Annotated in this window: 56 protein-coding genes (1 of these 56 running past the window's edge); 44 read left to right on the top strand and 12 right to left on the bottom strand. The window is 52.9% G+C overall.

Annotated elements, in window-relative coordinates; all coding sequences use genetic code 11:
• The 5 genes in view from AD930_RS03755 to AD930_RS03735 are tightly spaced (at most 26 nt apart) and all read left to right on the top strand, a layout consistent with a single transcriptional unit that may run on beyond the window.
• Nucleotides 1–253 carry the 3' portion of a type II toxin-antitoxin system HipA family toxin gene (locus AD930_RS03755; RefSeq protein ID WP_061505184.1) on the top strand. Its footprint begins 1,106 nt before the window's first position, so 253 of the gene's 1,359 nt are visible here — the last part of the coding sequence; its start codon lies off the left edge, out of view; it ends in the stop codon at nt 251–253.
• Nucleotides 254–279: 26 nt separating this feature from the next.
• On the top strand, nt 280–1,176 hold the full coding sequence (locus AD930_RS03750) for an ATP-dependent Clp protease proteolytic subunit (protein ID WP_061505183.1): 897 nt from the start codon (nt 280–282) through the stop codon (nt 1,174–1,176).
• A gap of 13 nt (nt 1,177–1,189) precedes the next feature.
• Entirely contained in the window at nt 1,190–1,573 is a 384-nt protein-coding gene (locus AD930_RS03745) for a hypothetical protein (protein ID WP_156476839.1), read from the top strand.
• Between the two features lie 2 nt (nt 1,574–1,575).
• Nucleotides 1,576–1,959, top strand: coding sequence for a hypothetical protein (locus AD930_RS03740; RefSeq protein WP_061505181.1), 384 nt, complete (start codon nt 1,576–1,578; stop codon nt 1,957–1,959).
• Nucleotides 1,956–2,339: a hypothetical protein gene (locus AD930_RS03735; RefSeq protein WP_061505180.1), complete on the top strand. Its 384-nt coding sequence runs from the start codon at nt 1,956–1,958 to the stop codon at nt 2,337–2,339. The genes AD930_RS03740 and AD930_RS03735 overlap by 4 nt, the downstream gene beginning before the upstream one ends.
• Here AD930_RS03735 and AD930_RS03730 read toward each other — a convergent pair.
• On the bottom strand, nt 2,330–3,361 hold the full coding sequence (locus tag AD930_RS03730; RefSeq protein ID WP_156476838.1) for a hypothetical protein: 1,032 nt from the start codon (nt 3,359–3,361) through the stop codon (nt 2,330–2,332). The genes AD930_RS03735 and AD930_RS03730 overlap by 10 nt on opposite strands.
• A gap of 90 nt (nt 3,362–3,451) precedes the next feature.
• On the opposite strand from AD930_RS03730, the gene AD930_RS17655 reads away from it, so the two are divergent.
• A complete protein-coding gene (locus tag AD930_RS17655; protein WP_156476837.1) occupies nt 3,452–3,595 on the top strand; it encodes a hypothetical protein in 144 nt (47 codons plus the stop codon).
• A 62-nt stretch (nt 3,596–3,657) separates the two neighbouring features.
• On the opposite strand, the gene AD930_RS03725 is transcribed toward AD930_RS17655, so the two are convergent.
• Nucleotides 3,658–3,912 (bottom strand): hypothetical protein, encoded by a 255-nt coding sequence (locus tag AD930_RS03725; RefSeq protein ID WP_061505178.1) that lies wholly within the window; start codon nt 3,910–3,912, stop codon nt 3,658–3,660.
• Between the two features lie 682 nt (nt 3,913–4,594).
• On the opposite strand from AD930_RS03725, the gene AD930_RS03720 reads away from it, so the two are divergent.
• The 20 genes from AD930_RS03720 to AD930_RS03620 all read left to right on the top strand — a co-directional run bounded on the left by AD930_RS03720 (nt 4,595) and on the right by AD930_RS03620 (nt 31,182).
• Nucleotides 4,595–4,873: a hypothetical protein gene (locus tag AD930_RS03720; protein WP_061505177.1), complete on the top strand. Its 279-nt coding sequence runs from the start codon at nt 4,595–4,597 to the stop codon at nt 4,871–4,873.
• Nucleotides 4,874–4,898: 25 nt separating this feature from the next.
• The gene (locus AD930_RS03715) at nt 4,899–6,062 is read left to right on the top strand and encodes a ParM/StbA family protein (protein ID WP_167375136.1); all 1,164 of its coding nucleotides are present in this window, start codon (nt 4,899–4,901) and stop codon (nt 6,060–6,062) included.
• 5 nt (nt 6,063–6,067) lie between these two features.
• Nucleotides 6,068–6,829, top strand: coding sequence for a hypothetical protein (locus AD930_RS03710; protein ID WP_061505175.1), 762 nt, complete (start codon nt 6,068–6,070; stop codon nt 6,827–6,829).
• Nucleotides 6,798–7,988 (top strand): type IV secretory system conjugative DNA transfer family protein, encoded by a 1,191-nt coding sequence (locus AD930_RS03705; protein WP_156476836.1) that lies wholly within the window; start codon nt 6,798–6,800, stop codon nt 7,986–7,988. Before AD930_RS03710 ends, AD930_RS03705 begins: the two co-directional genes overlap by 32 nt.
• Before the next feature lie 110 nt (nt 7,989–8,098).
• Nucleotides 8,099–9,232: an ATPase, T2SS/T4P/T4SS family gene (locus AD930_RS03700; RefSeq protein ID WP_061505173.1), complete on the top strand. Its 1,134-nt coding sequence runs from the start codon at nt 8,099–8,101 to the stop codon at nt 9,230–9,232.
• Nucleotides 9,222–9,512 (top strand): hypothetical protein, encoded by a 291-nt coding sequence (locus AD930_RS03695; protein ID WP_061505172.1) that lies wholly within the window; start codon nt 9,222–9,224, stop codon nt 9,510–9,512. Before AD930_RS03700 ends, AD930_RS03695 begins: the two co-directional genes overlap by 11 nt.
• Complete coding sequence (locus AD930_RS03690; protein WP_156476835.1) at nt 9,509–10,012, top strand: hypothetical protein; 504 nt, start codon at nt 9,509–9,511, stop codon at nt 10,010–10,012. The genes AD930_RS03695 and AD930_RS03690 overlap by 4 nt, the downstream gene beginning before the upstream one ends.
• A gap of 431 nt (nt 10,013–10,443) precedes the next feature.
• On the top strand, nt 10,444–11,736 hold the full coding sequence (locus tag AD930_RS03685) for a hypothetical protein (RefSeq protein WP_156476834.1): 1,293 nt from the start codon (nt 10,444–10,446) through the stop codon (nt 11,734–11,736).
• An 18-nt stretch (nt 11,737–11,754) separates the two neighbouring features.
• On the top strand, nt 11,755–17,997 hold the full coding sequence (locus tag AD930_RS03680) for a strawberry notch-like NTP hydrolase domain-containing protein (RefSeq protein WP_082781678.1): 6,243 nt from the start codon (nt 11,755–11,757) through the stop codon (nt 17,995–17,997).
• 382 nt (nt 17,998–18,379) lie between these two features.
• A complete protein-coding gene (locus tag AD930_RS03675) occupies nt 18,380–19,600 on the top strand; it encodes a hypothetical protein (protein ID WP_156476833.1) in 1,221 nt (406 codons plus the stop codon).
• 250 nt (nt 19,601–19,850) lie between these two features.
• Nucleotides 19,851–20,453, top strand: a complete 603-nt coding sequence (locus AD930_RS03665) for a hypothetical protein (protein WP_156476832.1) — start codon at nt 19,851–19,853, stop codon at nt 20,451–20,453.
• Complete coding sequence (locus AD930_RS03660) at nt 20,450–21,244, top strand: hypothetical protein (protein WP_061505165.1); 795 nt, start codon at nt 20,450–20,452, stop codon at nt 21,242–21,244. Before AD930_RS03665 ends, AD930_RS03660 begins: the two co-directional genes overlap by 4 nt.
• Nucleotides 21,241–22,260 (top strand): hypothetical protein, encoded by a 1,020-nt coding sequence (locus AD930_RS03655; protein WP_061505164.1) that lies wholly within the window; start codon nt 21,241–21,243, stop codon nt 22,258–22,260. Before AD930_RS03660 ends, AD930_RS03655 begins: the two co-directional genes overlap by 4 nt.
• A gap of 115 nt (nt 22,261–22,375) precedes the next feature.
• Complete coding sequence (locus tag AD930_RS03650) at nt 22,376–23,356, top strand: hypothetical protein (protein WP_156476831.1); 981 nt, start codon at nt 22,376–22,378, stop codon at nt 23,354–23,356.
• A 12-nt stretch (nt 23,357–23,368) separates the two neighbouring features.
• The gene (locus AD930_RS03645) at nt 23,369–23,740 is read left to right on the top strand and encodes a hypothetical protein (protein WP_061505162.1); all 372 of its coding nucleotides are present in this window, start codon (nt 23,369–23,371) and stop codon (nt 23,738–23,740) included.
• Nucleotides 23,740–24,444, top strand: a complete 705-nt coding sequence (locus tag AD930_RS03640; protein WP_061505161.1) for a hypothetical protein — start codon at nt 23,740–23,742, stop codon at nt 24,442–24,444. Before AD930_RS03645 ends, AD930_RS03640 begins: the two co-directional genes overlap by 1 nt.
• A 21-nt stretch (nt 24,445–24,465) precedes the next feature.
• Nucleotides 24,466–26,013 carry a hypothetical protein gene (locus AD930_RS03635; protein WP_061505160.1) on the top strand — a complete coding sequence of 516 codons (1,548 nt, stop codon included), beginning with the start codon at nt 24,466–24,468 and terminating at the stop codon, nt 26,011–26,013.
• The gene (locus tag AD930_RS03630) at nt 26,013–28,322 is read left to right on the top strand and encodes a DotA/TraY family protein (RefSeq protein ID WP_082781677.1); all 2,310 of its coding nucleotides are present in this window, start codon (nt 26,013–26,015) and stop codon (nt 28,320–28,322) included. The genes AD930_RS03635 and AD930_RS03630 overlap by 1 nt, the downstream gene beginning before the upstream one ends.
• Nucleotides 28,323–28,340: 18 nt before the next feature.
• On the top strand, nt 28,341–30,869 hold the full coding sequence (locus AD930_RS03625) for a TraM recognition domain-containing protein (protein ID WP_061505158.1): 2,529 nt from the start codon (nt 28,341–28,343) through the stop codon (nt 30,867–30,869).
• A 40-nt stretch (nt 30,870–30,909) separates the two neighbouring features.
• Nucleotides 30,910–31,182 carry a hypothetical protein gene (locus AD930_RS03620; protein ID WP_061505157.1) on the top strand — a complete coding sequence of 91 codons (273 nt, stop codon included), beginning with the start codon at nt 30,910–30,912 and terminating at the stop codon, nt 31,180–31,182.
• Nucleotides 31,183–31,339: 157 nt separating this feature from the next.
• Here the strand turns inward: AD930_RS03620 and AD930_RS03615 are convergent, their stop codons facing one another.
• The 3 genes from AD930_RS03615 to AD930_RS03605 are packed head-to-tail and all read right to left on the bottom strand — an operon-like array spanning nt 31,340 to nt 32,703.
• The gene (locus AD930_RS03615) at nt 31,340–31,618 is read right to left on the bottom strand and encodes a hypothetical protein (protein ID WP_061505156.1); all 279 of its coding nucleotides are present in this window, start codon (nt 31,616–31,618) and stop codon (nt 31,340–31,342) included.
• Nucleotides 31,608–32,018: a hypothetical protein gene (locus AD930_RS03610; protein WP_061505155.1), complete on the bottom strand. Its 411-nt coding sequence runs from the start codon at nt 32,016–32,018 to the stop codon at nt 31,608–31,610. The genes AD930_RS03615 and AD930_RS03610 overlap by 11 nt, the downstream gene beginning before the upstream one ends.
• Nucleotides 32,011–32,703 carry a ParA family protein gene (locus tag AD930_RS03605; RefSeq protein ID WP_061505154.1) on the bottom strand — a complete coding sequence of 231 codons (693 nt, stop codon included), beginning with the start codon at nt 32,701–32,703 and terminating at the stop codon, nt 32,011–32,013. Before AD930_RS03605 ends, AD930_RS03610 begins: the two co-directional genes overlap by 8 nt.
• Nucleotides 32,704–33,195: 492 nt before the next feature.
• Between AD930_RS03605 and AD930_RS03600 the strand changes: the two genes are divergently transcribed.
• Nucleotides 33,196–33,555, top strand: a complete 360-nt coding sequence (locus tag AD930_RS03600) for a hypothetical protein (protein ID WP_061505153.1) — start codon at nt 33,196–33,198, stop codon at nt 33,553–33,555.
• Between the two features lie 42 nt (nt 33,556–33,597).
• Here AD930_RS03600 and AD930_RS17650 read toward each other — a convergent pair whose 3' ends face one another.
• Complete coding sequence (locus tag AD930_RS17650; protein ID WP_156476830.1) at nt 33,598–33,777, bottom strand: hypothetical protein; 180 nt, start codon at nt 33,775–33,777, stop codon at nt 33,598–33,600.
• A 130-nt stretch (nt 33,778–33,907) separates the two neighbouring features.
• Here AD930_RS17650 and AD930_RS03595 point away from each other — a divergent pair, with 130 nt between their 5' ends.
• Nucleotides 33,908–34,483, top strand: coding sequence for a hypothetical protein (locus AD930_RS03595; protein ID WP_061505152.1), 576 nt, complete (start codon nt 33,908–33,910; stop codon nt 34,481–34,483).
• A 235-nt stretch (nt 34,484–34,718) separates the two neighbouring features.
• On the opposite strand, the gene AD930_RS03590 is transcribed toward AD930_RS03595, so the two are convergent.
• Together AD930_RS03590 and AD930_RS03585 are read right to left on the bottom strand one after the other, a co-directional pair.
• Nucleotides 34,719–35,393 (bottom strand): hypothetical protein, encoded by a 675-nt coding sequence (locus AD930_RS03590; RefSeq protein ID WP_061505151.1) that lies wholly within the window; start codon nt 35,391–35,393, stop codon nt 34,719–34,721.
• Between the two features lie 10 nt (nt 35,394–35,403).
• On the bottom strand, nt 35,404–35,808 hold the full coding sequence (locus AD930_RS03585) for a hypothetical protein (protein ID WP_061505150.1): 405 nt from the start codon (nt 35,806–35,808) through the stop codon (nt 35,404–35,406).
• 167 nt (nt 35,809–35,975) lie between these two features.
• Between AD930_RS03585 and AD930_RS03580 the strand changes: the two genes are divergently transcribed.
• Entirely contained in the window at nt 35,976–38,357 is a 2,382-nt protein-coding gene (locus AD930_RS03580; RefSeq protein WP_061505149.1) for a DNA topoisomerase, read from the top strand.
• A 15-nt stretch (nt 38,358–38,372) separates the two neighbouring features.
• On the opposite strand, the gene AD930_RS03575 is transcribed toward AD930_RS03580, so the two are convergent.
• Nucleotides 38,373–38,921: a MucR family transcriptional regulator gene (locus AD930_RS03575; RefSeq protein WP_061505148.1), complete on the bottom strand. Its 549-nt coding sequence runs from the start codon at nt 38,919–38,921 to the stop codon at nt 38,373–38,375.
• A 545-nt stretch (nt 38,922–39,466) separates the two neighbouring features.
• Between AD930_RS03575 and AD930_RS03570 the strand changes: the two genes are divergently transcribed.
• The 11 genes from AD930_RS03570 to AD930_RS03520 all read left to right on the top strand — a co-directional run bounded on the left by AD930_RS03570 (nt 39,467) and on the right by AD930_RS03520 (nt 49,577).
• Nucleotides 39,467–40,252 (top strand): hypothetical protein, encoded by a 786-nt coding sequence (locus AD930_RS03570; RefSeq protein WP_061505147.1) that lies wholly within the window; start codon nt 39,467–39,469, stop codon nt 40,250–40,252.
• 75 nt (nt 40,253–40,327) lie between these two features.
• Nucleotides 40,328–41,137: a thioredoxin domain-containing protein gene (locus AD930_RS03565; RefSeq protein ID WP_156476829.1), complete on the top strand. Its 810-nt coding sequence runs from the start codon at nt 40,328–40,330 to the stop codon at nt 41,135–41,137.
• Between the two features lie 2 nt (nt 41,138–41,139).
• The gene (locus AD930_RS03560; RefSeq protein ID WP_156476828.1) at nt 41,140–41,382 is read left to right on the top strand and encodes a hypothetical protein; all 243 of its coding nucleotides are present in this window, start codon (nt 41,140–41,142) and stop codon (nt 41,380–41,382) included.
• Nucleotides 41,382–42,131 carry a DotI/IcmL family type IV secretion protein gene (locus AD930_RS03555; protein ID WP_061505144.1) on the top strand — a complete coding sequence of 250 codons (750 nt, stop codon included), beginning with the start codon at nt 41,382–41,384 and terminating at the stop codon, nt 42,129–42,131. Before AD930_RS03560 ends, AD930_RS03555 begins: the two co-directional genes overlap by 1 nt.
• A gap of 10 nt (nt 42,132–42,141) precedes the next feature.
• Nucleotides 42,142–43,176: a DotH/IcmK family type IV secretion protein gene (locus AD930_RS03550; RefSeq protein ID WP_061505143.1), complete on the top strand. Its 1,035-nt coding sequence runs from the start codon at nt 42,142–42,144 to the stop codon at nt 43,174–43,176.
• Nucleotides 43,177–43,178: 2 nt separating this feature from the next.
• Nucleotides 43,179–44,552, top strand: a complete 1,374-nt coding sequence (locus tag AD930_RS03545) for a DotG/IcmE/VirB10 family protein (protein WP_061505142.1) — start codon at nt 43,179–43,181, stop codon at nt 44,550–44,552.
• An 18-nt stretch (nt 44,553–44,570) separates the two neighbouring features.
• Nucleotides 44,571–44,831 carry a hypothetical protein gene (locus tag AD930_RS03540; protein WP_061505141.1) on the top strand — a complete coding sequence of 87 codons (261 nt, stop codon included), beginning with the start codon at nt 44,571–44,573 and terminating at the stop codon, nt 44,829–44,831.
• Between the two features lie 2 nt (nt 44,832–44,833).
• Complete coding sequence (locus AD930_RS03535) at nt 44,834–45,244, top strand: hypothetical protein (RefSeq protein ID WP_061505140.1); 411 nt, start codon at nt 44,834–44,836, stop codon at nt 45,242–45,244.
• On the top strand, nt 45,244–48,216 hold the full coding sequence (locus AD930_RS03530; RefSeq protein ID WP_061505139.1) for a hypothetical protein: 2,973 nt from the start codon (nt 45,244–45,246) through the stop codon (nt 48,214–48,216). Before AD930_RS03535 ends, AD930_RS03530 begins: the two co-directional genes overlap by 1 nt.
• Nucleotides 48,217–48,316: 100 nt before the next feature.
• A complete protein-coding gene (locus tag AD930_RS03525) occupies nt 48,317–48,823 on the top strand; it encodes a hypothetical protein (RefSeq protein ID WP_061505138.1) in 507 nt (168 codons plus the stop codon).
• A gap of 160 nt (nt 48,824–48,983) precedes the next feature.
• Nucleotides 48,984–49,577 (top strand): hypothetical protein, encoded by a 594-nt coding sequence (locus tag AD930_RS03520; protein WP_156476827.1) that lies wholly within the window; start codon nt 48,984–48,986, stop codon nt 49,575–49,577.
• A 38-nt stretch (nt 49,578–49,615) separates the two neighbouring features.
• On the opposite strand, the gene AD930_RS03515 is transcribed toward AD930_RS03520, so the two are convergent.
• Nucleotides 49,616–51,307 carry a secretion/conjugation apparatus DotM-related subunit gene (locus AD930_RS03515; protein WP_167375134.1) on the bottom strand — a complete coding sequence of 564 codons (1,692 nt, stop codon included), beginning with the start codon at nt 51,305–51,307 and terminating at the stop codon, nt 49,616–49,618.
• Between the two features lie 55 nt (nt 51,308–51,362).
• On the bottom strand, nt 51,363–51,791 hold the full coding sequence (locus tag AD930_RS03510) for a hypothetical protein (RefSeq protein WP_061505135.1): 429 nt from the start codon (nt 51,789–51,791) through the stop codon (nt 51,363–51,365).
• Nucleotides 51,792–51,875: 84 nt separating this feature from the next.
• Between AD930_RS03510 and AD930_RS03505 the strand changes: the two genes are divergently transcribed.
• The 4 genes from AD930_RS03505 to AD930_RS17645 are packed head-to-tail and all read left to right on the top strand — an operon-like array spanning nt 51,876 to nt 55,076.
• Nucleotides 51,876–52,325: a hypothetical protein gene (locus AD930_RS03505; protein WP_061505134.1), complete on the top strand. Its 450-nt coding sequence runs from the start codon at nt 51,876–51,878 to the stop codon at nt 52,323–52,325.
• Complete coding sequence (locus tag AD930_RS18165; protein ID WP_208598561.1) at nt 52,326–53,843, top strand: hypothetical protein; 1,518 nt, start codon at nt 52,326–52,328, stop codon at nt 53,841–53,843.
• On the top strand, nt 53,840–54,421 hold the full coding sequence (locus tag AD930_RS03495; protein ID WP_061505133.1) for a DUF2726 domain-containing protein: 582 nt from the start codon (nt 53,840–53,842) through the stop codon (nt 54,419–54,421). The genes AD930_RS18165 and AD930_RS03495 overlap by 4 nt, the downstream gene beginning before the upstream one ends.
• Nucleotides 54,422–54,446: 25 nt before the next feature.
• Nucleotides 54,447–55,076 carry a hypothetical protein gene (locus AD930_RS17645; protein ID WP_156476826.1) on the top strand — a complete coding sequence of 210 codons (630 nt, stop codon included), beginning with the start codon at nt 54,447–54,449 and terminating at the stop codon, nt 55,074–55,076.
• Nucleotides 55,077–55,095: 19 nt separating this feature from the next.
• On the opposite strand, the gene AD930_RS17640 is transcribed toward AD930_RS17645, so the two are convergent.
• Entirely contained in the window at nt 55,096–57,042 is a 1,947-nt protein-coding gene (locus AD930_RS17640) for a protelomerase family protein (protein WP_167375133.1), read from the bottom strand.
• Nucleotides 57,043–57,671 lie beyond the last annotated feature (629 nt).

Raw genomic sequence — 57,671 nt, 5'->3', positions numbered from 1 at the left:
GATTCCACGGGATCAGGCAACCACCCTTATTGGTCAGATGGCCCACGACATTAAGAATAGATGGCAATCATTTGCCCGCGATTCCGGTATGACACCCGATCAAATCAGATCATATCGCCCTGCTTTTGACCACAATCAAAGCGAATTAGCTCTATCATTGACCAATAAAACAGTTTCTTTGTCGAATAACTCGACCTATAAAAAGGAAGATGATGACGAACTAGACGACGAAGGGCCGTCTTTTTCGCCGTAACCATAGATTTAGGTATCAATGCGGATATGGGTAAGAAATTCGACAAAGCTCTTGGCTATACGGCTCTTGCAACCATCCCGATCGGACTGTTTGTGTTTTCCGGCTGGATGATGGGCGTATCTGCCGTGATGCACTCAGAATGCTCGGTGACTTACGGCAGCGCCCAGATAACCACCCTGCCAGACGGGACAACAATTCGCTTCAATGGTGACATTAGCCAGCAAAGCATGATGGAGCTTGTTGGGCAGGCTCAGGCGGCACGCGCCAAACAACCTGCCGACAAAGAAATCAAGATCGTCCTCCAAAGTGGCGGGGGAGACGTAGAAGCCATGTTTTTTGCGGCGGCTTCGCTTCAAAACCTTCATGTCACCACAGTTGTTGGTGCTAAGGGCTACTGCGGATCGGCCTGCGTCCCCTTATTCCTAGCTGGAGAGCATCGGATAGCTGATCCAACAGCCGGATTTGGCCTACATGCCGTCTATTGCGCCAATTCCCTGCAAGACCTCTCTTGCCTCGCAGAACGCCAGTTCGACCTCAGCGCCGCACGGTACAAGTCTTTTATCAAGCAACGCGATCCTGCCTTATACGCGCTCGCTTTAAGAGATGATGCGTTCAAGCACTCTCCCTACAATCTCGTTTGCTACACCTATCCGAACGGGCCTGAAAATAAGCCTGTCAGCGAGCAGGATGACACCACAGCACGCGGTAACTGCGCAGTAGCATTCGGCATATATCGCCAGACTATCGCGCACGAACTGATTAAGCCGCACGAGGTTAAATGCCCGGTAAGCTGGTGGACGCGCATGACAACCATCTTCCGCTATCTCGTGGGAACGGCAGGAAACATTGCGCGACAGCATGTCGAACCTAAAGGGGTTCTGTCTGCGGATTTGCCTGCAAGCCGGACAGACTTCAATGAGTAAGGGAACTGACACCATGACAGACATACCCAACAATGCGCTCGATGCCCTCCGCGCCAGCGACCAATGGCTTAGAACGATTGTCGAAAAAATCGACATAGACCCTGACAAAACCGAGTTCGCCGTAGATGCCGTATCCAGCACCTCCCGTCGCCCACTGGCACGCACGACCCTGACTGAACGTCTGGCCGCGAACAAGAGCGTGCTGGATGCAGCCGAGAATGCAGCGAAACGCCTGCCTACACTGGAAGAAGCTGCCCATGCTGCCGCTATCCTCCTACGGTGCAACGGACACGATCTTGACGTTTGGACGGGCGGTATCTGGCCTGATGATGCTGATACGTCCCTTAAAGCCGTGATCCAGAAATACCGAGAGCAAGCCGAAATTGAAGGAAAATGACGATGACTGACAAACAAAACAACAAGACGGTTAAAAGCGCGGCTCGTAGCTTATTCACGCAATCCGGCTCGCTCTGCGCCCTAAAAGCAGGTGGCATTTTTTCACTAGGCTTTGGCGTAGCTATCGCGGGTTTCACAACACTTGCGGGGATTGCCGGATTTATCTTCGGAGCTTCCAATACAGACATTGAGGCGTTTGCCAGCAGCGTAGCGCAGAGTTCGTCTCACGAGATAACCGGCGCTGTATTCACCCTAAGATCGTTCCTGATCCATGAAATCATCAGCTTTGCGACGATTGTGGTAGTTTGCGGCCTCGTAGCTGGATGCCTCTGGCAGATCGCCAAGGAAGCTCGGAAACTCAATAAATTGGCGATTAGCCACGAATGATCCGGGGCACTCACAAGCACCGCCCGTCGAGCGCGGCAGCAAAGATCGTCGAGCGGTTATCATCTTGCCCAGAGATAGCCGCCATACTCCCCGTCAACGTCGCACTTGTGAGCGCCGGGGGGCGTGGTGGTGGCTGGTCTTGGGTTATCAAATGCGAGGATTTTCACATAGGCTCGGACTGCCCTCGAAGCCAGTTTATTGATGCGCCCGGCATCTTTGTCTCTTTGGTCTGCTTCGACCAGATCGAATGCTCCCCACAACCAACACCCGGCATATCCCTCAATTTTGATGCAGAGATTGCGCTGGCACGACATGCGCAGCGCATGAAATCGACGCTAACCGAACGACAGAAGCAGATATTGGCAATCAATCAGGGATGATCCGGGGCAACACCGCTACCTTCTGGCCGTTTTGATACCTCACCAGTTCGGAGAGATGGCCTGTCCTGTTTCGTAGGCTCTCTACCCTTATTCGCCAGCCGCCTACCTGCATCCTCTTTCACCGTCAGCCGTACCATATCAAGCGTCTCCTGCCGCACGGCCTGCACAGACGCCTGCGATGGACGAACCATCGTCCGGCCACTCCTGCCGTGCTGACGCTTCCCATAGTGCTCTATGGCCGTCATGGCTGATCCGTGCCCCATCGCCGCCGCGACTTCACCACCGAACAGATCAAGCGTTGCCTTCGCATCTGCCGAGAATTGGTGCCTGCAATCGTAAATGCGGAGTTTGCGCCATGCCTCACCGATCTGCCGGGCTGTAATCAGGCTTCCCAGAGCAGCCTTGAGCGTGCGGCTTGTCGATGGCTGCACAGACTTCCACTCATGTTCTTGAAGCCACAGCATCGTCCTGTTGATTGCTGCATCGACCTCTGATCCCACAATCCGTTCCGACAGCACCAGCTCGCGCACACGTCCGTTCCCCCGGCCCGGCTGCAATGGAGTATTCGGCCTAAATTTCGCGTTCTGCACCCTTATGCGTCTGGCGTCTGGCCGTGTGACAGCCTGCCATTCTGATGGTCTGATTCCTGTAGCAATCGTCGCCACCATTAAGTCAGCCACCCGCCGCCCCATTGATCCCCGCATTCCGCAGAGATGCGTGAGGAGGATCTTCAGCACTTGCGGATCAACCCGGCGCTGCAACCGCTTCCGCTTCATAGGAGGCTTCGGCCCGGCATCCGTCAGCCGCAAGAACCGCTCGGTCTCTACCGGCCCATAAGTCTCCCGCATGTGCCATGTGAGCGCGTTTCGATAGAGCCGCCACGACTTGAGCGATAGATGCCCTGCATAGTGCTGCAAGGCGTCAGCCCAAATATCAGGCGTCTCTCTTTCCTGATCGGCAACCCACTGGATGAAACGAGCCGACTGCCGCCGATACAAGGTCTCTGTCTCTTGAGAGATCACGTCTGCCTATGTCTTTGCTGAAAGCGTGGGCGGATAAATCGTATTGCCAACGATGGTTGCCCCCGTCTGGATACAGAGCTTGGCGGGGTAATGGCTGCCCGGCAGATTGTGAGTCTGGTACGGACGCTGACCCTCGCCAACCCACTCCAGCGACCAAGACCACGCTCCATTGGAACGCTGCCAGTGCCCGGCTCTGGTACGCTCGATACGATAATGGTGATCGGGGCCGGGTAGATCATAGCCCTCCGAACGCAAAAAACGGAGTATCGCGGCGCATATCCTAGAGGGATGCTTTGTCATTGCTTCGGCCTCGAATGAGACAGTTCTTCGTCGGCTGCTTCATCAGCGTCCACGACGGCCAATCCCTCCGGCGTCAGCGCATACGCATACACACCAGCCGCCACAAGCTCGGCCTCAAGCAAGCCCAAGCTCGCAAGTTTTGATGCCGCCTCAACCTTCCTTGGATCGGCATACACGGCCCGCTGCCCGGCTCCGCAATACGCCTTAATCCCCGCCAGACAACTCCGCTCGAAATCCGTCAAATCAATCATTTTCGTCTGCCCTCCTGCATCAATTCGTCTGAATCCTGACCAATACGCGCCACTTCCGGAACCATCGGGAGCCATACAGAGCCAATTAGACGCCCCCCTGATCCGAAAGAGCACCTACCCAACGACATGATGCCTTCCTTATTCGTATGAGACCAAACCGCAATACGTCGATTACACGCCAATAACGGGCAGACGCCACCCCTGAAAATAGAGACCAGCCCGACCCGAAGCCCTGCATCACGCATAATCGGCAGACGCCCAACACTATCTGCACAGATAACTTGTCACATCAAGATAGATTTCCCCCCTACTATCATACCATTTCGAAAGTCGATGCGACTTGATACGAGTTGATACAAGTAAGCTCTATCCGTATTCACTCGACTCAACCCGTGTCAGGTTATGTTTATTCGACCTAAGTAAGTTTTTTTTCGCTCACGATCATGCCTGCGAATGCAACGCATGAATGCTCGATAAAGCGCGGAAAACAGCCACTTATTGCCATTAAAGCAAACAATGCAATCATTGATTGCCATGTTTGTTTTCGTATGCAACGAAACACTTACAACCGTTGCGGCCTATTGCTTTAGTGCGAATTGGTGTAATAGGTCTTTTAGTCGTTTCAATTCGTCAGAACAGACGACAAGGGGAACGCTAAACCCGACAATGGAGAGTTCTTCACATGAAGTTAGTGAATAAATTCGCAGCGGCGTTGCCTTTTGTCGCTGCTCTTGGTCTCTCGGCGTGCGCTCATCAGCCGACACCCGACGAACAGACGCAACACTTCCTCGCCCACACGATGCAAGAGGAGCAGATTGTGGTGCCACGGAACCCTGCACAACAGCAGTCCGACCGGAACGAGATCAATCGGGCAACAGCCCTTCGCGGGCGCGTCGAGGTGGATGATCGGCAGGGCTATGTTCAGCCTCAACCGTCCGCCGTAGCGCAGCCCGGCTCATAATCAATCACTTGGGAGAATGATGGATATGGCTAATCAGAAGCCTTCTACGGCAGCGACAAACGATGTTTTGGTTGCCATCGACGACGGGCACTCCGAAACCAAAGTTGTCACGTTTGAGGGCGGGACTACCGGCGCGTTTCAAGAGTGGTCGTTCGCGTCCAGAACGACGCCCGGCTTTGAAGAAGTGCAGGCCGATGGATCAGCACCACCAAACTTCTACGCGCTGCTCAAAGGGGACGATAAGGAACCGTCGCCAACCGCGCAGGAGCAAATGACGGTAATCAACCGGGGGCGCTTAGGCTGGGGCGGCGTCGATGAAAGCCGCGATCCGAACTACCCCACATCGCCCCGGAACCGCGTGCTGGTGCATCACGCCCTGCATACAATCGCAGCCAGCAAGCCGGGCGCTCGGTTTGAGATCAGCACTACCCTCCCGTATTCAGACTATCATCTGGCGGGCAATGGGAAGGTCAATAAGGAACTGGTGGAAGCAAAGAAGTTGAATCTTTCGCTCCCCGTGCTTGCCTACGATACAGAGACACCCGAACTGGCGCTGAAGCCTTGTCCCTACACGGTGGCAGATCAGATCGTCATGTCGGAAGGCACCGCCGCGTTTTTTGATCTCGTGTGGAACTATGATGGCAAGACCATCTCGAACAACAACGACTTTCTCGAACGCTTTGCCTACGGCTCCGGTCGGTTTGTGCTGGTCGATATTGGCGGAAAAACGACAGACGTGGTTGCTGGCACTGCGTCCAAGTCCAACCCGGCCCCCATGCTGGAACTCTCAACGTCCAAGTCTCTTGATATGGGCGCTCTCGGCCTCGCGCATGAATTGCAGGATGCCCTGATTGAATCACACGGGGTTAAGCGGGTCAGCGACCCGGAGAATGTGTTGCTCACCCGCACCCTGTCCCGCTTCGGGCGACCTGTGGATGTGAGCGATCTGGTGGCAAAGGTTTCCGCCTCTTTCATCAAGCGCCTGCGCACCAAGATTTCCTATGCTGTGGGTGAGGAGTCCGAACTGTCCGCAATCATCTTTGTTGGCGGCGGCACGGAACTCATGCGTGAGCATATCAAGGGAATCTATCACGACGATCTGATGGTGATCCCGGCTGAACCTCGCTTTGCGAATGCTCGCGGCATGGCGAAGTTTCTCAAGGTTCGTCACGCCAGCAAAAAAGGATAAAGGGCATGGGCACGCCGAAAAACCGTATCAATGCGCGGGGGCGTATTGCCCGTGACGGTTTCTCGTGGCCGCAGCAGGGGTATTGGCCCCTGCTTTACGCGCACCTGTATTCTGAGGATGGCGATGTAGCTCCGGGGTCTCGTAAGAGCGAAATGCTCCGGCTGATGCTCGTCGGCTACATGCACGAGAATGGTCTGGTCGAAGATGAACCGGCCCGCCGCTCGGTTTCCCATCGCCGCGTCAAAAACGCACCAAAAGAAGTGAGACAAAACGTCTCACATGCAGATGCGTCACCGGGCGACCCTCGCAATGAGGATCGTCCGGTTAGCGTGGAGAATGATGGAAAAAGAAGGAAGGTATCTGGGAGTGCAGAACACCATCCGTCCGAGTTAGTCCGTCCAGATATACCAAACGGAGAAAGTGACCTTAGCGGTTCGTCGAGCAATGGTGAGAAAAGAACCACCAAAAGTCAGCTTTCAACCAAGACTGTATCTATCCCGTCAGAGGAAATCAACGACTTTTCTAAAGATAAAACAGAGTCGTCCCAATCTCCTACTGGTCAACGCAATGACGACACGAAAACAGAAGACCACAAGGCGGAGATTGTCGAACATCGCGGGGATATACAGACGAATAAATCTGATGAAGTAATGTCAGAACGTGATATAGTGGGCGAAGATGAAACGCCTAGTCACACTAGCCCTGACAAAGCGGAAGTTAATGGAGGAAATTTAGGTGGCTTTGATCCGAGCAACTATTGTGCGTAGGGCTGCTCTTTGCTTGTCCTGCGCCTTAACCAGTAGCGTTGTTGGCATTGGCGCGGCACACGCGCAAAACGTGATGCAGTATGGCGGTGTCCCGTCGCTAGGTGGTTATGGCGGCTACGGCGGCGGCGGTTATGGCGGCGGCTTCGGAGCCGGGATTACGCCTCAACAGCCGTGGATGCCCTATGGTGCCCCTCAACCGCCAGCAAACACGCCCGCGAACCAGTCAGCGGCAAACCCGGTGACGACATTCGGCCTCCCCAAACCGAAAGACCCCAACGAGACGCAACGGACGGTGTTTGCTCCTCCTCCGACGTATTACCGGAATGAAAGCAAGCCCACGACTGACCATGATGAATCTGGATATGAAGGTTCAGACGGTTTTGGTGAGGGTCAGGCTGGCGCTTATTCCAAGTCCTTCGCAGCCGGAAGCTACAACGAGAAGGATCTGGAAAATCCGTCTAGTCAGTTCTTTGGTGGCAATGAGAACGATATTGACGCTGGCCGCAATTCCTATCTGACCAATGCTGCCCGGTCTCTGGGCCGTCGGGGTGGCTTCGCATCAGAGGCTCAACGCCTGAATAAATACGCCCCCGAATACGCGGCTGATATGGACAGGCGCTTTAACTTTGACCGGCTGCGCAACGGCTATGTCATGCCCCCGGTTATTTCAGCCGTGGATACAACGTCAGAAAGCTGTGGCGTAAACTGCCTTTACCTGACGACTGGTGCCTTCCGGGTTGCTCAAGAGGCGTATGTCACTGACCGCTCCCCGTCGTGGCGCGACTATCTGTTTCTGGATGCTCCAAAAATCCAGCTACCGTCCGGGCTGAAAATCAAGGCACGCGACCGCGACCTGTGGAAGCGAAACGTGCAGGAAGGTTGGACGCAAGGCATTCAGAAAGCCCGTAACGACTTTCTTGAACGGATGGCCCGGCTGGATCGGGATTACGCAGGCATGGTTCGGTATTACGAGCTTGAACAGCAGGGCGCTATCAGCCTGTCTCGTGTCGCCATCGAGAACCGGCATGGCGCTATCTATGTGAACGGCAAAGCCGCATCGCAGAATGAGATGCGCGTTGGCCTGACTGTTACACCTCAATTCCAGAACCGCGCAGCCATTGCCAGTGCTCACGTTAGCTCAATGGATGCTCCCCGGTGAGGTCAAACGACCAGCATATTTATGGGACATGGAGAGGGGAGGTCGAGGATTGCGGCCTTCGCCCCGATAGCCGCGAGAACTGGCAACGCATCGTCAATAAGGCGGTGCGTATGCCTATGTCTGATCTGTTGTTTGAAACCGGAAAGCCTGTTTTCGTCAAACATCATAGCCGCCTGACGGCTATCACCCGTCCGTTGAGCAAATCTCACGTTGAGAACATTATTGGCTGGATTACCAAGACTAACAGCGTGGTTTTTGAGCTTAACGGCGGGCAGGATCATGATAGCGGATTTACTATTTCCGATATTGAGCGCCAAGACGATTATGGCGTGGCGTTGCGCCATCGTTTCCGGTTGAACCTGACGCCAGTTCTCTTTGAAGGCGGGATAGGGTTTCAGGGCATTGCCCGGTATTTCAACCCTATTGTGCCAACGTGCGAGAGTATCGGCCTCGAACCCGAAATCATCGAATACGCGACCCCTGAGCAGGGCGGTGTAGGATTTCTCGGCCCGGTTGGATCAGGCAAATCGTCCTCTGGAGCGGCTGTCATTCGTCACGTTCTTGAAGGAAAGACGAATATCAGAGGCCACATAGCGACTTATGAGGCTCCTATCGAATACGAATTTGATCTCATTGAGTCGAATTGCTGCACAATTACGCAAGTCGAAATCCCCGTGAACCTACCAACATTCGGACGTGGCGCTCGAAATAGTCTCCGGAGAGCCACGAATGGGGTGATGGTTCAGGAGATGCGTGATCGTGAAACGATTGAAGCCGCAACCGAACTGATGGCGACCGGGTGCCCGTTATGGACTACGGGCCATGCCAATAAAGTAGCTGTAGCCTTCGCTCGTTTCATGCAGAAATTTCCAGAGAATTTGCAAGCACAAGCCTTCTACGGCCTCATTGCAAACATGCGCCTGTTCGTGTCGCAACGTCTCGTCAGACACAAGCTATGGACGCCTGAAAACCCGAAAATGACCTGTCTGCGCGAATGGCAGGCGATTGACGACGATCTTCGGGTGAAGCTGGAAGAAGCCGGGCCAGAAAAGCATGTCCGTGTGCTTCAGCAATTCATTGACGCGGGTGATCTGAAGCAGGACGTTAGAGCATCCCGCTCAATGCGAAAGACTATCCGCATGAAGTATCAGGCCGGAGAAATCAGCGAAGAAACCGGCCATCAGATGCTTATCACCTATGGCTATCATGCCAGAGATTTGGAGGGCAAAGTGCATGAGCGATAGTCTCGAACGACCGCAGATAGATTACCGCTGGACTTCCCGAACCCCGACATTCGGCAAGTTTCACTGGTCTATCATACTGTTTTTTCCGTCGTTCTTCATTACGATGTGGATTCAGCGGTGGATGCCGTCTTTTCCGGCCTTTTATCTCGATCTGGTCGTTACGTTCTTCTATCTCATATATCTGTTCTTCTGCTCTCGCCGGAAGTTTGGCCCGATTGAGATGGCGCAATACCTCTGGGTTAGGTTTGTGTACGGCCTGACATGGATCATCCGGCCATGAGCAGCGAAGCAAAATTCAGATTCCGGACTTCCAGCGAGATCATGCTTCGCTGGTTGTTCTCTCCAAGCAAAGTGACGCGCTCCATTGCTGCACAACAGCGTGAAGTCGTCGCTCGTCTGTTCAGCTATATGTCTAGCGATGATGATGCTGAAACCATCTTTGTGCAGTCCAAAATTGCAGAGACGGCTTTTGTCGATGGCTCTGTATCTGTCGTCTGGCTGTCTGATGACTTTGTAGCCCCTCTTATTGCCTCACTGGCCGGGAATTTGGCGCGGGAACTCTCCCCGTCCGATCAAGCTCCTTTCCGTCCTATCCTTGAGCAGCGGGCAGATAGCTTCTTCGGGTATCGTTTGGCTGACATACAATTCAATGGCACCATGACAGACGATCAATGTCTGTTCTTGCATCTGTGCGCCAGCGCCGCGACAAAAATGCTGGTCACGAGACAGGACGTGATTGGGCCTGCGCTTGAAGCGTGCCACGAGTTTGGAAAAGCGTGAAGCCGTAGCTCGCGTCTCTTGTCACTGATCGCCTTCTTCCCGCTGGTCGGTGTTTTGCACATATCCATGACCATGACGCCTCCTCTCCCCGGTTAAGGGGGGAGGAGAGGGGGCGGCTTGGTTGTGGGTATGTGTGAAACAGAACACCTGCTTGCCGCGCCTTAATGATTGCAATGCAATCATTGTTTGCATGATTTCATTGCAATCATTGTTTGCAATCAATCAAATACAACATGAAAACATTCGTATTTGTGAGGAAAAGCCCGGCCTTATTGCCTGCACATAAACCTTGACGATGTTCTAGGTTTATGACCTAAGCTGACCCTCTGTATTGCGTTTTGCTCCTTGCATTACAGCCAGTCCCTAACAAGAGCGGAGTGTAAGATATGTCTATTTCGTTGAAAGATTTGGTCGGCAAGCGCAATGCGGATATGGCCGATGAAGAAGCCAAAACGCACGGGAACGTGCATGTTCTGGTCTCGGATTATGAGCGTTCGGCCAACGGCTTGCAGGTACATGGAACGGATCTTGCCACGGGTCGGGATGTAAAAATCGCGTTGGCCGGTGAAGAAAAATTTGTCCAGCTTTATACGTCCTCAAACGAGGATAAAAGCATTCGCCAAGCCTATGCGCAGCGCATGATTGCGAACCGCCCCGGATTGGACGAATTTGCAGCGAAACGTGGGAATAAAGCTGTTCCGGAAGGCGGAGTAATCTCTTTCTCGGATGTGCGCCAAGATTACGATACGAACCAGCTTTATGCTCGCTGGCCGCAGGGAATGGTTCATATTCCTGATGGCGAAAAAGCACTGACTGGCATGTTTGAAGTGAAAGCTCGCGTCACCACTGCTCAAGGCAAAGAAGTGAAGGCGAGCTACATCAATTATATCGACGTTAAAAATTCCTTCGATCCAAAAGCCGAAGGCAATGGCGACCCGAAACAGGCCAAAGCTGCACTTGATCGTGTGTTTTCTGGTGAACTCCCCGGTACGGGAGCGCCTGCACGGACAAGCGCACTGGTATCAATCAAAATGCCCGATGGTGTCGGAGCCTTTGCGCTTTATGCTCCTCGTCAGAGCCGCGATGAAGGCGGCACAAAGGTCTATTTCACACCACCCGGCGTTGATGCTGCCCTCTCGCAGCCCCTAAAGGGATACAGCGCGGTTGCTGGCGTGGCTGTAGCGGCATCGGTTGGTAAGTCTTTTGATTCCCTGAATCTCGCTGACGTGGATGATGCCAAGAAAGCTAACCTACGCCAGCTTTATACAGCAGTGCAGCAGGGGCAGATTGGGGTTGTCGTATCCCCGGCCATGCAATTCTCCCCATCGCGCTTCCAGAACAATGATTTCTTCGGCCTCAAGCAGCAGCAGGACGGCACGCTCAAGCAGGCCAGAACTGCCTCTGCAAACTTCCTTGATCGCGGCTATTTCGAGGGTGCAGTTGGCGTTCGCTTCGTCTCACAAAAGACCGGCGAAACCGTTGAGCCTGTGGTGAAGGCAATCCAATCAGACGAAAGACTGCCCGCAAAAAGCTCCGATGCCTATGTGAAGCTCGATATGAACGCGGTTGCCGAGATCGCCGTGCAGACGGTCGATGCGCGACTGGCGCAGCGCATGGAAGCCGGGCCGAAGAATGACCACGGACATGATGATTTCGGGCATAGCGGCCACGATCTCGAAGATGACGATATGGGCATTCATGACTCCCCCTCTGCGGAATTTTGACGCGGAAGGAGAACAGTTATGGCATCTGTCTTTCTTCCAGAATTGGAAACTGACGGAATAGGCGCAGCGATCCTACCTGCGGTCGTTACTGGCAAGAACAAGCCTGCTCTCCTCGTGTATGTGCGAGATGCAGCGAGTAATGCGGCGCTGATGCGCCGTATGAGCACACTCGCCAGCCGTGAAAACGGCTCTATCGCTCAATCTTTCAGCCCGTCCGGTTTTTCCGTTGCTGTCTTTGAGCCGGGATACTCTTTATCGCGCCGGGCGTGGGCTGGTCTGGGAATCAGGCAATTTCGGTTAGAAAATGCCCGCGCATATACGGACTTGGCCGACCATTCTGCCATCCGTGATCGGCTTGACACGGCCCTGTCAGAGATTGGCCTTAAAGAAGATACGTTCCGTCCGAATATCATCGGGATCAATCGGTACGGAGAGCAGGTTACAGACGGGCCTCTAGGGCGCTCACTCACTCGTAAGGGTGTCACTCACGGGGAATGGGAAATTGCCCCCTCCGGCCAGCCTAAAGGCGTGGTGATGGGTGATGCTTTCTTCCGGGGAGAGACACGCAAGGATTTCTCTGGCTGTGCCCGTGCCGTAGCCATCGCAATCGGGAAGGGCGAGAAATTTGACCAGTCCCGCATTGTGGCGATGCACGATCTTATTACCGAAGGTGCGCCAAAGCTCCGTGAAGAAAGAGGCTTTCGGTTAAGTGATCTGCAAGAGGAAATTGAGAGCCATCTAGCTTCGCTTGTTGGCCCGCTATCCCTCCGTTCAGCAGATCCTCGCTCCGTCGCTCTCAAGATCGACGATGCTATGGCTGCGCACAATCAGCGCAGTGGCACTCGGATGGTGTTGCAGCAGTATTCCACCCCATTCCCTATTGGTCGAACAGCAGCGGAAACCCTTTTGCCGCAGCCGGGTGAAAGCCTGCTTGAGCCGACTGTGGGTAATGGCGTGCTGATCTCTGGCTTCATTGCTCGTGGCGTCCAGATAACAGGCATCGAGCTTGACCCGCCGCGTGCAGCGCGTGCCCGCACGGTTTTACGCGCCCCCGGCGACGATGTGATTGAGGGCGATTTCCTCAAGGTGAGACAAAACGTCTCACAAAAATTCGATTTAATGGTGGCAAATCCGCCGTTTGGGAAATTGGACAGTCCTCTCGTCGGTCAAGACGTTCTCGGTCGGAACGTCCGTTTGAGAACTCTCCATCACCAAATCGTTTTTGAGGCGCTGCGCAACCGTACTGACGATGGGCGTGCTTTCCTCGTCCTGCCCGGCGAGATGATGCGCAACGGAGAGATTGAGGGCGCAGACAGGTTTTTCGATAACTGGTTGAGGGCGACGTACCACGTTGCCGGGTCAGCGTCCCTTGACGGTCGCCTCTACCGTAAAATGGGAACCGAATACCCGGTTATCGTCTATGCGGTCGGGCCACGCAGAGATGTTGGCCTGTCGTCAGCCGACGTAGAAGCCGTCGCACCTGAACGTCATGAACTCATTTTGTCTCATGACGAACTGTTCGCGTGGTCGGACAGGACACAAGAGCGAATGAAAGAGCTTACCGGCCTGTCGTTCGTGGACTACCCAGACATTCGGAAAGCTGCCGAGAGTCAGACGCCCAGCCAAAAACAGGAGCCAGCCCCGGCAGAGCCAGCACGTCCGGCCCCTGCGCCGCCGACTGGCGAGCAGCAGCCAACCCCGGCAGAGCCAGAACGCCCGGCTCCTGCGGCAGCAGAGCCGAAGAATGAAGATGCAGCACCCCGCGCTCCGCGTGCATCTCGCACAAGGGCACCTGCACCGGAGGGGGATGCACCTGAAAATGATGAACAGCCCGCTCGTCGCGGTCGTTCGTCGTCAGGTGGTGTCCGTGCTCCACGGGCTTCCGCGCCATCATCAGCGCCCCCGGCTCCGGCTGGTGAGCTTGAAGATGATATTCCGGAGCCAGAAGCCACCATTGAGAACCCAGAACCGGCCTCTCCGGAAGGAGAGAAAAAACCCGCGCCGTCCCTGCCACAATCAACCGTGCTTGTGGACGACATAGAGGACGATCCGTTTGTTCGCCGGTATGAGGCTTTTTCGACGGTGGGCGAGGCCCGCACGCAGGTTCAGAAGTCTCTGCAAGGGCTGACCTACCGTGCGCTTATGGACGTAGAAACAAAGCACGGCCCTGTTGACGAATATGTGGCGAGCAAGCTCGGCATGAGTGCCGATGCGCTTTTTGGTCGCCTTTCCCCTGAGCAGGTAGATGCTCTCGCCCTCAATTTTGCCCGGCACGATGAAGGTAAAGGCTTCCTCAATGCTGACCTTATGGGCGTCGGCAAGGGCCGCTTTCTGGCGGGAACAATGGTTGCCGCTTATCAGGAAGAACGTCCCGTTATCTTCATGACGGAACAGCCCAATCTCTTTTCCGATATGCTGGCCCGTGACGTTGTGGATGTAACGCAGAGAAGCATCGCTGATCTGAAAGGAACCATTCAGCCGTTTATCATGAACCAGACGAAAGAGGCGGCGGTTCGTGATCTGGCAAACGGTGATCTGATCTATGGCGTTGGTGATCTGAAACTTGCAAAAGAGAAGGGTATATCAACAGATTTCAATACAATCTTAGCTACCTACTCGCAGTTTCAGGTTGCGTCAGGCTCTTGGAAACTCGGTGCCATTGCATCGTGGATCAACCAACAGGCCGAGATGGGCCGCAAGCCGCATCTCGTGCTGGATGAAGTGCATCGCGCTGCGGGTGAAATGTCGGCAACGGGCGAGCGCATCGAGGCGCTTGTTGACCAGATCGAGCGTGTGGGGGGAACAGTCACCTATTCATCCGCTACCCCGCTGAAATCAGGACGCAATATCAAGGTTTATCGGCCCATTCTGCCGGAACTCGGCATGAGTGCTGATTCTTTGATTAACCTGATCGAACGTAATCCGCTGGCCTTGCAGGAAGTCCTTTCCTCTGAGATGGCCCGTATGGGCACGCTCATATCTCGTGAGGTTGATTCACGCGGGACTACACGGCGCTTTATCCCATTGGCCGATATTGATCCTGATCGTTATGAGCGCCTTGTAAAAGCCAGTGATGCCGCCTCCATGCTCCTGCGTGAAATCGTGGGCAAGGCCGAAGAAATTGCGGACGATGCGAAAAAGATTGCTGGCGTGCATAATGCCAGCAGTCCGGAGAACAAGGTTAGCGTTTCAGCCACCTCGCCCGTCACGCAGTTTCACTCCTATTGCCAGTATCTTCTCGTTGCCGTGAAAACAGCGTTTGCACGGGAAATGATCGCTACAGCGGTGGCGCAGGGTAAGAAGCCTATCTTGGTGGTGGAGAATACCGGGAAAGAGTTGCTATCCCGTATGGCGAACAGAGAGGGCGAGCTTGCCGCTGCCGATGGTCGTCGCGTAAACCGCCTGCCCGATATTGGCGATATTCTCTTTGAAAATGCTGACAAACTTCTGACCCTGAAAGTGACTGACAATTTCGGAGGGGAGAATGTCATTCGGCTGAAGGAGTATGAGGGCTGGCTGGACGATTTTAAGGCGCAAGTGACCGCCGCCCGTGAGATCGGCTTGAATGAGTTGTCTATCGCACCGCTGGATTACTTGCAGCAGATTGGCAACGATCTTGGTTTGCAATTTGGCGAACTGACAAAACGGCAGCTTCAGGCACAAAAGCAGGAAGATGGCTCGTATCTGGTCGAAACCAGAACGCCAGAGGACAAGCGCGTCGTGATCCGCTCGTTCAATAATGGCGATACTGATTTCATCGGCATGAACCGTTCTGCCGCTTCGGGTGTTTCCATGCACCCAAGCCCGGCGACGGGTGATGATCTGCGGCCGCGAGTGATGATTAAGCTCCAGCTACAGTCTGACGTGACGCAGGAACGCCAGATTGACGGACGCATCAACCGCTATGGTCAGGTGCATGATGCCGAATATTGGCTTCCCATGTCAGGCTTCGCGGCTGACGATAGGCTTGTTCAGCTTTTCAACCGCAAAAACCGCTCTCTTTCTGCTACTTCAACGGCCTCCCGTGAGAATGCGAGCAACATTGAGGAAGCGGTTGACCTTCTGAACCCGGTCGGGGAGGGCGTTGTCAGAGAGTATCTTTCTGAGCGTAAGGAACTGGCGATTACCCTTGGCCTGCCTATCCCCGGTGATTCCTCCAATGAGGCCAATGTAGATTCCTACGCCCGGCGTCTGATGGGCCGACTGGTCATGCTCCCGGTTGAGCACGGCAACACGATCCTGTCTGAACTGGATACGGCTTTCCGAATGAAGGTCGAAGCTCTTGACGCGCAGGGGCAGAACCCTCTGCGTCTGCGTCAGTTCGATTGGAAAGCTCGCTCGCAAGTTGTGAATGTTCTGCAATCCGGCGAGGAAAATGCAGAGGAAGTCGGGAAGCGTCCCGTCAATCTCGTTAAGCTCTCCTACAAAGAAAAGCTGGAAGCTATCAGTTCTGATCGTGTTGATCGGCTCGTCCAGAGAGGCGTTGAGCAAGCCGCCGAAAAAGGAAATGGACGCGCCCTGTCTGGTCGGGAGCTTTTCGGCCAGATTTTCGATGAACGCGGGATTCCTGATGTTTCCTCTCGCGTCTTTGACAAGGCGATGGCTCGCCGGGCGGAAGATAAATCGTTCGGGATGCAAGAGGTCGATCCGAAAGAGGCTCTGTCCCTCTGGCATATTCGCGGCTCCGTGGATTGGGAGAAGGCCGAGGTCTGGCAGAAGCGCCTGCTTCGAGCCTTCAAAGCTGCGGAGTTCTTGGACGGCCAGCTTGACGACCTTGTTCCCGGTCGGGTGGTCGGCCTGAAACGAGAGTTTTACCCGCGCCTGCTTGATGCCAGTTCTATGGCTGACATGCTGGCCGCAAAACAGGAGGAGTCTGGACAGGCCAATAATGAAGCTCTGCGCGATATGCCGGTTGTGCTGACGCGGGTTGCGTTCAAAGAAGAAGATCCTCTTAATCTCGGAAGCTGGACGATTGGCGTAGCCATGCCGGGCCAGCAGAACCTAGAGGAAATCAGTCTGTCCTCTGCGTTCGCCATGTATGACAACATGGATGAAGATGAAAAACGGCGCATTGATCCCGTGATCTGGAAAGATGCGGCTGAAACAGAAGCCTTCACAATGCTGCCTGAACTGGATGGCGTACAAGCGCCGAAGGCTTACCACATGGACACGCCTGCTCCTGACTATACCAATCCAGTCTGGAAGGCGTACATGGATAAGCTATTCGATGCTGCGCCATCGGGAGAGGTCACGCGCCATAGCTTCGCGCTAGAAGGCAATATGTTCCTCGCTATGCACCTGACACAAGTTGGCGGTGCCCGGTTGGGGCAGAAGGCAATCTACACGTCAGAGACAGGGGAAATCAGGCACGCCGTCATTCTGAAACGAGGTGAGTCGCTGGATAAACTTCAAGCGCAGATCAGCAGTCGTCTTGAAGCCATTCCTACCGTTTCACCATACCAGCACCATAAGCTCCTAGCCGCTGCGTGCGAGGTGTATGAGAACGTCTGGAATGCCATGAACCATCTTGCCTACAAGCACATGGGGAGCATCCGCGACGTAGAGCCGGTGGGCAAGACACTTGAGGACAAGCTGACGTTCCTGTTTTCCAAGGGTGTCCCGTCAGCGGATATGAGGGAGTATGTCAGCGACAACCTAGACAAAATTGTAAATAGCATCGCAAAAAGTCTGAAATCTGACTCTATTCCGGAGATATTCGTAGGGGCGGATATGTTTGGAGAAGTGAAAGACCTCTGCGAGACAAAGGTGTATGGCGGGAGGGCAAAATATAGAGAAATTGATATATTGACCGCTCGGCAAGCCTTCGACCTGAAAGGCGTTACCTCACTCGCCAGCCATATCACGGGTGAAGATGCTCACCTTGTTCTCACGCACAATTACATGAGCCTCCTGTACGATAAGAAAGCATCAGGCTTGATCGACACGGCCAAAGCCTACGGGTTTGAAAACATACTGGATGATTCAAGCAATACGTTCGCCAAAGGCGGTGGCCGTCTCACCAAGGGCACGCTCTGCTTCGTCCAGCCGATGAACTCCCCTGACGCTGTAGCCAACATGGCTAGGACGCTTCAGGAGACGGCAGAGACGCAGAAAAGCCAAATCCAGTTACGCGGGCCAGTTGCCAAGGCATTCAGCAGCATGGATTCCTTGGCCGCTAAAGCTCATGAGGCCATTGCCACCAAACACCTTGACGCAGAGTCTGCCCTAGAGAGCGAGCAGGCCATTGCGCCAGAAAACTAGGTTTTTCGGGGGTGAAACGAGCAAATGCCATAGAACAGCCCTGTATAGCTTTGACAGGCGCGTTCTGTACGCATACTTTGAGCCTGCACAAGTCGGTTGACGATGTGCAGGAGAATGATGGAGGGGAATCATGAGCGGTTAGACGAAGGGCTACAGGTGTCGATGTTTTTTTGTTCAATCGACCGGACAAACAAAAAGGCCCAACGCTTCCACACGCCGGGCCTTATTGCACAAATCTATGTTTTGGGTCTCTTGACTGGCCGGTAAAGGCTGACCAAGGAACTGCTGTCCCCAAAAGATAGGTGAATTGCCTCTGCTCGTCAAGAATTGCTTGGCGACAAACAGGCGAGGTGTGCCCGGTCTCTACGGGGGGTTACAACCCATGCACGCTACAGTTCCATCTGCGTTTTCAAACGCCGAGGCTTATCTGAACGCTCTCCATGCCAGAATGGGTGAGACCGAATTTTCGCGGGTGGTGAGCTATTTGTCGGCTCGCTTGAATGTCGATGTGACACGCGCTGGTCTGAAGCCATCTGCCCGTGTGTTTCTCTCTGGCCTACTTGATAAGCTGCGCATCTCATGCAGCCGTACCCTGCGTGTCCAGTTGACGACACGGGAATGCGAAGAACTGCTTGGTCTGGGCAGCACGTCCTGCACCGAAGCAAGGAACGCTCTTATTGAGGCCGGGCTGGTTGAGAGAGATGGAAATTCCCTCGATCTCTCCCCGTGGGCAATGCAGGTCATGCAGTTTATGCCGTCATTGCCTGACGGAAATCGTGCCCTGAGCGAGAAATCGCCGTTTTCCGTAGATTTAGTAAATAGTATAACTATAACTAATAAACTAAATACTAAAGAAGAAGGCACGGAAAACGAGACTTCAACCAAAACTCTAACGCCAGAAGAAATACTTCACGAGGCTAGAGAAGCTATATCACTTTCTCCCCGTCTGCTTTCAGCCCTGACCAAGAAAACGGGCCGGGATATGATGTATTCCAGCTTCGATGAATTGGTTGTCGCCATCGGCAGCGTCCTAGACCAGTTCCTTCCGCTGCATAAAGGCGTAGCTCGACTGTGGGATCGCGCCATTTCCCGGCATGGACACGTTGCTATCCTTGCTCTCATTGCGGCTCTTGAAGATACCAGTGTCCGCTGCACCGAACGCTGGTTTCGTGCTTTTGTCGAAGGAATGGGCGCATTCGCTGCATTTGCGGATATTAAGCCCAACCTTGCACGGGTGAGAGCAGAGCGTGACGCGAAGATCAAAGCCGCAGAAGCCCAACAGCGCCTCGACGAACGGGGCGAACTAACCCGGAAACGTGGTGAGGCAGCGGATATTATTAGGGAACAGGCGGAAAAGATATTCGTTGAATTGGAAAAGCAGGACGAATTTTCAGGGGATTACATGCTGCCAATGGCATGTGTTCGTTCTATTCGTCTCTGGTTTGATGATGAAGGCCAATCTCATATTCTTTTGGTCGATCTCTACCAAAACACTCGTGAGAAAATGATTAAGTCTGTAGCCAATATCCTCGCTGATAGGCTCAACATACCGAATAAAAATGTTGGAATTGGTAACAGGCCGGGTGCTATTCCGCTTCTTTAAGTTGTCTAATCACCCTTTTTTGGCGTATAGAACGATTAAGACAGTTTTAGTGCAGCAGGTGACATGCAGAAGTTGGTTGAAGTGACGCAATCATCGCTTCTGGAAGCCCTAACGGTTCCAGAAGGTGATGCTGACAAGAGAGCACGGCGACGTGTAACCGCGTTTTCAGCCGTTTTTTTGGATACGGACGTTCTGCGCTCGGCTGAGATGGCACGGAATTATTGCTCGACGCATAAAAAGGATGGCTGACGTGAAACGGTTTATCGGAACGATCTGTGTAGGCGTGGCGCTCATTGCTGTTGGCTCTGGTGATGCACTGGCGCAGAGTTCCGGCTGTATGGTTCAGCAGGCAGCGGGTGCGGCAATGCAGCGCCGTCTAGCTGAAATTGACGCAGCCAAGACCAACGTGGATGATTTTTTCAATGGGGCGAAATCCTGCATCGGGAGCGGCCTTTTGGATCAGTTGGACTATTCCAACCTAATCCCTGATCCGTCCGGTATTCTGAGCGGTGGCTTCCAGAAACTTGGTCAGCAGCTTCTCGATGAAGCGAAGAAACAGGCGTGCCAGATCGTCCAGTACCAAATTCAGGGGGTGGTTGATCGCATGAACAGTGAGGTCGGTTCCTATACCAGCGGGATCGGCGGCAACCTCTCCAACATTCTTGGTCAGCAACAGAGCATACAGGTTCCATCTATTGCGGGATTTGGCTCGTATAATATCACGTCACCGACTGCTAGTCAGGTGATTCAAGGCACAACGGGCGTCAATCCGTCTGTCTATCAGTCGCAAACTCCGGTTCTAAATTACCAGAGCAGCGGCAGTTCAAGTAATCTCTCGGAGATGTTTCATTGAAACTGCGGGCTAACATTGCTGTTGGCGCTGTCTGCCTGATTGGTCTGATACCATTCTCTGACGCGAAAGCGCAGTTTGTCGGGCAGGAAGTCGCGGCAGAGCGGCTACTTGCTGCCTACAAAGCAAACACCGCACAAATCTCGTCCGCATGGCAGCAGCAGGCCGCAATGGCGACCAAAGCCCGGCAAGCTGCCACGTCTGCCATCGTGCAGCAGCACGACGCGCTCGATATAGCTCGCGCCAAGGACAATACGGATTATCAGTCAGGGCAGGGATACAAAGCGTGTCTGGTGACGCAGGGCGTCAGCACTATCAATTCGGCCCAAGCTGGCCGGAATACCTACATGCAGACTATCTCGACGCGGGATAACGGATGGTTCTCGTCCGGAGGGGAACAACGGCACACATTGTCGTCGGTCGTCGGTCTGCGCCGGACTGTTTACTGCTCACAAAGCGAACAGACCGCTTTCGGTGGCTGGTGCGATGCGGGTCTGGGTAAAACACGCGGCGGTGGGTTTCCGGCTGGAAATTCCGATGCGGGTGTCTGGCTCCTTCGCAGAGGATACGGAGCCGAGGAAAGTATGACTGGCATGGATTATGTGGACACGCTTGCTCCGCTACCAAGCGTGGCGGCTCCCAATTCAGGCCGGGCCGATCTCGAACAGAAACGTCAGCAGGCAATCTATAACGGGGCGTTCGTAGGCGCGGCCCGCACTGGCCTGACGCGGACTATTCTTGATGGGATGGACGATACCGAAAACAATCAGGCGACGGAGGATATGGTGCCATGAATATTCGTAAGGCTCTCCTTACAGCGTCGGCTGTTTCCTCCTTGATTGGAATGTTCCCACACGCTGCACACGCTTCGGTCTGTCCGGGTGTAGAGCTTCGGGTGTCTCTGTACGCGAAAACCGCTTTTTCGTCCGTCTCGGCCCACATCAGCGCGGCGTTTGCTACCTTTGATGGGATGATTGAGGCAGAAGGGGAGCGCCTTCTGGCTGCGCAGACCGTTCTCAACACACAAGAGAGTCAGTCGTCGTCGCAGGAAAACGTCACAAACATACAGGCCGCAAAAGCGGCTGGATCTGCTTATGTCGCGGCGCGTGTGGCAAAGCAGGTTCGTGACGCGGCAGACGAATTTGGGACGACTGGCTACAATGCCTGTGCCGTTGAAAGCAGCATGACGCAGTTCTATTCGTCATACCAAAATACGTTTTCGTCTGATCCTAGCGCAACAATAAAGCCATTTGTTGCAGGGCGTCCCGGTGCGCTTGCACGTCCTACGGCGTGGATGCAGGCCGTTCGATCAGGCAACAACACCAGCGCCGGGGCGCTGTTCAATGGTGATCTGAACGCATCTGCGCAGTATATCAATCTCGTCATGGGGCCGCCTGATAGCTGGCAGCGAAGCAATTCCCTGTCCGAAGGTCGCCTATTTCAAGCGCACAAAATGACTACCGATGCCCGTAAAAGCGCGGCTATGCGCGTGCTGGCGTCCATCGCTAAAGAAAATGCAGGAACTGGCCCTCAACGCGCATTGGATAACGTGTTGAGCCAATATACGGGCGATGGTGGCGAGCGTTGGAGCGCAGCTATGGCCAGTGCTCACCCTCGCGGCGTCTTGCTCGACGCTGTGCGTCTTGAAGCGGCAAATGTGGCGGCAGAAGCCTATGCTGTTCAAAAGACAATGCGGACAGAATTTGCCATCGCGTCCTATCTCCTGACCCGATCCGATAATATCGCGCATCAGAAGAATCAGCCGCTTCCGCCGCTCCCGCTTCCTTCACCGTCCGGGGAGGGAAACTAACATGGGGACGTATCGCAACAAGCTCCTTGCAGCATCCTTGGCTGTCTGTGTCAGCGTTGGTTTCTCCACACCAGCCCATGCGTGGATTTGCACATATTGGGTCAATGATCCCGTTATGAGTAGCACGATCAATGGTCAGGCAACGGCTACGAGCGCAAAATTCGACGTTGAGCTTGCTACAAGCTCGACGATCATAACGAATATCTTCAATCGCCTAATCGCTGCAACCAAGGTTCAGACTGCGCAGCGTAGTGCAGACGCCTCGCGCAATTCGGTTGGCATCCAGAAGGCGATGCAAGCCTATGCGTCCGCCGTCAATCAGCAGTCTGTTGCCGAAGAAATGGTACAGGCGCAGCGGGAGTTTGGCGCTGAAAGCCGGATTGCCAGCGCCTGTAATGCAACGGTGGTTCTGGGCGATGTGACGCGGGCGATTTCCAGCGTTCCAGAGCAGGCCCGGAACTGGATTTCATCTGACCGCATTCCGTCCGCTCCGGGTGGGGCGATACTGCCACGTCAGGCAGTTGAGCGTCGTCTATCAGGGCATCTCCAGCGGTATTGCAGTCAGGATGAAGTGAGCGCCGGTCTGTGCGCCTCTGTGGGCGCGAGAGCAACGGCAGACGTGGATGCAAACACTCTGTTCGATCCTACGTCCAGTCAGGAGGACGTTGAGGCGTATATCAACAACCTTGCCGGTGATCCGCTCGATAAGCCGACTGCCAATGAGGCCAAGACACCTGCGGGCGTTCTGAGACTGGCGACCGCCATGCGTACAGAAGCAATGCGCTCTCCGGCATTGGCAAGCCTTGCAGTCCTGCGCACGCAGCAGGCTGGCGGCTCTGGTGCCGGGCTATCCTCACAAAGCAATGTGACAGTGATTCAGGCACTGGATGAAATCATGCAGCAGTATGGCGGCGGGCCGAAGTATCAGCAGTGGGACGCAGAAGTGTCCGCCGCTGACGAATACGGCGTTCTACGCGAGCTGGTGAAACTGCGGGCGCTCTCAATGAAATTGCGTAGCTACCAGACGCAGAGCATGACCCGCATCGGCGCAATGATTTCGGCCCTTTTGGCTGGTGAAGCAGCAGAACAGCAGTAAGGAGACAGGATAATGGCTACAGAGGATAAACTTTCCCTTAGTGCGCTGATGCAGTCTTTCTCTGGTCAGGACGGGGATTACGACGATAGCGGGGATCTTCTCGGCGGGGCTGAACAACAGGCCGGTGAAATGGCCGGGCAGGTAGAAGAAGTCTCTGAACAGCCCGAGTTCATGGCAGATTACTTGTCCCAAGGTCAGAAACCTGTCGGTGTGAATGCTGGCGAACTGCTCCGTAGGTTTGAGAAAACGTGTCAGGAAGCTGACGCTAAGGCTTTGGCGGATAACGCACCTGCCGGACAGATGGCATTCGTTGATCTCGGAGAGCAGGCCGGTCTTGTCGATGACACACCCGATATTGGGCCGGGCGCTCCGGAGGTCGAATAATGGCAGAGATGAACCTGAGAGATCAGCTTGAACAGGTCAATTATGCCCGTAAGCTGGTTCAGACCGGAACAAATATACTGGATGATACGGCCAAGGACATTCAGGAAAACACCATGTCAATCGGTGGCGTTCTGGAAGAAAGCCGGGCGCTGGACTCTCTCTATGATGGCAATGATTACGTTCTGCTTATGACCCTCAATATGGAAGGGAAATTGCAGTCGTGGGTCTATGTGGAGCGAGCCAACGTGCAGGCTGGCACAACCCTAGTTGGACTTGGCAGCGGTGCCGCTCCGGACTCTATGCGTTTGACTGACTGTTGCGTTGCGACGGCAAAAAACCATCAGCCTGTCACTTATCAGCGGGCCGGTGAATTTGAAGATGATGGACGTAACCTGAAGCTCAAAGAAACGTCCATAACGGAGCACGAGTTTGCATCTAAGGCGCTTCATCACATGACGCCAGAAGCAGGGCAGAGAACCAAGGTTTTTGCGTCTGTTGTCAAACGATTGGATGATTTCGACCGAAAAAATGATGGTTCTACAGTAATTGAACAGGATTCAAACATTCCGCCAGTTATCGAACAGAAACCGCCAGTTCCCGAACCAAGTCCTGTGAAAGTATCGCCTCCCCCTGAACATGATGGCGGTGATGACGATCATGGTGGAGGTGGTGACGACTACCACGAAGAAGATTCAGATTTTTGAGTGATTTGGGGAGTTTGGGTGATGGCGATCAAGTGGTTTGATCTGAAAGATGCCGGGGCAAAGCTGGAACGGCAACAAGCCGAGAGTGGCGAATTTTTCGTCCGCCTCTCGCTTCAGGATGCCGTCTCTCCTGAGAAAATGCACGAAGCCGCCAGTTTGGGCTGGATACCAGCGCAAGCTGATAAGGCCGGGAAGGAGTTTTCCAATTTTGGGAAAGTCTCTCGCCTGAGCGAGCTTGTATCTATGGTGTCCGTGTTCCTGCCGGAAGAAACGATCCTAAAAGGTAAGACGGACGTTTCAAAATTGAGGCAGGGCGAGGAGGTCAAGGGCTTCACTGATCCGGCTGCATTAGTGAGCAACCTAACGGCGTCTCGTGAGAGCGTGGCGCAGAATATTGAGCGTCTGCCGGAGCATGTCCGCGAGCGTATTATAGCTCGTGTAGATGCAGCGCAAAAACTGCTTGGTGGTGAGCCTGACGTGGCAGGTGCCCTGTTCCAGAATGACGGTATTCGTCTCTGGAAGCGCCTTTCAGATCAGTATGGTGTGCGGGAGGCAACGCAAGCGATGGCTGGTGTGCTGGCCGTTGCTCAATACAAGGGGGAAGATTTTCGTCAGGTGCATGACGCGCTGTTGCGTGCGGCTGAGACGGGAAGCGGCTTGCCGGAGATCACGGGCCGGGCACAATACCGGGCTGAAGCAGTGCTCTCACACTTGGATAGCTTGAAGGAAATCCATGAAGCTGTTGCTCCCGGCGCATGGTCTGAAAGCCGCTTCTATCAGTCATTTCCGAAGCATTTTCGTGCGAATTATCGCGTGTGGGATGGCGCTGCGATTGACCACACCAATGATACGGATAAGCCGGAAATCGTAGGAGCCAAGTTCTACGCAGATCCTGCTTTCCCGACTGGCTGGAAGAAAGATATGGCGTTCAGGGTGTCCAGCGCCATTCATAATATGGCGAACACTCTGGGCGTGCTGCCGCGTGATCTTCTGTCCCCCAAAGGAAACAGAATGATCCATTTAGGCAACATCCCGGCATCTGAGGCACGAGGTTACGCACGGTCTTCTGAATATAAGATGGGCGGCGAACGTGTGAACGTACAGGCAATCAAGATCACGCCTTTTGATATTGGCTCGTTCGTCCATGAATTAGGGCACGGTATTGATTTCAATATCCGCAACGGATGGGGGAAAGATGCCTCACCAGAAGTCTTGCGTGCGATCCTAGACGGTACGGGTGTCCGCAAAGAGATCAATGCGTTTCTCGATGTAGCCAGAAGCAAAAATCTCTTTAGCGACAAGTACCTTGCATATCTCGAAATGCCGGAAGAAATGATTGCCCGGTCGTTCGAGGCTTCAATGCAGGATCATGCGGAAATAGAGAATGATCCATTCAACCGCGCAGGCGGGGGAGTGGCCATGAATTTCCCGGCAGTAAGTCTTATGCCGACCCCGGCCACCGCCGCGAAGTTTCTTGAGACGGTTAAAACCTCTCTGCGGAACACCCTTGATAGTCGTCTGGACGAAGAACTGGCGGCTCAACACGACTCAACCGAATTGAGCATCTAATGTCTAATTCTGACAGCTATAACATCGCCCCCTTATTCGAGCCGAGTAAGAACGATTACGCTATCGGACTGTTGCACCAGATTTTTGGCAGTGCGATGGACAAACTGTCCGGCGTGAATGCTGCGAGCACTGGATATGCGCAGGGCACGACGATCTCAACGTCCGTTGCTGCATTTAATCTCGTGGTATTGTTCTGCGCAATCTGTGTCAGTTCGTACACGATCTATTCGTCTATCGCCAACACATCGACCGATGGTCAGTGGGGTGGGAAATCCATAAATTTGCAGTGGACTTCGTTAAAGTCGTTCATCGCTATGTTTGGTCTGGTGCCCCTGCCATCAGGCTTTACGGTTGTCCAGATAGTTGTTCTTCAGTGGCTGGTCTGGGGTAGTGCTGCGGCTGACTACGCGAACAACAAAGTGTCCGAAAAGCTGGTCAATAATAGTGCAAGTTATATTGCCAGTGCCCAATCAACGACAAATTGGGTTGAGACAGGAAAAATTGCGAATGTCATGAGCGGAATGGTGCGAGATCAGCTTTGCGCCCTGTACGCCAATCGCATCTCGAACGATCTACAGACAGGCGCGTCGCCGCTACAGTCAAGCATTGTGCATCGCTCTCTTGGGTTCACGGAATCTCCCAATTCGATCATTTCTGATGCTGCGATTGAATGGGGTTTCCGTAGCGGCAATGCCTATCAAAACCTGTCGTCAATGTGTGGCAGTGTGATTGCCTATTACAAGTCGCCGTCGCAGAAGCTCTTGAATGGCACCATGACAGATAGTGCTGCAACGTATGCGGAGCACTTGAATACGCTTGCAGAACAGGCTGCAAAGAGTGGTGTCGAGAATGTTTTTTCGAGTTTGTCAGCCAGTTCTGGCCGTGTGGCTCAAGAAATCTATAACGGATCACGCGACACGGACGCATTGAAGCAGGAAATCACCAACGACATTCAGACGGCGGCGACCAGTTATTTTACAGGTGCGACTATCAACACGGGGCAGGTGTCAGCCCTTGGTAAATCTCTGCTGGAAGCGTCGGCTGCTGATGGATGGGTCTATGCAGCACTCTGGCAGCGTGTGCTTTCAGAATATGCTGTTCGCGTCACCATGTTCCGTAATGACGTGGATTTTGTCACGAATGATAGCATCAACCCGAAAGCGGCGGGCAGTCTGAGGGCACGCTATCTGGGCTGGTTGGGGCTTGGATCGTCAGAGGAAAGGGCGGCATTTTCAGATATAGATGAATCCTATGACTATCTGAAAAACTTCGACTCTCTCTATAAAAAAGCCGGTGATCCTATCAAGAATATGGATGGTAACACGTCCCTTGAAAGGATGAGTGCTGCCGATCAACAGGCGAGTGGTATTGCTCCTATTCAGTGGCTCTATAATTACCTTCTGAACGATCTGGCCGCGCCAACGACGAACGGTTGGCAAGATCCGATGATTTCCATTCAGGAGGAAGGCCAGTGGTTCATGCGTTCCGGCGTAGAAGTGCAGGCCGCAGCGGTTATTGCTCCATCCGCGATGGCTGCTGCCAGCGGTGTAGTAGCCGGGCCGGAAGCCTCTGTAGGCGGGTATTTTGCCGGTAAATACGTTGGCGCTATTTTGAGCACGCTCGGTAAGGCGCTCGTGTTTCTCGGCTTTATTGCAGCCGTGTTCCTGCCATTTATGCCTTTCGTTTATTTCTTGTCTGGCGTTTTTGCGTGGATCGTCATGTCTGTAGAGGCTCTGGTAGCGGCAAGCCTCTGGCTGCTGCTGGCTCTGACGCCTTCTCGCAATGATGGTCTGGTTGGTGACAATCGGCAGGGCTTCATGCTTCTGATCGCCGTAATCATGCGCCCTATACTCATGATTGTGGGCCTCTATTTTTGCTATGTCCTGCTTTTTGTAGGCATGTCGCTCGTGAAAACACTGATGCGCGGTGCTTATATGGTCATGGCTCCGAATAGTTCGATCTTTAATGCCATGACGGCGGCTGGCCTGCTTGGCATGTATATTATTCTGGTTTTCATCATCACGCTCTTTTCGTGCTCCCTGATTACTGGCCTTGGTGATTCAGTGATGCAGTGGATCGGCGTTAATGTCAGCGCACTCGGCAAGAATGCCATTGCTGACAATATGGCATCTGTCGCCAATCCGGCGCAGTTGGCCGGGCAGCGCCTTCTGGGTGCTCCCGGTGCCGTATCCAGCGCGGTTGGAGATGCGCGGCGTGCGTCGGGCGCACGGGGCGCTCGGAAAGAGGCAGAGGGCAGTCGCGGCTCGAAGATTGGACGCTCAATGCGTTTCCGTCTGCTTGGTAAATAAGACAGGGGAGCAATCAAAATGGCGCAGAAAGTTTATGCGGGTGTCCTCGACCATCAGGAAGTCAACGTATCGCATCGTCGGGACGATCCCCGCTCTGTCTGGCGGAAGCTGAGTGATGCCCTAGAAACACCGTCAGGCACCGTGAAGTTTTTCGGTGCTCTGACCGGGATCGTGGCCGTGCCAATGGCATACATACCGGGGAGCGGTGAGGTCGGCGTAATTGTGGCTACGTCAGTGCTCCTTGGGAAATACCTCTACGGCAGTCGCAAGTGGGAGGCTCCTTTTCGGGTGCCTGCCTTTGCGGCAAAAAAATTGGGTATGCAGGATGGGTCAACAGGCCGGAAAGGTCAGGGAACGATCTATCTGGGTCGAGAGATCAATTCTAACCGGCAAGTCTGGGCCAGTGCTAACGACGTGAAAACTCACCGTCTGGTCGTCGGCACCACGGGTTCAGGTAAGACAGAGGAAATTCTGGGGAATATCTTCAACGCTCTGGTACTAGATTCCGGGGCCATGCTCGTTGACGGTAAATCCGACCCAAAGACGTTTAATTCGCTTTTGGCGGTTTGCCGGGTTCTGGGCCGTGACGAAGATTTGCTTCTTCTGAACTACATCATGGGCGGGAAAGACTTCGCTGATGGCATGGATTCCCGTAGGTCGCACACTTACAATCCGTTAGGTTCCGGATCAGCGGCGATGAAATCGGAACTGATGGTCAGCCTGCTAGATAGTGGGGGTGGCGGCAATTCTGATATGTGGCAGGGTCGTGCCATTAACTTCCTTGAGGCCATCTGCCCGCCCTTGTCGTATCTTGCGGATCGCGGCCTGCTTCTCTTTAATCCTAAACTCCTGTGCGATTACTATCTGCTTGAAAATATCGAGAATCTTCTGTGGTTCGGTATTTTCGTTGATATGAACGGCGTTGTGGTCGATCTAAAGAACGGCACGGACGACCAGAAGCGCCTGTACAACACAATGTTCACGAAATACTGCGGCAATCTTCGGCTATATGTCGAAAACCTGCCCGGTTATTCGGCGGTTAAGCCCAAAAAGCCAAACCAGCCATCAACATGCTCCCCAGAGGAATGGAACAGTCGTCTCTCTGGTCTTGAGGCTAGGCGGAAAGAGTTGGATTTGGACAATCCTGACAATTTTCGTGCCTACATGGATGGCGATGGTGATGGCGGCAAACAGGACGCGAAAAAGAAGCAGTCGCTTGAGCAAACACGCGGAAAAGTTCTTGAACAACATGGCTTCATTACGATGCAGCTAGTCCGCGCTACAGGCAATCTCACGTTTAATTATGGCCACATTTACAATGATGAAATTGGCGAAATCAATTATCGAGATGCCCTGTTAAATCGCCGCATTCTGCTTGTCATGCTCCCCGCACTGGAACGATCAAAGCAGAGCATGGAGCAGCTTGGAAAAATGGCTGTGAGCGCCATTAAGGGCGTTCTGGCTACCCTGCTGGATACTCCGCTAGAAGGTAAGCGCCGCGAGATCATAGATGGTCGGCCATCCAACGCAGAGGTTCCGTATTCAATCACCTGCGATGAATATGGTTACTACGTTGTTCCCGGCTTTGCCGTGGCTCCGGCGCAGGCTCGCTCTTATGGTGTGAGCATCACGTTCGGCGCGCAGGATTATCCTTCCTTGACCAAAGGAAACAAAGAGGAAGGTGAAGCAACGTGGGAGAATACTAACCTGCGTTTGTGTGGCCGTATGACTGGTGGTGAGGAGAGCGAGACCTATAAAAAGATCGCCGGTGCCGGTGGCAAAGCTGCGGTTTCCGTTGCGCAGGACATGGATTTTTCTGGGTCTCCGTTTGATAGCTTCCAGCTTGGCATGGGGTCACGCTTGGAGATGGTCAACAGGATCAACGCAGACGATCTTAACCAGCAGGAGAACGGTGAATTTCATCTGATCGTTGGTAAGAAAAGCGAGATGACAGGCTCTTTATCAAAAAAGGGTGGGTCAAAGGTCGTGCGGTTGCTCTCTTTCTATACCGGCAACATTCCGCAGCCTACCGAGCTGGCGCTTGTGCATTATGTGCAGGTTAAGGCGTTCTCGGATCGAGAGCGTGAAATCGTGTTGCAGAACGAGGCAGTTGCGTCCGCTCTTGCCCTTCTATCCCCGGATAAGGTTGAGCAGGATCTGATCGGTGAGACAGACCGTGCGGCACTGGATGATGTGTTCCAGCAGTTTTCCGAATGGGCCGGAACGCAGTTCTGGGAAATCAACGATGCTGAGATTGCGGCGTGGCTGGATCAAGTTGACGCTCGTAGGGAGGAAGAAAGGCGGCAGGCTGAAGCTCAAGAGCAGCGTAACGCGGCCATTCGACATATACTGGATGGTATCGGTTCAGCCGCCCGGCAGGCATTCCGTGATGAAAAGACTGTTGAAGACCATTTGCGACTTGCCGGTAGTGTCCTGTCAGGTTGGCAGCAGAAAGCCCAATCTGTCAGCGAAGATCATCAGCTTGAATTAACCGTTGCAGGGCTTGCGCAAAAAAGGCTTGCATCGGCACACGCTCTTATGTCATAAGGTATGGTGAGGACAATAGTAAACGAAAGGGGTCTAGGAAATGCTCTTTTTATCTCTTTTTGCGATGCTCACTGTAGGCGGTCTGGCTATCGGCCTTCTGGGCAAGTTCGCCCGCGTTGGTGCGCCTGCGGCGGCTGTGTCTGGCTCGCCCCTTCGTTCGACCGTCCGTAGCTCGATGTTCTCTTACCGTGATGCTACTCCTGAGCAGCAGGATCGCAAGGCATTCAACGCTAACCTCAAGGCGAATGCAGCGGAGCGCGATGCTCTGCGAAATGCAATCCATGCAGCCGGATCGTCCAGCTACAAGTTCTGACCTCGACTAAGCTCCTCACAAAGCAAAAAGAAAGCCACCTTCACGGGTGGCTTTTTTTGCGACTAGAACCACCAGACAGGTAGCTCCGATTGGAGTTTGTTGGCTGCAACAATGTCTGCAATCAGCAACGGGTGAGACGAAACGTCTCACCTCGCTATCACTGCATTCCCGCTTGCGCCAGCTTTGCCTTGTGTCTGGCCTGAACCGAAGCCGGGGGAGGGTTTGCTATATGGAAAGCCGTCAATCTCCTGAGCCATGCCGCTTCTTCACCCTCGATGGGCCGGTTGCGATAAACCTTATTCCGATCAACGCCGAGCTTCCCGGCAAGGGTCGGGTCATTCCAGCCGAGAACCATTTGGCAGCGTGAACGCTCTAAGGCGTTCATGGGACGTAGTTCTTCCGGGGTGTATTCAGGCTTCGTGATTTCATCCGCCATGACCACGACCCTCTTTTTTGGGAATGCCATTTTCATCCAGATTGGCAGCGTTCATGAGGCGTTCGAGAGCATCCCAATAGCTTTGCGAAGCACTGCTTTCAACGTAGCCAACCAGCCGGTTGTAAACGGAGACAGGGCAGCGGACGGTAAATGTGGTTTGTGGCTCGTCACTGACGATACGTCTGCGGCGACGACGAATCATTGGAGGGGCTTGGCGAGAGGCGAAGCCCGCTGCATCGCTGGCGAGATCTGCCCGCTGTGCGTTGCGGCGTTCTATCTCGCTCATTCCCATTCCATCATGTGCCGTGTGCCCAGATTCTTCCGGCAGAGCGGCCCGGCTACCGGGGCGAAGTCGTCCTTTGCCAGCGGCAAAGGGATCATGCACTTTATGGTCAGACATGATCGTTCTCCTCGTGGGCCTGCTGCTCGGCCAAGATGCTGACAAGTTCGTCTGCAAGGTCTGAAGCGTTTTTCTGAGCTTTGTTCAGATTGGCTATGTCGTAATCTACAAGTTCATCCAGATCAGCCAGTGCGGCGAACATCGCATTGTAAGCCTGTCGCTGGAACAGATGAGTCTTGAGATGCGGACGCCCCTGATTTTTCAGGCTGTCGATGATCTGACGCTCGATCTTGGTGGTGATGGCCGGGTTCGTCCGGGTGAAGATAATCCGCGCATCAATTTTTCGGTTGTAGGCTTCTTCTTCCTGCTCAATCAGGCCGAGCACTTCGCCAGCGCCAAGCGCATCGAGGGAAGCGGCCTGCATCGGGATCAGGATCAAATCAGATCGGGAAATGGCACGAGAAAGCACAAGGGATGCAGTGCCTTCCAGATCAACAAGAACGACTTCATCAATCGCGGCACGCTCTTGGATCAGGCGTATCACGTTTGATTCTGTGACATTTCCAATGACGTTCACGGGATTTTTCGACGTGCCAGATGTGCGCCAGTAGTGAAGAACTTGGCGCGGGTCAGCGTCGATGATGGTCACTTTATGACCAGCATTGGCAAGAGTGGTTCCCAACACGAGGGCTGTTGTTGACTTCCCAACGCCCCCTTTGGGGTTCGCAAAAGATACGACCGGCATAGCAGCATCCAAACATGATTCGTGTTGTTGTCGATGCCCATGATTGTGGAAGTGGGCAGGCGATATTTTTCACAATAGCAAACATTGAAAACGATTGCAACGATTGCTTGCAATGAAATCATGCAAACAATGATTGCAATGAAATCATGCAAACAATGATTGCATATAAATCATACGAAACGAAAGCGGCTTGGAAACGCTCGGCCATCATGTGTTACTGAAATGACAAATATGCGTTATGTTAAGGAAATCTGGGCCGTTATCTGCTGTGTTCGTGTGATGAATTGACTATCCGTGATTACATCGTGTGTCGTCGCGCTTCTTATTCGATTTATCGTGTCGAGCGGACGATAACGCGCTTGTTCTTTTATCGAATTAGTGGCACAAATTGCGAAGATCGCCGTTCAATCAATTATTAAGATACCTAACAAGTCGAGTTTTGGCCGGTCTTATCGTATATATGTCCAGACTATGTGTGTTTGGGAGAGATTGATGGCGGTGAATGACGACAAAAAGAATGTGAAAGCCCACGAGGTAATCCGTTTGGTTCCTTATCTGTTTCTGGTCAGTCCCACGACCGGGCGAGAAGTGAAGATCAGGATTTCCGAAGGGCTGAAGCAGCCTGACGCGCAAGACTTTGCGAGTAAGTTGAGTGAAGATTTTGCAGATACGCCTATCGAGATTCTGACGTATCTGCGTCGGACTGCTCTGCTTGAAAGCGCAAATGATTGGCGTTTCATGACAGAAGCAGAAATTGCCGCATATCTGCGTCGGGATGTGAATAACGAAAACGGTGTTGGTGAGCCTGCTCCCGACGAGGTTCCACCAGACAACAGCAACGAGGATTTCTAAGCGTGAAAGTATTCTGGCGTTCTTTTGTAGCGGCCAGTGTAGTTATGGCCGCTTCTGTCGGCCCTGTGTGGGCACAACAGGCAGCGCAGGCGACACAACCTCAACAGACACTGCCTGCGCAGCCGACCGACGGCGTGCCCAGTCCATCGGATCGAGTGCGGTATGAGCGGCCTGACTCCCAGACAGTTCATTATAGCGCCCCTGATCCAAACGTGCGGCCAACCGAGTTGCGTATGCAAGACATGGAGCGTCGTATCGGTGAGCTTGAGGCAGAGCTAATAGAAACAGAGCAGCGGTTGAGAGACACTATCCTGTCGGTCAATCAGCTTCATAGGCAGTTAGGCCGGTAGGCATGGACTTAAACCCAATCACCCTGCTGGTGAACCTATCCCGGCTGTTTCTGCCGGGCGTAAACCTCGTTTTCGTTATCGCGGGTCTGTTTGGCCTGTGGATCGGCTACAAAGCTCTCTACGACTTGTATAAGCACATGCGGGGCGATCAAGAGCCGGGCATGATGCCGAAGGGCGCTGTCATTCCTGTTCTGACGCTCGCTGGTGCCTGCGTCGTGATTCCTGTCGTGATGTGGCAGGGGGCATCTGTGATCGTTCTCGGGGGCGATCAAACGGCCAGCATGTTCTCGTATCTTGAGCAGACAGATACATCGACGACCTGCGATAATGTATCGCGTACAATGACAATGTTCTGCATGTTGATGGGGTCGATTTCAATTTTCACCGCCGCTATGCAGGCATATTCTCGCGTTTCAGAACCGGGCCGAGGGCATAGCTTTGGAACGCCAATTATATTCTTCTGTGGCGGTGTGGGCCTGTTCTTCCTTAATGACATTTTCTATCTCGCGTCTCAAACAACGCACGTCAATCTCGGATTTTCAGCTATTTGTCAGGCATTGGATACCAACGGGACATAGTGTCTTCCGTGGATATTCGCAGAGGATTGGCCAAGGTGCTTCGGTGCCTTGGCTTTTTTTTATCAAAATGAAATTGTAAAAATGGAAAATGTTTGTTGTGCCTGTGGGTATGTAGATTGAGCGTGGATGCGGGGGATAGTGATGTGGTCAGGCTGTAAGGCTGTCCATATCCTATCCACGGCAGGAGCGCGGCCCGTCAGGGCAATCTACATATCCATAGGTTGTGAATGCAGCTTTACGATGTGAGATGCTTTTTTTCCCACTCGATCCAGTCTCCCAGAGGTGGGGTATCTTCATACAGGCGCTTGTGCGCGTATTGCCATGCGCGATAGCGAAAGGACAGACTTTTCAGGAGCATAAACGAGCTTAGAAACAGAATGCTTACAAGAGTCAGGACGGAGTGTTCATACAGCGCAAAGAGGCTTCCAAGAACAGCGGCCCCAATAGAGCACCACCAAAGTTGTGCGGCCGCACGAAACATATTCGCACTGAATAGCGTGTATTTCTCGGTTGAGATCAGGTCTGTTGCCAGCGAGGTATATCCGCAGTTCTCGCACCTTATGACCGGGTGGGTATCTGAGGAATTGTAGCTTGTGACACCATCGGCCTCAATGATCCGCTCTCTGGGCGGGATGATGGAGCCGCCATTGGGGATCAGGCGAAGCGTATGCTCCCCACATGAAGGGCATGGTTCTGAGATGGAGCTTTCGTCGCCGCCCTCTACTCGCAGCCGGTTCACCAGCCCCAACACATAAGCGCCGTCGTTTACCGCTTGTTGCGTTCCAGTCAGCTTATAGCGGTTCTTGAGCGAGAAGGGATTGAGCCAGCTAAAAGTAGCGCCGGTAACGCGCCTGAATGTCCCTTTCTGCTTTGAATTGGGCGCAGAGTTGGGATCACGTTCTGAGGCCATTATCAGATCCTTAATTTATTGAGGCGAGCGCCGTTTCTACAAAAACGTCCAGTCGCTCCCGCCCATCCGGGGCGATAAGTTCTGCCGTGGAGATCGTGTGAGGTTCTGAGGGCGGCAGGCCGTTCTGCTTGTCTATGGTGCTCCACTGATTGATGGTCAGAGATTCCGTATCAAAGCGTACTGACACGAAACTAGAGCCGTCTTGAATCAGAACAGACACTTCTTCGTCCAGTTCTGGGTCGCCAACAAGATACGTTAATGGTCTGCTCTCGCCATTCCATGTGGTGACTATTTCATGGTTTCCCGGTTTTAATAGAGAACATGAAAGGGTCTGCTCGACCGCGTTCGATCTTGGAGAGAGATTATCGACTATCTCACGAAATTTATCTCTGACAGATTTCTTGTGTTCGGTCATAATGGTTCATCCTTTGGTTCTTTGTACGTTGTCATGTCCTGCTATCTCGTGTTTTCTTAGATGGTATTGGTTCATCTAACACACATATTGGTGGACAAACAACGGAAACACATTTTTGTCGTCGTAAAGTCTTTCTTATTCGTATGGTCGTGGAGGAAAATCGCTAGATGGGCACCATTGTTATCTGTGAAAAACCAGATCAAGCAAGGGACGTGAGAGCGGCCATTGGCTCAAGGTATGGGCGCGTCATGAATGCAGAAGGGCACCTTCTTCGTTTGCAGACGCCCAATGAGGTGAAGCCTTCTGAATGGGGGGTGAAGTGGTCAGTCTGGAAGCCAGAGGCGATGCTTCCAGAGCAGGGAGTATATGGCTTCGCTGTGGCAGATAATCCACGGAGAGCCAAACTATTCGGTGAGATTGCAGCCGCCCTCAAGGGCGCTGATGCGGTCGTGATTGCTACCGACCCGGATCGGGAAGGGCAGTCTATTGGCGATGAAATTCTGGATTTTGCAGGCTTCAGAGGGCGCGTTAAACGCGCGATTTACAACAACACTGATGAGATCACGCTAAACAAGGTTTTTTCCGAACTCAAAGATAATGCTCTGTTCCGGACGCAGTATTACGCGGCCCGCGCCCGGCAAAACGTCGATCAGCTTTTCGGTATGTCTCTGACGCGAACTGTGACCCGTGAGTTTGTGCGGCTTGGCTGGCGCGGGCGCGTGGTGAAGGGCAAGGCTACCCAGAAAATTGGCGTTGGTCGTGTCCGCTCCCCTATCTGGGGAATGTTGTGTCAGCGTGAGTTGGAAATTCTTGAATTTCAGCCGAAAGACTATTTCGACCTGTCCCTTGATGTTGCCTGTCAGCAAGGGAAGGTGAAGCTCTGGTATCGTCCGGCTGGTGAAGATCGTATTTTCGATAAGGGAGTGGCAGACGCTGTTCTCCGGAGCATTACGGGGTTCTCTGGCCCTCTGGCCGTTGTGCAAGAGAACAAACAGCAGCAGGCACCTCGACCGCCCGATCTGCCGACCCTACAGAAGCGTGCAAGCTCCCTGTGGCGCTGGAAGGCCAAGTACACCCTGTCAGTGATCCAGTCTCTTTATAACACGCACAAGATTGCGACCTATCCACGGGCAGAAACACGGTATCTTCCAGAGGTTATGATTAAAGACGTTCCTGATATTCTTGCAGGAATTAAGAAAATACCCGCGTTTTCCAATTACGGTTTGGAAAAGCCGAATGTCAGAACCGGGAAAAGTGGCGTTTTTTCTGATAAAGCACTCGAAAATATATCCCATCATGCCGTGATTCCGAACGTATCGAAGATGGGAGAGCTTGAAACAATCTATCCGCAGTTGTCCGCTGACGAACGAAAAATGTTCGATCTGATATGCGGCTATTATGTCGCTAGTCTCGATCAGCCGTATCGCTTCAAAAAGACTCAAATGAGCGTTGTGGTTGAAAGGCGCACGTTCAAGGCCAGCGGGAACGTGGTTATTGATGCCGGGTGGCGTCAGCCGTTTGCTCTGGGAGGTGACAACCCCGGTGAGGCTGATGACAAGGACGCTGAGAGCAATTTGCCTCCTATTCCTGACGGTACTGTAGTGCAGGAAGCAGGAACCAATATAGCGGCGAAAAAAACTACCCCGCCATCCAGATATACAGATGGGAGCATCATTGATGCGATGCAGAATGTCTGGAAACGGGTCGAGGATCGAGAGCTTCAAGCGAAGCTGAAAGAAACGAATGGTTTAGGGACACCCGCTACCCGCGATTCATTCATCTACGAGCTGGAGCAAGATAGTCTGGTGGAGACTGCTCGAAATGGGCAGGTCGTACCCACAAAGGACGGCTTGAAGCTGTTCAAGATCCTGAGTGGCGTCTGTCCGCGCCTGTTTGATCCCGCCTCCACGGCGTCGTTAGAGATCATGCTTGACGATGTTCAGCATGGACGTGCGAAGATGGAGGACGTTATTGCGCAGGCCGCACGACTAACTAACGAACTGATTTCTGATATTTTGTCAGTCACCACGCAATCCAGTGTGCTGTTCCGGTCGCCTCCAAGCGAAAAGATGCTGAGTGCTGTTGAGAGTGCAGCGCGTGCAGGCAATCTTTCTGTACCAGATGCCGTCAGAACTGATTATGCAGCCTGTCGTGCATGGTTGCAGGAACATATTGGCGATGGCCCATCGCCTGCCCAGATCGAACTGGCGAAGAAGATACAGGCCGATACGGCGATAGATTTGCCGGGCGACGTGCTGAAAGACCGGAAGGCTCTATCGGACTGGCTTGATAAAGGGATGAAGGTTGCGGCGCAGAAGCGCAAGGAGAGCATGGGACAGGAGCCAGCGTCTCCGAAGCAGATCGAGTGTATCCAGAAAATTATCGGGTCAGGCTACATTCCAGAGCCGGAAGGGTGGCCGAACATAACCAAGTTGCAAGCAAGTGAGATTATCGGCGCTCACAAGGGCACGGATAATAAAAGCGGCGGTAAGGGAGGGAAGGGTGCTCGGCAGCGGCGGGCACCGGCAGGAAAAAGGCGGTCGTCATGACCGCCCTGTGGTGAGTCAGTCTTTCTTTTTCTGGTGCATCGTGGAGAAACCAGCCCGTCGAGCGAGACTTGCTCGTTTCTCCCGGTAATTGGGGGCGACCATAGGGTAGTCGGCAGGTAATCCCCATTTGCGCCGGTATTCTTCGGGAGACATGCCATAACGGCTTTGGATATGCCGCTTGAGCACTTTGTATTTCCGGCCATCTTCAAGACAGATGATATAATCATCGAATACGGATTTGTTGGGATCAACAGCCGGAGCCTGCGTTGTCGGGCCTTCTGTGGGCTTGGCTGCCATCGCAGGGGAAGGAACGGCATCGAGATCCTTCAGGCCCACGAGGTCGAGGACTTCGTTCTGAATGATCTTGAGCACCTTGGGTAGCTCCGAAATATCAACCCGGTTGATTGGGTTTGATACATAAGCAGATGCAATATCTGTAAATGCGTTGAGGATGTCAGATCGTGAAACTGGCATATTATGCGTATGGCTATTGGTTCGCCCCAAACCGTCTTCGACCAACGCGCCACGATCTTGCGGCTTATCCTGTGACTTCGAGTCATTCATTGAACGATGTTCCTGCACGTTAAGACGTTCATATCAGCTTGTAGCATATCAGTTGCAGACAAAAAATGGTCATAAGCAACCATTAAGCGCGTACACAATTTTTGATATACCGAATAAATTCGACACATAACTGACAAAAAAGACATGACATAGACGATTTGTCACAAATTAAATTTGTAGAAAAGATTTTGGCAGAATTGCGCGTCTGCACACAATGCTTGACGCTCCATCCTAAATCGTATGATAGAGAGCTTGGAGCAATCAATGGTGAGTCAAAATGAGCAGCTACCGATCCGTGAGATTGGCGGTGCTCCGTCGTTCTGGCGGGCACCAGAATATTCATAGGCTTTATAGCGACGCCGGTATGAGGCGGACGGTTAAAGCAGCGCGTGACGGCACGCTCACCCAAGAAGAAATAGATGGCCTTTGCGCCCCGCCTCCTGAAATATCAGAAGAAGTGCGTACAGGCGGAAGCAATGCGCAGCTTCGATACAGGATCAGAGAACTAGCAGAGCGCGTTCTTGGCGTGGACAAAGGGGAAGTAAATGAAGCCTTCAACCGAAGATAGGCGCGAGCTATCGGGTCGAGTGGTTCGTGATTTTTTGGCTGATAGACCTGAGATAGCGCAAGCTCTTGGGGTCACGCCCGAACTGGACGATCAAACACTTTACAGCGAAACAATGAAATCGGTGTCTTTCTTGCCGCTTGCGCAGCGGCGCATCATTATGGATGCGCTGTACCAGAAAGATGACGATCTGGTTCTGCCTCCACGCCCATATATGCCGCCGCAGACGGTCGAGGGCGACAACGCTGAAATGCAGGCCGAGAGCAATCAGATCACGCCTGAACGCAGAGATGAAGTCAGCACCTACCATCGTGTTCAGGCGGCTCAACTATATCGGCAGTTCGATGCCGTTCTAGGGAAGATCAAACAGGCCGAAATGGCGGCGCATCAGGCGCAGCAGGTTATGCGTAACCCTAATTCGCTCCCGAACGATGTTAATGCCGCTGTTGGTCGCGTTCAGGGTTTTGTGCAGGCCGTTAATGGTGCGTGGAAGGGCTTTCAGGAAAATACCATGCCCAAGATAGTCGATCATTTGGGTATGGCGTCCAATTTTTCAAACAGTCCTGCGGAAAAAACCAGTATCAATTCATTGATGGAGCACATGCAGCGTCCCACTGTGCTACAAGATTTTGCCCATACGATTAAAGAAGTCGATTTGTCGTTTGAAGGATATAGGGAAAAGATCAATTCCGGCCTTCAAAACTTCTCTAAACCTGTCGAAAATGACGATCTTGATAACGATAATAGGCTAAGTCCGACGATTTAACCTTTCGTATTGTCGTCTAATTCGTGTATATGGTGGGAGGTGAAACGACTAACGTAAAACCTTTTGGGGATCTACATGAGCAAGAAGGTTGTCTTGGGGGTGCTTTGTGGTGGTGCCCTTTGCTTTGTGACCGGATTTTCTACCGGGTATGTTGCGGGGATAGTCCATCCTCCGCAGGCACTGGCCGTTAAAGCCTTCCAGCAGCCGTATAGTGCGCAGCTTTACGGCGCTCCGGCAGCAGCATTGCCGCCGCCGCAGCCCATGCCATCGGCTCCGCCAGTTCAGCCGTCGTATGCGCCATCTCCTGCACCGATCAAGGCAAGCGCATTATCCAATCCGGAAATTGGCCGAAAGGTTATGACCGAAGTAGCGAAGCTACACGGTGTCCTGATCGGTGCCGATGGAAAGAAAGTCGATGAGTCGCAGGTTGTGACGATCTTCTTCGATCCACGATGCCCGTTCTGTCATAGCCTGTTCCGTACAATCAGCGGAAAAATACCCGTCAAGTGGGTTCCCATTCCTGTGCTTGCAGGAACGGATGCAGGCATTAGTTCGTCAGCTTTCATCCTGTCGGCAAAAGGTGAAGCCGAAGCCAGTCGAGCTATCGAGACAGCCTTTTCTTATGTGGGGGAGGGGAGTGTCGCTCACACTCCTGACGATACCCAAAAATGGCTTGCAGGTATCAATCCTACCGAGCAGCAGAAAAAGGATTTGCAGGAGAGCGTATCTGCTTTCGTAGCAATCCATAAAGCGCCGGGGAGTGATCCGACATTCGGCGTTCCTTCCGTCTTGGTTCCGATGGCTGACGGCTCCGTAACGATGCACGACGGATATAACCCCGGCGATGAAGATAAGATCATCGCGGATTATCGGCGTGGACGGTGATTGTGCAGAAGAAATTCGCCTTTCCTGACCGGACTCCCCTTATGCGGCCAAGCGTCGTTGAGGGGAAATTGCAGCGGGCAAATCTGGCGATGGCTTTCTTATCTGCCACGCTTGTTGCCAGCATGTTGCTGAATTTCTTTTTGGTTTTTCTCGTTCTCCATAGGGCTGATGTGATTCCGTATGTGTCAGATGGCAGTTCGTTCGGCTGTCAGGTTCCTCAAATTAAACAATCGCAGGTGAAATAATGGTGTTCCCTTGGAACAAGAAAGCCGTTGTGCCGGGCGATGATATTTCCGACGATGAACTTGGGATGCCGGATACCGACACGGAAAAGCATCGCGTGCGTCAGGAAAATCATTCCGCTCTTGGTCGGCTGGCGGAAAAACGCGGCATCGTAGCAATGCTGGCGGGCACGAATATACTGTCTCTCATGGCGATGCTGACCATGCTCTATGCGATCATGTATCACTTCCCCCTGAAGCAATTTCTGTGGACTTCTGATGCTCGTAGCGTGTGCGCGGCCACGCCTCTTTCTGAGCCATCAGTTTCAGCCGCAAACGTGGTCAATTTCGCCGCGACCGCAGCAGTCGATCTTAACAGCTTCGACTACCTGAACTGGCACCGGATGCTCACCCGTGCCCAAGACTTGTATTTGACACCGGCAGAGCGAGTCCAGTTTCAGTACAACCTGCAACAGTCAGGAATTATTAAGAACATTGAAGATGGTTCTATCACTCTGACTTCTGTTGTGTCTGGCGCTCCGTTTATCGAGAAATATGGCATCAGAAGAAATGACAATCGTTATTTCTGGGTTGTGCAGGTTCCGATTACGCTCTGGTACTACAACCAGACAGAAAACAAGCCGGAAAACCGCGTCCTAACCTTTACTGTAGTGCGCGTTGATCCATCTCCCAACAATCCCAACGGTATTGCCATCGACGACATTGTGAGTGTTCAGGCGGCAGATAAAACCGGCCCCAATCAGGTGCAGTGAGCGCGTAACCATGATGATGAAAAAAGCTGTTTCAGGTCTTTTAGCCTCTGCCGCATTTGTTCCGGCATTTGCCTTTGCGCAGCAGGCTCAAGCTCCTCTCACGTCGCAACAAGCGGCGGCGATGCAGGAGGGTCAGCGTGCTGCCTACGGTGCTGCACATGACACTGTGATTGAACGGAAAAACCAGTCAATAATCAGGCCGGATGAAGTCAATAAATTCCGTCAGAAAGCTCTTGATAATCAGGCAGCGATGGCAAACCCGGCTTATGATCCCGACGCAGAGCCGCCGGAAGCGAAGCGGAAGGATGTTGATTATGTGATGGAAGCAGGCCGTGATCCGGAACTGCTCTCGCTGTCAAAATGGGCACCTACTCCCATCACGTTCTTGGACAGAAACAAGAAAGCAATTCCAGTCAGGAGCCTTGCTTGGAACAGGCAGGCATTCTCGATCAATGGTATCGGTTGCCCGGCAGCACACGCACCGGGTCAGTCGAGCCAAGGCGATGATGGTGCTGGAGGCGATCAGGATAAGCAACAGGAGGTTCAGGAGCCGACTGTGCTTTACGTTGTGCCTTGCCGTCCGTCTCAATGGGGTGGCATCGCCGTGCAGCTTAAAGGCTACCCTGTTCCGGTCGAATTTATCATTTCAGCCAGCCCGAAGGCGTCTCACATTGATACGCCTGTGGTGCTGAATGTTCATAGTCCGGCTCCGCCTCCCCGGCGCGTTGTAAAGCGGCCACCGCCGCCGCCGCCGTCTGATGATGGCTCTGGGCCATCTGAACTCTGGAGCTTTATGTCAGGAACGCCCCCACAAGGGGCTGTAGCTCTGCCCGTGCGTGGGCCGGGGCAGGCATGGCGCTACAATGGCAACGTGTATGTCAAAGCAGCCGGACGGATGGCTGGTATTGGGCAGGCAGGAGCAGAAGCAACCACGGGTCAGCAGAGCGTCTATCGCTTTGACGGTGCCGCTCCAAACGACGTGCATTTCATGTCTCCCACTGGTCAGGACGAGACTCTTTCGATTGGCGTGGTGAAAAGGAAGTAATCATGAAAAACCTTATGAAAAAGAAAGGGCTTCTTGCCAGTGTGTCAGGTATCGCTCTTGTCGGAGTGATTGCGACCTACATGATTTTTGGTTCTTCCCCGCCCACGTCTGATTCCGGAACGGGTGGACGTGCTGATATTTCCAATGTGCCAGCCCTGCACACGGATAACATGAATGCAGTCGGACGTGATGAAGCCAACCGGCGCGTGACACGCAACACGGCTGATGCAGAGCAAGCGCGTGCAGAGGGCAAAGGGTATGTTGCTCCGCCGACAATCGCTGAGGCTGTTCCCAACCGCAAAGATGACGCTGCGGGGCCAAAACGGCAGGCGAGGGTCGAGCTTCCCCCTGTCGAGGGCATTCATTCAACAGACCAGCAGGCGCAGGGCGTAAACTCTGCGCCGGTATATGCAGCCTCTCCTGACATGGCATCTGAAATGCAGATGATGGGTCAGCAGTTAGGCGATCAGGTCGATGAAGTTGTGTCGTCCACCCTTGGTGGAGCCAATTACATGACTGTCGCATCCTACGATAAGCCAAAGCCTGTAGGAGCGGCAGGAGCGTCCAGAGCGGTGAATGGTGCCGCTTCTGGCGTGGCTGGCGTTGCTGGTGGCAACGGTGCCATCGGGCCGGATGGAAAGCCATCTGTCGATTTGTCTCAATACGACATGGTGTTGGCTGCGAAACCGGGCGATGTGTTCTATGCGTCCTTCAAGATCGGTTTCAACAGCGACGATCCGCAAGGGCTTCCCATTTTCGCTACGATCCATGATGCCCGGCAGGATGGCACATACGGGCCTTTGGATGGTGCCGTTCTAATGGGGTCAGTGAACTATACCCAGAGACAGGCAGCGGTCACTTTCACGCAGTTGATCCTGCCTGATGGGCGTCAGGCCGATACAAAGGCAATGGCTGTCAAAATGGGTAGCTTGCGAGCGGGTGTTGCCTCGAAGGTGAACTACCATTCTTTCGGCAAGTACGCCTCTCTGACTTTTGCCTCTTTGCTTGAGGGTCTTGGTTATGCAGGCGAAATGTTCGTTCAGAATAGCCGCTCCTATACCGCCAATAATTCCGGCGTCTATTCGATGGGCAACAATGGGGTGATCTGGCCGGAAGCGGGCCTTATGGCCGCGATGCCGTTGGGCCAGAATTTGAACTCGGCCTTGGGTCAAAACTTTAACCGCCAGCCGACAAAGATTGCGAATGCGAACGACGAGATCGGTATTGTTTTCCTCCAATCTGTGCAGATCCCCGAAGGAATGAAGGGTGGCCGACAGGCACCGGGGCAGGAAGCTCCGTCGCGTAGTCCGTTCCCGCCCTCTGGGCCGATGGGTGGAAGTGTCCAGCAACCTGTCTTGGCTTCTGATCGTCAGTGAGGAGGCTTGACGCTCGGCATGGCTGATCTTCTGACGGATATTAATAATGGCATCTCTGTATTGCAGTCTGCGGCTGTTGTGGGGTGCATTGCAGGGGCTGTGGTGGGCGTCGCATGTGCTGGCAGTGCTGCATTCAAATTGTGGGACGAGGTGCAGAACGGAAATCATCCCACTGGCAGCACTCATATGGGCTTAATAGCAGCGGTAATAGTTGGGAGTATTATTACGATATTCTCAATTATTATTGGCTGGTTCAGTCTTTTCTTTACTGGAACATAAGCATGAGCAACCGTCCAAAAATATTTGTGCCTCTTGATGGGCAGGAGGCGCAGAAAAAAGGATCGGAAGCAGTCAGGAGGCTGATGAAGATCATCTTTGAACGAGGTGTGCAGGCAGTCCGAGAGAACCGGCCTCTGCCGCCGACGTTCATTGACCTGTTTGGACGGGATATTGATCTGCGTGCAATCAGTAAATCTGCTGATGCAGAAGATTTCATGCGCGGTGCGGTTCTTCAGAAACGTGAGCGTATCATTCTTGATTTTATCAAGGAAGCGAGCGGCGTTTCTCTGCCGAGTACCACGATAATCAACGAAAGCATGTTGGCCGACGTGCCCAATATAATCTCGTTCGATACGGACGAACTATTTCAGAGTGTCGTTGCGAGCGATGCTGCAAATAAAAGGAGGAAGTGATGCTTGCTCGATACGTTGATGCTTACTGCGAAATAGCCTCTTACGAGCCGGGGAAACCCATCTTCATTGCTAATGATTCGTCCGAATGCACACTGTTCCGGATTGATGGTCTGAAAACGATCACTTCGGAGGATGATGCTGGTACAGACGCGGCGGAATATCTTGGTGTGGCTCTATCGTCCATTCTGGAAACACCCGGATACGCCCTGACCATCTCATTTGAGGTGTCCTCAAACATTGAGGACGAAGTGAAACCCCTTTTCAAAAAGATGGAACAGGCAGCAAACCAGAAAGGGCTAGACCTGTCGTCTATCATTCGTGAGACGGAAAAACTTACGATTGAGAACGGGATCAGCATTAAGGTCTTGCTTGCGTGCTGGACGATGCCGGGGGCGAGCTATAAGGCGGAAATCAGTCAAGCTCGTAAGGATGCAACCGCAGTCTGGCAGGACAGCGTAACGGCGTCCGCACTGACAGCGCAGCGCCCCAATCTGCTCTTGGAGCCTATCAATTCGCCGCATAAAGCGTTTGTGGATCTCGTATCCAAGGGGCTGGATAATGCAAACATTCAATGGGAGATTCTTGGAGAGGACGGAGAAAAGAATGTCCGGCACGATCTGATCGAAGTCCGGAAAGCTCTGCTCTTTCACGAAACCCCGGACGATTGGTCGCCTATGTATGCCGGGCTTCGTCGGTATCCAGAGGCGAAAAAATCGTTCAATTCTGACGTATCAGAGTTTTTCGCTCCTCGCGTGTCTCGGCAGATGATGGCATCCAACGCGCAAGGGTCGAGCAAGAAGCGTTGCATCGAGTTTGGCGGACGATCTTATGCCGTGATGCAAATTGACCTCTTTCCACGCGAACCTCGGCCATTTACCGACCTTTTCAGGTTGTTGCGTGGGGATGGAAAGGAAACTACCCCATTCCGCGTAACCTTCCAGTTCGAGGGCGGGGCATTCACGCCGGGGCTGATGCAGGTAATCGCGGGTTTCGCATCGCTTACGTCTGGCACCAGCAAGAACATTTTCAATACCAACAAGCAAATTCTCGATGATATGCGTCGTGGACAGGGTGCAGAGTATGTGAAGACGCGCATACTGGCATCTACATGGCGCGAGCCAGACGAACCGGATGCAATTTTGGAACGCAGGCGGGCGTTGTTGATGCGTGCCCTGACCTCGTGGGGGAACGCCCAAGTGGCGGACGTTCCATCGAACATGATGCGGTCATTGTGTGAGACCGTACCGGGTATGACTGTGGGCGCACGATCAGGTAAGGCGACGTTCGTTCCGGTTGGTGATAGCTTTAGAATGCTTCCATTCCGCTTTGCGGCCCCGGTGTTCAATGAAGGGGAGAGCATCTTTCTCACTCCGGATGGCAGATTGTCACCATACAAGGCATTTTCTCCGAAGATGCAGTATTGGTTCACTACCATCTTCGCTACTCCCGGTTCAGGCAAATCGGTTCTTATGAACCGGCTGAATTTCGAGTTTGTCTCGTACCATATCGGGAGAAAGCTACCGTTCCTGCTGTGTATCGACCTTGGCGTTTCATCCAGTGGCTTTATCCGCATGATGCAGGAGGCACTGCCCCCAGAAGAAAAGCATCTGGCGTCCTATATTCGTCCGGTTAATTCAGCAAAATTTGCTGTGAATCCGTTTGATCTCGGCCTTGGTCGGCGCAAGCCGCTGGCGCGTGAATCCAGCTATGTGCGTGACTTCATTTTGTCGATGATTGATACCCCAGAACAGCATAAACCTGAGATGAAGATCCTTGTCTCTGAAATGTGCCGTCAGCTTTATCAGATCAAGTCTGATCTTGAAGCGAACAATCAGGCGAATGCTTGGGAAGCCGGGGTTGACGCCAATGTGGATGCAGCCTGCCAGCGGCATGGCGTGCATCTGGTCAACGGCAAGACAAGGTGGTGGACGATTGTTGATGAACTGATGGTGAAGGGGGACGAGACCAACGCTATCAGAGCGCAGCGGTACGCGGTGCCACGGTTGCAGGATAGCAGCACGATCCTTGCGCAATTCCAGCCACGCGAAGGGCAGGAAACGCAGTTTACCCCGGAGGCGGTTAGGCTGGCCCGGCAGTCGCTGCAAGCGGCTATCGAGCAATATCCAATGTTCGGGAATACGACCAAAATGGACTTGGGCGTATCGCGTATTGCTGCCATCGACTTGAACGATGTGGCGCAGCGCGGCGAGACGCCGGAAGCTCTCAAGAACAATACACTCATGTTTATGGCGTCCCGGTCAGTTCTTGTGCAGAAGATTTCCGGTCATGACGAGGAAATTCCAGAAATGGATTTTCCGCCCCAACATCGGGATATGTATCAGGAATATTGGCGTCGTCGTCATGCGGACATGGGAGAAAGCCCGAAGCGTCTGGCTATGGACGAATACCATGTGACGGGTGGCGGCGAGTACATTGAATCCATGCTCCTATCTGATGGTCGTGAAGGCCGTAAATGGGGCTTGGAAATCATTCTTGCCAGCCAGTTCCTTGCTGATTTTAAGAAGCTCAACAAGATGGCCTCGTGTTCAATGATCTTGAATCAGGAAGGCAAGGAAACTCGCAAGGAGTGCAAAACGGTCTATGGGTTCGATGATGCGGTTGAAGATGCGCTGAAAGATTATGTTCATGGCCCGCAGCCCGGATATGGAGCGAATATTCTGGCCCGGTTTATGATAAATGACTCTGAACGCTGGACGATTATGAACAACCGGATTGGCCCTACGATGCTCTGGGCGCTAAATACACGTCGGGAAGATCGTCAAGTTCGGGACGAACTTTACAAAAGGATGAGTGCTAGTGATGCTTTGTCGTTCTTGGCACGACGTTATCCTGAAGGATCGTCGCTAAATCATTATCAGAAAGTGGCATCTACGATGAACGAAGGTGACGAAGATATTTTTGTTGCTGCAAAGTTGGTCGATGGTCTCATGAAAGAATACGTTCAGGGCTGATTATTTCGTTTGAGTTGGCTTGTTTTTACGTTATGATGCCCATGCGGTAGAAGGTTACTCGTTAGTTTTTATTTTTGTTGGTTGGTATTGGAGGAATTTGGTGGAAAACGCTCTCATGAATGCGAGTGCTCCGGTCATGGCGGTACGCGCAAGTAACGCGCTGGCAGTGGTGCCGACAAAGGCGGTCGCCGTTGGCGGAAGTGTGGAAAGCTCTTTTGGGCTGATGGAACGGGCGAAGCTCGCCATGTTCGCAGTTATGACTGCGCTGCTCTATCCTGAACTGGCATTTTCCCAGACGACTGTGCAGCCGGAAGCACCGCTCACGATGCTGCAAACGGCACGGAGTAAAGCGCAGAACTCGTCTCTGAACGTGCAGAGTGCGCAGAATGGTGGCACAAACACACTCTCGACCATTCTCATTGTCTTTGGCGTTCTTGGTGTCGCCTGTGCGGGTATCTCCGGATACAAGCTCTGGGATAACATCCAGAAAGGCGAACAGGCACGAGGCAGCAACGGTGCTTGCATCGGCGGTATTATCTTCGGGTCTGTCCTGACGATTATTGCTGTTATCGTCGGCGTGGTCACGAACTACGTTACGTCGAACTGATTTCAGCAAGGCGTGTTGCCGTAGCATGTCAGGGAAAAGCCTCACGGTTCGCCGTGGGGCTTTTTTTCGTGATGCTGCATTTGTGTGCTAGTAGTATAGCCACCGCATTGATGAATTTGTAACAGTTTGAGGAAGGTGAAGGGGGGACGCTCCTGTGGCCGTGAGTGAAAAGAACGAACAGCTATTGTCTGTCATCAGCGAGATTGCCGACAAGGAATGCGACAATCTTGGGATTGCCCGCGTCCGTGCGCTGTCATTGTTTGGTGGCATGATGGGGGTCAGCAAGCAGGCCGTATCGGTCTGGCTGGTGAAAGGTGTTCCATCTGGTCGCCGCGAGACGCTGCATAAGCTGATGCTTGAGAAGGGCATCGAGCGCACCGACGACGAGTTTGAAGCCCTCTTTGCCAGCCGAGAAAAGGCAGAGGATCGCAGGCGTTCCAATAAGGCGCTGGAAGCTGTGATTAAAGAGGTCAGGAAGGGCGGCAGCAACCTTCGGGAGCTTGGGGAGGCAATGGGTATCCCTGAGTGGACACTTCAACGCTGTGCGTCGAACTATGGAGGTCTGCCCCAGAATTATCTTGTGGCGCTGAAAGGAGCACTGGCCCGCTTGGGGATCGTGATTGATGATGCGCTGGTGGGGGATTGCGGGGTATCCGATAGGCAGCATGTGGCGAGAAGCCTCACGCCGCAGAAACGCAGGAAGAAGAACCCGCATAGAAATCCGCATAGCGGTAATCTTCTTCAGCCTGCATAATCTTTTGCTCTAGGTGTCGGCGCACCTAGAGCTTTTTTTTAGTCCGATTGAGCGCCGTTCCATTTATCTTCATTTTGCCATTTGTCGAGCTTATCCACGTCGTCAAGGCCGGTAAGGTCGCGGTTTCTGATATTCTCGGCAATCGTCTTTGCCATGATGCGTGCCGCCTCAACGGTTCTCGTGGCAGCGGCCCGACTGGTCTGAATGGTGGCAAAGCTCTGACGCATATCTTCGGTGATATACTTGTTGGCTTCTAACCTGATCCCTTCAACGGATGTGGTCAGGTAAGGGCGTCTGAACGGAACGCCTGACTTCTGTTCAACCTGTGCGTGATCGAACATTCCGGCAATCTCTACGGTTGGGGTGTTCATGCCCGTGGCTCGAAGAAAGCACCACATGGGGTAATCGTAAAAGCGCATCCAGCGGAACGTGGCCGGGGGAAGAATGCCGCAGGATCGCGTCTGCGTAAGCAGGGTGGAGATCATGCCAAACAGATACCCATTTCGGGTGAGCAGCTTGTATGCGGTCTCATTGAGAAACTGCTTCTGTCGTTTGCGGGTGATCCGCAGGCGTGCAGCTTCGGTAGGGCCGGGATTTTTCTTTTTCCATTCCGGCCTGTCGAATGCGCCAGTCGTACAGGTGAGGATCTTCAAGAGGTTTTCGCGGGCCGTCACTGTTGTTTTGAAAGCATCGCCCGTTGTCTGTTCTACCGTCGTATCTGTCGTCTGACCATTTTCGTCCGTGACCTGTCGTGTGATTTGCTTGCGGTCATTTAAGACTTCCGGCAGCGTCCGGAGAATAGCGTCAGCCTTTTTCTCTTTCAGGATGGCTCTTTGCAATTCTTCATCATCGGCATCTACAAAGCCGAGAGTCAGGGTGTCGCCATGTTTGCGCTTGAGCGCATTCAGATCGCGCCAGATATTCTTTAGGTGCTCGTCGCTGAGTGCATAAGCCTCTGCAAACGCTTTATCGTCCTCGACATAGACCTCTAACGCATAGAGACGCAGAAGGCAGACGTACACCAGAGAGACAAGGTGCCAAGGTATCGCATCCACGGCTTCTTGGAGCTTAGATCGGCTTGACATTTTGAAGTCAGGATTGGTGAACGGGTTGGCCGGGCCGAAAACAGAAGTCAGCCGTTTCGTCACCGCAGCTTCGTCGATCATCCACCCCTTTTTTGCGCGTGGGTTATCGTCCAGCGTGTCATGGATGCCAATCAGTGCATCGCAGTCCGTCAGAAACTCGATTGCCGTCATAGGTAGGCGGGCTGGCCCTTTTTTGAGCGGGTATTTTTCTAACGAAAACAGCAGGAAAAAATCATTGGCCGGAAAGATTGGGGCCTGAAGCTCCATCAGCTCCTTATAGCCAATCGGACTATCATTTTTGATCTGAGCGTCTAGGTGCTGGTTTCTGACTTTGTAGAACGCCAAAGCGCCTATTCCCGCTATTGTCAGGGCAAAAAGCAAATTGAACGGCACTGACGAGACGTAGATGCTTTTGAATTGGAACGCTGTGCGGGCGGGTGTCGTCCAGAAATAGCGCCCCCATCCGTGGGGGATGATAGCCCATATTCCAAGGCTTTCTATGGTTCTGACCCACTTGTAAACGAGGCCGATAATTGGCGACGCGGCAAACCACATTATCGCTAATAAGACGAAGAAAAAACCGACAAGCGACACAATAACAAGTGTCATGTCGTTGTTGTTCGATCCTGTTCGATTTCCTGCCATTTTCTGCACCGTAGTTTAATAGGTTTATGGCAGGATAATACGTCTTTATTGACGATTAAACCAGTTCAAAGAGATTGGGGTTCAGAATGAAAGCGAATACGAGACGTAAAGAGAACTCGGAAGATCGCATGATGTAACCTTTTTTGGATAGGGCGGCGGCTCCTTTCGTGATGGCGGCAACGCTTAGGCCGGTATGGTCGTCCGATATTTCGGTTCTCTTTCCCGTGTAGATGTACATGCCAACGTAATTCGCTGGAATGTTGGGGTGATTTGCGATATGAAAAGAGATTGTTGGTCTCGGTTTGACGATTTGAAGCTCACACGACGACATGAAATACAGAAGAAGGGTCATCTCTGCCTTACTAAGATCGTCTTGAGCGATCTTTTTTAGGACGGATCGGGGGACGATCCAGCGTATTTCATCACTATGTTTCACGGTGCCTGTCTTGTTCGGTACTGGTTTCATGTCAGGGTGGTCGATCATATATCGAAAAGCCCTATTTGACGATCATTCCCCGGCACTAATTGGTTTGATCGTAGGTTAAACATCGTAAGGAAGGTTAATACTATGAAACAATTCATAGGTGGTCTGGTTCGGGCGCGGGGGCTGTTGGCAGGTGTTTTCGTGGCGGCGGCTGTCGTGTCTGCGGGACAGGCCAAGGCGGAAACATGGATGCCTGTTCCTTTGGCTAAGGTGGGGTTGCATCTGCATACTGACCCTAAAGGAGTGTGGAGCAAAGCAGAGACCGACGACGTGAACGGCTCGGGCATCTGGTATGGAACCTACAGATCAGAGCGGCTAGGGGGCACGGTAGTAGTGTCTCAAATCGTAAATGGCGATTGTGGCTCACCTTCTGATTGCCCTGTCAGAGTGATATTCGAGGGAGGAGCAGGGAAAAAGGTTTTGCTTCAATCGGAGCAGATGTGTGCAGTCCCAACGGACTTTCAGATTGCTACGTCCCTGAAAGCCATCAAGGCGTGTGACAGGGTGCTCCCGTTAGGCAAGCCGGGGCTGTAAATGATGCGTAGGTCGTTATCCTTCCTAAGTGGGCTGGTAGCGTGCATCTGGGTGGTGTCTGCCTTCTCTATTTTTGCACCGTCCGCTTATGCTGGCGTATCAGGTGCAGATATGCAGCAGGCCGGTATGTCTGCGGATCTCGTGCAATATGCTCAAGCTGTCTCGGCTAACGAAGGCTCATGGAGTACCGAAAGCTCGAAGGGGTGCCTCGGCGCGTTCCAGTTCTGCCCCGGCACATTTGAGGAATATTATTCAGGCACCAAAGATCAGTTTTTGCATGATCCCCAAGGACAGGTGAACGCCTACAAACGCTATGTGTCTGATAGCTGGCGCAGAGCGCAGAGGAATGGTCTTACGTCAGCCATCGGGAAATCCGTCTGCTGGCAGAATGCGTGTACGACCATTACGGAGAGTTCCGTTCTGATGGCGTGTCAGTTCGGGTGTGGCTCTGATGGTAAGCTCGCCCATTTCGTGAAGAACGGCTATAGCTGCACGGGAGCATTCAACACGGCAGACGGATACGGAACGTCGGTTTGTAAATACCTCCTCACGGGAGCGAATTACAACGTGTCGGCCATCACTGGTGATCCTAATGATGCAAGTGCGCCGGTGCAGTGTTTGGCCGACCTGTCCTCTGTCCAGTTGTATCTCTCCGTTCCCTATGGCTCTGCCAGAGCGGGAGATGGGACTGGTGGCAACACATGGGACAGTCATTCTATTGGTCTGGCCGCGAATGGATCAGCGACAGGTGACAACACGCCACAAGTGAAAGCTGGCACGGGGGGAACGGCTCAATGGCTTCCATCCAGCACGCCGGGAGGTAGCTCTGTTGTTGTTTCTGATGGCTCTATCAGAACGACATACAACAACCTGAGCAATCTTGCCGGTGCTGTAAACACCAATCCGACAGTGCAACGGTCGCAGGTGCTCGGGCTTATGACGAACACGGGAACAACGGGTAAGCCGGGTTTCGGTCTTTCGATGGCTGTCAGACAAGACGTTTTGAAATCTGCCGGACTGGCAGGCCGGGCCGGGTTTGATGTGCCGTGCCCTGACTGTTCAGTTGCCGCGACTGGCAACAGTGCGCTTGCGTCTGACAAGCTCGGAGACGCGGCCAGCCGCTCATTCTACTATGTGAACCCAGAGAGCTTTTTGGGGCGTTCGGTGTCTGTCCTGCCTGAAGCTATGCAGGCATATCCCCAAGCGTTCGCTGGTCGATCCAGCACTACGTCGCTGCCATCGTCCTGCTCGGCCAGCCGGGACGCTCTTGCCCGGTCGTCTCCGAATAGTGGGGGCGCGGGGGCGTCTCTGGCAGGAGGAACGGATGGTGTGGCCGGGTATCGCCTTGGGACTGAGGATTTCTCTGTCAATCAGGCGCAGCAAGCAGAGCGTGCCTTGTGGATGGAGCTTGCTCACTCTGAGGCGGATGACCTGCGTGTGACGAGCAGAGACCTAGCGGCTCAAGATACGGCAGATTCAGGAGTTGCACATTTGCAGATCATGGAGACGAACAAATGAGCCACATTGTGTCTCTAGGTCTGTATCAATGCCTATTCATTGTAGTCATTGTTATTTTGAGTGTCATTTTTGTTTCGTCAGTTCGTGGTCTTTTGAAAGGGAACAAACCTAAATGGGCGCTGTCTCTCAATGGTGAGGAAGCAAAATCAATTTCTTTTCTGTGGCCTTCGCCCCTCCTAACTGAGTGGGAGGTACAGTCCCTTCTCAATCTCAACAGGCGTGTCAGGAGTGGGTTTCATGTCTGTCCGCAGGTGAGGCTGGCCGATTTGGTGCGCGTGGATGCCCCGTCCTTCAGGGAGCATTTGAGGGCGTCCTATGGCGTCCAGCGCAAGAGTATAGACTTCATAATTGTTTGTGAGGAAACGAGAGAGGCTGTTTTAGGTATCGAACTAGATGATAAGTCTCACGATAGACCAGACAGGCAAAAAAGAGATCGGTATGTGGAAGCTGTTTTTGAAAAAATAGCAGTGCCTTTATTGAGGGTTAAGCCTTATACAAGGATTGAGTTGCCGGAGTGGCTGGAAAGGCCGGAATGGCTGGAAAGAAAGCAGAAGGCAGATACCAAAGCCGGTCATTAGACCGGCTTTTTTATGGAGTGGTCACATGGGAGATGGAGCGCAACAGGTAGTTGAAGCACAAAAGACAGTTGCTTCTGCTTGCGGAGGCCCGGTTAGTTTTGGACAGTTTCTCGATCACCCGTCATTTAGTTATGTGTGGGATCACATCCCCGCTCTTGTAGTTATGAGCGTAATGGGTGTGATATTCGTTTTCTTAAAAAAAGTTACGCAAGATGTTATGGATCGGCCTATTAAGGCAGTCGTAAAACAAATAACGAGATTTATATCATTTATTTTCGGTCGCAGTAATAAAGCAAGTCAACCATCATCAATAAATCATCCGACTGCAATGAAGCCGATAAATCTGTTTTGGGCTTTGTTCCAAACGCAGTTGGTCATAATGATTTGCACGATTTTTATAAAAGACGTGAATATATCAGCAAGTAACTTGGTATATTCATCAATGTTTTCGCCTATGAACGCCTTTATTATGAAGGCGCTCCAGAGCAAAATTTATACAAAGCTGTTTCGAGATAGAGCTTTTCTAAATGATTTTTTCTATGCAAATTTTTGTTTGTTAGTTTCTGGGGTGGCAGTCTGTCTTATGCTTCTGTGTATGTTTCCACTCATTTACATATTAGACCCAATTCATCGTTTGGTATGGAAGATTTTATAAAAGTCTTGGTAGTCCCGGCCTAAAGGCCGGGTTTTTTCTTTTCATCCAGAGAGATATTCCGTTTCTCCATATCGTTCAGTGCTCGTTTCTGCGTTCGTGTCGCTACCGCTGCTGCGTCCGAATTATCGTCCAGATAGTAATCCATGTAGGAAAGGGACGTTTCCAGATCATTCGCTTTGTGTCCAAGCACACGCGCAAAGAAGGAGTTCTTGGATACAGACGAGGCAGCAAACATTTTGTAGGCAATCTCCGCATATAGTGGTCGAAGGCATTTCGGAGATAGAACGGCTTCGGCAGGCCAGTGGCGCTTGTAAAGATCCTCTACGGCAGCACGGAGAGGGAGTGCATCGCTGATGCCGCGAGAGTTTGTGAGTGCGCTGAACTCCTCATTGGATAGCTTGCTTAATTCCTGTCCTTCAGGAGACGATCTAAGCAGGCTGACGGCATCCAGAATTGTGCGTGCGGGTGCGAGCACCGGAATCTCGTAGGAACTGTCGTGTCGTGTTCCTGCGGCCCCTCTGGTCTTTGTTTGACCTTCAAACATGACTGACCATTTGGATTTGGCGCTACTGACACCGCCCGGCAAAGGTGCAGCGTTGAAGTGCCCGGCGCTTACGATCTCGTAGGGGCGGCGACCTGTGAGCACCAACAGGGCAGCGGCCATGACCATTGCGCTTTCTTTGGTGGGGTTCTTGTCCTTGAGGCGGACTGTCAGGGCACGAGTTGCTGTGTCGATGATCCCCTGCCATTGCGGAATGTGAACTAGCTTCTTGTGTTCCTCAATTACCTTGCGACGGTAAGAGAGGCTGATACGCTCCATTATCTCGTCTGGAACCTTGACGATTTCAAAAACCTTGCTGTCTGGCGCGAAGTGTTTAGCAAGCTCTTTGCGGTAGTATTTGCTCACATATAGCTTCTGGCTGCTCTCGCTGAGAGACGCGAGTGAAGCAAATTCTGCATCCCAGATTGCTCGCATTTCTGTCTGGGAGCGTGCCTGCCGCATCTTTTCGATAAAAGCCTCTACGGCTTCTTGGCGTGACGAGGGTTTAGTCAGAGAGCTAGTAGGGGCGTTGGCCATTGGGTCAAATTGTTCGGCCTCCTGTTCCTTCTGAGCTTTGGCTGTGATCTGTGCTGATAGTCCAGACGCAGAGAGGTAATTCAGGGCCGGGTGCTGGTCTCCGAGAGACTGCGTGACGGCAGCGCGGTATCGCATGATGTATGTCTTGCGAGTATTGACCTTCACTCTATCGAGTGACTGGATCTCCCTTTCGCAACGCTGCTGAATAGCGGCAGTGTCTTGCGCCTTAATTTTGGATATTTCCTCCACAAACAGACCGATGGCTTGCTGTAGAGTGGGCTGGCGACCGCGTGTGCTATCCGAGGCCGATGCAGTAGCCACGATGCTTCCGCCATTGGCTTCGGCTTCTTCAAGATCAGCCTTTCGGGTTTTAGATTCATCGTGGATGCTTTTGGCTTCTTCAAGCCATCTTTCCAGTGTGAGCTGGTTCAGCCGTGCCACCATGACCGATGTGGACTTTGCATACTCCACGTCGGGGCCGATGAAATAGAGGTATCCTTCCCCCTGCACCAATTCAGCGTCGATGCCCTCCGCTCCTATCTTCTTGTTGACAGAGGCCAATGTGAGGCGCTTGGAGGGCTTCTCCGGGGTGGTTTGGGAGGCTGGTACAGTGGTTGCAGGAACGAGCTTGAAAACTCGGTTATTGTAACGCTTGTTGAAATGGTCGGAGAACTGCTCCTGCCAGCGTAGGTTTTCCCATCCGGGGTGCTTGGATGCGTCGAAGGGTTCACGTCCAGACGTGGCGGTGTAATATTCCCCTCCGTTCGGTGTGAATACCCGGTCTTTGAACCGGCCATGCTGATATTCGCTATCTCGCACGTCTTCGTAGTTGTCGAAGATGAACTCTGCGATGGCCAGTGCTGCGCCGCGTAGTGTTTTCTTGGTCATGCTACGTCTCCGTGTTCATCGGTGATAGTTCCAGCCCATCCTTCGGGGCGCAGTGTGTCCTCAATCCATTCTGCCGGACGATTTGCCGACCACGGGAGGGAGGCGTGGCCGTGTGTGCGGTATTGGTCTCGGATGCTGATGATCTGATCGTCGGAGTGGCCTGCATGACGCAGATTAGCCAAGACGCTCGAAAGGTGGGTCTTGGTCATGGCCCCGTGTTCGTTGCAATGCCGAACAGGCACATAGCAATCGCTGGTTTCATCAGGTAGAGGGTAGCTGCTGATATTGGGGAGCTTGAGGGGCATTGTCCGGTTCTCGCTTTGTCGTTCATGTATAACGCATAAATAAAAATACCCAAGAAAAAACGAGAGCGCAAGAAAAAATACCCAACGCGGGATAAAAAAATACCCATGATGAAACTGCATATCTGGGCATATAAAATATATTTTGGGTAATTTATTTCGGGCTGGGTATATTTTACGAATTATCTTGACATAGTATAGATAAAGTATAGAGCAAGTAAAAAAATACTGCATGAAGTAAAGAAAAAGGTTGACAAAGTAAAACTAAGTAAAAAAATACCCGGATAAGGTATGCACGGGGAGCGTGGCGGTATGCACACGGCACAA

The sequence above is a fragment of the Acetobacter malorum genome (assembly GCF_001580615.1).
Lineage (GTDB): Bacteria > Pseudomonadota > Alphaproteobacteria > Acetobacterales > Acetobacteraceae > Acetobacter > Acetobacter malorum.
The sequence above is the reverse complement of the archived record's forward strand: the minus strand, read 5'-3'. Positions and strand labels throughout refer to the sequence as shown.

Bases quoted from the DNA above. Each gene is read 5' to 3' on its own strand.
- AD930_RS03750 (WP_061505183.1), top strand. From the start codon at position 280: ATGGGTAAGAAATTCGACAAAGCTCTTGGCTATACGGCTCTTGCAACC.
- AD930_RS03555 (WP_061505144.1), top strand. From the start codon at position 41,382: ATGGTGTTCCCTTGGAACAAGAAAGCCGTTGTGCCGGGCGATGATATT.
- AD930_RS03740 (WP_061505181.1), top strand. From the start codon at position 1,576: ATGACTGACAAACAAAACAACAAGACGGTTAAAAGCGCGGCTCGTAGC.
- AD930_RS03690 (WP_156476835.1), top strand. From the start codon at position 9,509: ATGAGCAGCGAAGCAAAATTCAGATTCCGGACTTCCAGCGAGATCATG.
- AD930_RS03645 (WP_061505162.1), top strand. From the start codon at position 23,369: ATGGCTACAGAGGATAAACTTTCCCTTAGTGCGCTGATGCAGTCTTTC.
- AD930_RS03495 (WP_061505133.1), top strand. From the start codon at position 53,840: ATGAGCCACATTGTGTCTCTAGGTCTGTATCAATGCCTATTCATTGTA.
- AD930_RS03715 (WP_167375136.1), top strand. From the start codon at position 4,899: ATGGCTAATCAGAAGCCTTCTACGGCAGCGACAAACGATGTTTTGGTT.
- AD930_RS03545 (WP_061505142.1), top strand. From the start codon at position 43,179: ATGAAAAACCTTATGAAAAAGAAAGGGCTTCTTGCCAGTGTGTCAGGT.
- AD930_RS03540 (WP_061505141.1), top strand. From the start codon at position 44,571: ATGGCTGATCTTCTGACGGATATTAATAATGGCATCTCTGTATTGCAG.
- AD930_RS03570 (WP_061505147.1), top strand. From the start codon at position 39,467: ATGAAGCCTTCAACCGAAGATAGGCGCGAGCTATCGGGTCGAGTGGTT.
- AD930_RS03510 (WP_061505135.1), bottom strand. From the start codon at position 51,791: ATGATCGACCACCCTGACATGAAACCAGTACCGAACAAGACAGGCACC.
- AD930_RS03615 (WP_061505156.1), bottom strand. From the start codon at position 31,618: ATGGCGGATGAAATCACGAAGCCTGAATACACCCCGGAAGAACTACGT.
- AD930_RS03625 (WP_061505158.1), top strand. From the start codon at position 28,341: ATGGCGCAGAAAGTTTATGCGGGTGTCCTCGACCATCAGGAAGTCAAC.
- AD930_RS03635 (WP_061505160.1), top strand. From the start codon at position 24,466: ATGGCGATCAAGTGGTTTGATCTGAAAGATGCCGGGGCAAAGCTGGAA.
- AD930_RS03655 (WP_061505164.1), top strand. From the start codon at position 21,241: ATGAATATTCGTAAGGCTCTCCTTACAGCGTCGGCTGTTTCCTCCTTG.
- AD930_RS03535 (WP_061505140.1), top strand. From the start codon at position 44,834: ATGAGCAACCGTCCAAAAATATTTGTGCCTCTTGATGGGCAGGAGGCG.
- AD930_RS03590 (WP_061505151.1), bottom strand. From the start codon at position 35,393: ATGGCCTCAGAACGTGATCCCAACTCTGCGCCCAATTCAAAGCAGAAA.
- AD930_RS03695 (WP_061505172.1), top strand. From the start codon at position 9,222: ATGAGCGATAGTCTCGAACGACCGCAGATAGATTACCGCTGGACTTCC.
- AD930_RS03605 (WP_061505154.1), bottom strand. From the start codon at position 32,703: ATGCCGGTCGTATCTTTTGCGAACCCCAAAGGGGGCGTTGGGAAGTCA.
- AD930_RS03640 (WP_061505161.1), top strand. From the start codon at position 23,740: ATGGCAGAGATGAACCTGAGAGATCAGCTTGAACAGGTCAATTATGCC.
- AD930_RS03675 (WP_156476833.1), top strand. From the start codon at position 18,380: ATGCACGCTACAGTTCCATCTGCGTTTTCAAACGCCGAGGCTTATCTG.
- AD930_RS03700 (WP_061505173.1), top strand. From the start codon at position 8,099: ATGCCTATGTCTGATCTGTTGTTTGAAACCGGAAAGCCTGTTTTCGTC.
- AD930_RS03735 (WP_061505180.1), top strand. From the start codon at position 1,956: ATGATCCGGGGCACTCACAAGCACCGCCCGTCGAGCGCGGCAGCAAAG.
- AD930_RS03620 (WP_061505157.1), top strand. From the start codon at position 30,910: ATGCTCTTTTTATCTCTTTTTGCGATGCTCACTGTAGGCGGTCTGGCT.
- AD930_RS17645 (WP_156476826.1), top strand. From the start codon at position 54,447: ATGGGAGATGGAGCGCAACAGGTAGTTGAAGCACAAAAGACAGTTGCT.
- AD930_RS03515 (WP_167375134.1), bottom strand. From the start codon at position 51,307: ATGGCAGGAAATCGAACAGGATCGAACAACAACGACATGACACTTGTT.
- AD930_RS03745 (WP_156476839.1), top strand. From the start codon at position 1,190: ATGACAGACATACCCAACAATGCGCTCGATGCCCTCCGCGCCAGCGAC.
- AD930_RS03630 (WP_082781677.1), top strand. From the start codon at position 26,013: ATGTCTAATTCTGACAGCTATAACATCGCCCCCTTATTCGAGCCGAGT.
- AD930_RS03685 (WP_156476834.1), top strand. From the start codon at position 10,444: ATGGCCGATGAAGAAGCCAAAACGCACGGGAACGTGCATGTTCTGGTC.
- AD930_RS03575 (WP_061505148.1), bottom strand. From the start codon at position 38,921: ATGAATGACTCGAAGTCACAGGATAAGCCGCAAGATCGTGGCGCGTTG.
- AD930_RS03725 (WP_061505178.1), bottom strand. From the start codon at position 3,912: ATGATTGATTTGACGGATTTCGAGCGGAGTTGTCTGGCGGGGATTAAG.
- AD930_RS17655 (WP_156476837.1), top strand. From the start codon at position 3,452: ATGGCTGCCCGGCAGATTGTGAGTCTGGTACGGACGCTGACCCTCGCC.
- AD930_RS03565 (WP_156476829.1), top strand. From the start codon at position 40,328: ATGAGCAAGAAGGTTGTCTTGGGGGTGCTTTGTGGTGGTGCCCTTTGC.
- AD930_RS03600 (WP_061505153.1), top strand. From the start codon at position 33,196: ATGGCGGTGAATGACGACAAAAAGAATGTGAAAGCCCACGAGGTAATC.
- AD930_RS03650 (WP_156476831.1), top strand. From the start codon at position 22,376: ATGAGTAGCACGATCAATGGTCAGGCAACGGCTACGAGCGCAAAATTC.
- AD930_RS03585 (WP_061505150.1), bottom strand. From the start codon at position 35,808: ATGACCGAACACAAGAAATCTGTCAGAGATAAATTTCGTGAGATAGTC.
- AD930_RS03720 (WP_061505177.1), top strand. From the start codon at position 4,595: ATGAAGTTAGTGAATAAATTCGCAGCGGCGTTGCCTTTTGTCGCTGCT.
- AD930_RS03580 (WP_061505149.1), top strand. From the start codon at position 35,976: ATGGGCACCATTGTTATCTGTGAAAAACCAGATCAAGCAAGGGACGTG.
- AD930_RS03550 (WP_061505143.1), top strand. From the start codon at position 42,142: ATGATGATGAAAAAAGCTGTTTCAGGTCTTTTAGCCTCTGCCGCATTT.
- AD930_RS03595 (WP_061505152.1), top strand. From the start codon at position 33,908: ATGGACTTAAACCCAATCACCCTGCTGGTGAACCTATCCCGGCTGTTT.
- AD930_RS03610 (WP_061505155.1), bottom strand. From the start codon at position 32,018: ATGTCTGACCATAAAGTGCATGATCCCTTTGCCGCTGGCAAAGGACGA.
- AD930_RS03710 (WP_061505175.1), top strand. From the start codon at position 6,068: ATGGGCACGCCGAAAAACCGTATCAATGCGCGGGGGCGTATTGCCCGT.
- AD930_RS18165 (WP_208598561.1), top strand. From the start codon at position 52,326: ATGATGCGTAGGTCGTTATCCTTCCTAAGTGGGCTGGTAGCGTGCATC.
- AD930_RS03530 (WP_061505139.1), top strand. From the start codon at position 45,244: ATGCTTGCTCGATACGTTGATGCTTACTGCGAAATAGCCTCTTACGAG.
- AD930_RS03505 (WP_061505134.1), top strand. From the start codon at position 51,876: ATGAAACAATTCATAGGTGGTCTGGTTCGGGCGCGGGGGCTGTTGGCA.
- AD930_RS03680 (WP_082781678.1), top strand. From the start codon at position 11,755: ATGGCATCTGTCTTTCTTCCAGAATTGGAAACTGACGGAATAGGCGCA.
- AD930_RS17640 (WP_167375133.1), bottom strand. From the start codon at position 57,042: ATGACCAAGAAAACACTACGCGGCGCAGCACTGGCCATCGCAGAGTTC.